56 protein-coding genes and 4 pseudogenes (1 of these 60 only partly in view) are annotated in these 54,750 nt (G+C 70.9%); 33 read left to right on the plus strand and 27 right to left on the minus strand.

The genetic code is table 11. From position 1 onward, the window contains the following. Positions 1-158 precede the first annotated feature (158 nt). Both ACFYR3_RS16610 and ACFYR3_RS16615 read right to left on the minus strand, forming a co-directional pair. A complete protein-coding gene (locus ACFYR3_RS16610) occupies positions 159-2,552 on the minus strand; it encodes a M4 family metallopeptidase (RefSeq protein ID WP_355850697.1) in 2,394 nt (797 codons plus the stop codon). 545 nt (positions 2,553-3,097) lie between these two features. Continuing rightward, the gene (locus tag ACFYR3_RS16615; protein WP_355850694.1) at positions 3,098-3,949 is read right to left on the minus strand and encodes an SMP-30/gluconolactonase/LRE family protein; all 852 of its coding nucleotides are present in this window, start codon (positions 3,947-3,949) and stop codon (positions 3,098-3,100) included. A gap of 207 nt (positions 3,950-4,156) precedes the next feature. Between ACFYR3_RS16615 and ACFYR3_RS16620 the strand changes: the two genes are divergently transcribed. Together ACFYR3_RS16620 and ACFYR3_RS16625 are read left to right on the plus strand one after the other, a co-directional pair. Beyond that, positions 4,157-6,439 (plus strand): MMPL family transporter, encoded by a 2,283-nt coding sequence (locus tag ACFYR3_RS16620; protein ID WP_355850691.1) that lies wholly within the window; start codon positions 4,157-4,159, stop codon positions 6,437-6,439. A gap of 242 nt (positions 6,440-6,681) precedes the next feature. Continuing rightward, entirely contained in the window at positions 6,682-7,242 is a 561-nt protein-coding gene (locus tag ACFYR3_RS16625) for a GNAT family N-acetyltransferase (RefSeq protein ID WP_389283535.1), read from the plus strand. Here ACFYR3_RS16625 and ACFYR3_RS16630 read toward each other — a convergent pair. Beyond that, positions 7,203-7,439: a DUF6296 family protein gene (locus ACFYR3_RS16630; RefSeq protein ID WP_355850685.1), complete on the minus strand. Its 237-nt coding sequence runs from the start codon at positions 7,437-7,439 to the stop codon at positions 7,203-7,205. The genes ACFYR3_RS16625 and ACFYR3_RS16630 overlap by 40 nt on opposite strands. 189 nt (positions 7,440-7,628) lie before the next feature. Between ACFYR3_RS16630 and ACFYR3_RS16635 the strand changes: the two genes are divergently transcribed. Next, positions 7,629-10,361 (plus strand): SpoIIE family protein phosphatase, encoded by a 2,733-nt coding sequence (locus tag ACFYR3_RS16635; protein WP_355850683.1) that lies wholly within the window; start codon positions 7,629-7,631, stop codon positions 10,359-10,361. Between the two features lie 201 nt (positions 10,362-10,562). On the opposite strand, the gene ACFYR3_RS16640 is transcribed toward ACFYR3_RS16635, so the two are convergent. The 4 genes and pseudogenes from ACFYR3_RS16640 to ACFYR3_RS16655 all read right to left on the minus strand — a co-directional run bounded on the left by ACFYR3_RS16640 (position 10,563) and on the right by ACFYR3_RS16655 (position 13,600). Then, positions 10,563-12,176: an MFS transporter gene (locus ACFYR3_RS16640; RefSeq protein WP_355850680.1), complete on the minus strand. Its 1,614-nt coding sequence runs from the start codon at positions 12,174-12,176 to the stop codon at positions 10,563-10,565. A gap of 197 nt (positions 12,177-12,373) precedes the next feature. Beyond that, positions 12,374-12,484 (minus strand): annotated as a pseudogene (locus ACFYR3_RS16645) (NAD-binding protein); the annotation flags it as partial. A 7-nt stretch (positions 12,485-12,491) separates the two neighbouring features. Further along, entirely contained in the window at positions 12,492-12,911 is a 420-nt protein-coding gene (locus ACFYR3_RS16650) for an arsenate reductase ArsC (RefSeq protein ID WP_355850677.1), read from the minus strand. 53 nt (positions 12,912-12,964) lie between these two features. Then, positions 12,965-13,600 carry an arsenate reductase ArsC gene (locus ACFYR3_RS16655; protein ID WP_355850674.1) on the minus strand — a complete coding sequence of 212 codons (636 nt, stop codon included), beginning with the start codon at positions 13,598-13,600 and terminating at the stop codon, positions 12,965-12,967. 109 nt (positions 13,601-13,709) lie between these two features. On the opposite strand from ACFYR3_RS16655, the gene ACFYR3_RS16660 reads away from it, so the two are divergent. The 4 genes and pseudogenes from ACFYR3_RS16660 to ACFYR3_RS16675 all read left to right on the plus strand — a co-directional run. Next, on the plus strand, positions 13,710-14,024 hold the full coding sequence (locus tag ACFYR3_RS16660) for a metalloregulator ArsR/SmtB family transcription factor (RefSeq protein ID WP_355850671.1): 315 nt from the start codon (positions 13,710-13,712) through the stop codon (positions 14,022-14,024). Positions 14,025-14,061: 37 nt separating this feature from the next. Continuing rightward, the gene (locus tag ACFYR3_RS16665) at positions 14,062-14,865 is read left to right on the plus strand and encodes an MIP/aquaporin family protein (protein ID WP_355850668.1); all 804 of its coding nucleotides are present in this window, start codon (positions 14,062-14,064) and stop codon (positions 14,863-14,865) included. Next, positions 14,862-15,917 (plus strand): ArsO family NAD(P)H-dependent flavin-containing monooxygenase, encoded by a 1,056-nt coding sequence (locus tag ACFYR3_RS16670; RefSeq protein WP_389283540.1) that lies wholly within the window; start codon positions 14,862-14,864, stop codon positions 15,915-15,917. Before ACFYR3_RS16665 ends, ACFYR3_RS16670 begins: the two co-directional genes overlap by 4 nt. Before the next feature lie 267 nt (positions 15,918-16,184). Next, positions 16,185-16,373, plus strand: a pseudogene (locus tag ACFYR3_RS16675) (YnfA family protein); the annotation flags it as partial. A gap of 136 nt (positions 16,374-16,509) precedes the next feature. On the opposite strand, the gene ACFYR3_RS16680 reads toward ACFYR3_RS16675, so the two are convergent. Together ACFYR3_RS16680 and ACFYR3_RS16685 are read right to left on the minus strand one after the other, a co-directional pair. Continuing rightward, a complete protein-coding gene (locus ACFYR3_RS16680; protein ID WP_355850662.1) occupies positions 16,510-17,046 on the minus strand; it encodes a DinB family protein in 537 nt (178 codons plus the stop codon). A gap of 25 nt (positions 17,047-17,071) precedes the next feature. After that, positions 17,072-17,437: a metalloregulator ArsR/SmtB family transcription factor gene (locus tag ACFYR3_RS16685; protein ID WP_355850659.1), complete on the minus strand. Its 366-nt coding sequence runs from the start codon at positions 17,435-17,437 to the stop codon at positions 17,072-17,074. Between the two features lie 73 nt (positions 17,438-17,510). Here ACFYR3_RS16685 and ACFYR3_RS16690 point away from each other — a divergent pair, with 73 nt between their 5' ends. The 4 genes and pseudogenes from ACFYR3_RS16690 to ACFYR3_RS16705 form a co-directional block, all read left to right on the plus strand. Next, entirely contained in the window at positions 17,511-17,672 is a 162-nt protein-coding gene (locus tag ACFYR3_RS16690) for a hypothetical protein (RefSeq protein WP_355850656.1), read from the plus strand. Between the two features lie 32 nt (positions 17,673-17,704). Continuing rightward, positions 17,705-19,069: an NAD(P)-binding domain-containing protein gene (locus ACFYR3_RS16695; RefSeq protein ID WP_389283543.1), complete on the plus strand. Its 1,365-nt coding sequence runs from the start codon at positions 17,705-17,707 to the stop codon at positions 19,067-19,069. A 36-nt stretch (positions 19,070-19,105) separates the two neighbouring features. Then, a complete protein-coding gene (locus ACFYR3_RS16700) occupies positions 19,106-19,567 on the plus strand; it encodes an ArsI/CadI family heavy metal resistance metalloenzyme (protein WP_389283545.1) in 462 nt (153 codons plus the stop codon). Between the two features lie 6 nt (positions 19,568-19,573). Continuing rightward, a pseudogene (locus ACFYR3_RS16705) lies at positions 19,574-19,900 on the plus strand (MFS transporter); the annotation flags it as partial. A gap of 455 nt (positions 19,901-20,355) precedes the next feature. Here ACFYR3_RS16705 and ACFYR3_RS16710 read toward each other — a convergent pair. Further along, positions 20,356-22,284, minus strand: a complete 1,929-nt coding sequence (locus ACFYR3_RS16710; RefSeq protein ID WP_389283547.1) for a trypsin-like serine protease — start codon at positions 22,282-22,284, stop codon at positions 20,356-20,358. A gap of 469 nt (positions 22,285-22,753) precedes the next feature. Here ACFYR3_RS16710 and ACFYR3_RS16715 point away from each other — a divergent pair, with 469 nt between their 5' ends. Beyond that, the gene (locus ACFYR3_RS16715; RefSeq protein WP_389283549.1) at positions 22,754-23,416 is read left to right on the plus strand and encodes a hypothetical protein; all 663 of its coding nucleotides are present in this window, start codon (positions 22,754-22,756) and stop codon (positions 23,414-23,416) included. 339 nt (positions 23,417-23,755) lie between these two features. Here the strand turns inward: ACFYR3_RS16715 and ACFYR3_RS16720 are convergent, their stop codons facing one another. The 3 genes from ACFYR3_RS16720 to ACFYR3_RS16730 form a co-directional block, all read right to left on the minus strand. Then, complete coding sequence (locus ACFYR3_RS16720) at positions 23,756-24,616, minus strand: ABC transporter permease (RefSeq protein WP_355850641.1); 861 nt, start codon at positions 24,614-24,616, stop codon at positions 23,756-23,758. Next, on the minus strand, positions 24,576-25,391 hold the full coding sequence (locus ACFYR3_RS16725; RefSeq protein WP_355850810.1) for an ATP-binding cassette domain-containing protein: 816 nt from the start codon (positions 25,389-25,391) through the stop codon (positions 24,576-24,578). Before ACFYR3_RS16725 ends, ACFYR3_RS16720 begins: the two co-directional genes overlap by 41 nt. Before the next feature lie 500 nt (positions 25,392-25,891). Further along, a complete protein-coding gene (locus ACFYR3_RS16730; protein ID WP_355850638.1) occupies positions 25,892-26,353 on the minus strand; it encodes a MarR family winged helix-turn-helix transcriptional regulator in 462 nt (153 codons plus the stop codon). A gap of 222 nt (positions 26,354-26,575) precedes the next feature. On the opposite strand from ACFYR3_RS16730, the gene ACFYR3_RS16735 reads away from it, so the two are divergent. Continuing rightward, positions 26,576-26,923: an STAS domain-containing protein gene (locus tag ACFYR3_RS16735; RefSeq protein WP_355850635.1), complete on the plus strand. Its 348-nt coding sequence runs from the start codon at positions 26,576-26,578 to the stop codon at positions 26,921-26,923. Positions 26,924-27,016: 93 nt separating this feature from the next. Here the strand turns inward: ACFYR3_RS16735 and ACFYR3_RS16740 are convergent, their stop codons facing one another. Beyond that, complete coding sequence (locus ACFYR3_RS16740) at positions 27,017-27,448, minus strand: MarR family transcriptional regulator (protein WP_355850632.1); 432 nt, start codon at positions 27,446-27,448, stop codon at positions 27,017-27,019. A 198-nt stretch (positions 27,449-27,646) separates the two neighbouring features. On the opposite strand from ACFYR3_RS16740, the pseudogene ACFYR3_RS16745 reads away from it, so the two are divergent. The 6 genes and pseudogenes from ACFYR3_RS16745 to ACFYR3_RS16770 all read left to right on the plus strand — a co-directional run. Next, a pseudogene (locus ACFYR3_RS16745) lies at positions 27,647-27,865 on the plus strand (phosphatase); the annotation flags it as partial. 137 nt (positions 27,866-28,002) lie between these two features. Continuing rightward, the gene (locus ACFYR3_RS16750; protein WP_355850629.1) at positions 28,003-28,902 is read left to right on the plus strand and encodes an STAS domain-containing protein; all 900 of its coding nucleotides are present in this window, start codon (positions 28,003-28,005) and stop codon (positions 28,900-28,902) included. Further along, positions 28,899-29,318 carry an STAS domain-containing protein gene (locus tag ACFYR3_RS16755; protein WP_356785837.1) on the plus strand — a complete coding sequence of 140 codons (420 nt, stop codon included), beginning with the start codon at positions 28,899-28,901 and terminating at the stop codon, positions 29,316-29,318. Before ACFYR3_RS16750 ends, ACFYR3_RS16755 begins: the two co-directional genes overlap by 4 nt. Positions 29,319-29,365: 47 nt before the next feature. Continuing rightward, positions 29,366-29,761 (plus strand): anti-sigma regulatory factor, encoded by a 396-nt coding sequence (locus tag ACFYR3_RS16760; RefSeq protein WP_355850807.1) that lies wholly within the window; start codon positions 29,366-29,368, stop codon positions 29,759-29,761. Continuing rightward, entirely contained in the window at positions 29,758-30,831 is a 1,074-nt protein-coding gene (locus ACFYR3_RS16765; protein WP_389283553.1) for a SpoIIE family protein phosphatase, read from the plus strand. Before ACFYR3_RS16760 ends, ACFYR3_RS16765 begins: the two co-directional genes overlap by 4 nt. Further along, entirely contained in the window at positions 30,828-32,597 is a 1,770-nt protein-coding gene (locus ACFYR3_RS16770) for a PP2C family protein-serine/threonine phosphatase (protein WP_389283555.1), read from the plus strand. The genes ACFYR3_RS16765 and ACFYR3_RS16770 overlap by 4 nt, the downstream gene beginning before the upstream one ends. A 240-nt stretch (positions 32,598-32,837) precedes the next feature. Here ACFYR3_RS16770 and ACFYR3_RS16775 read toward each other — a convergent pair whose 3' ends face one another. Continuing rightward, complete coding sequence (locus ACFYR3_RS16775; RefSeq protein WP_389283557.1) at positions 32,838-33,248, minus strand: ATP-binding protein; 411 nt, start codon at positions 33,246-33,248, stop codon at positions 32,838-32,840. A gap of 495 nt (positions 33,249-33,743) precedes the next feature. Here ACFYR3_RS16775 and ACFYR3_RS16780 point away from each other — a divergent pair, with 495 nt between their 5' ends. Beyond that, positions 33,744-34,958: a phospholipase D-like domain-containing protein gene (locus ACFYR3_RS16780; protein ID WP_355850617.1), complete on the plus strand. Its 1,215-nt coding sequence runs from the start codon at positions 33,744-33,746 to the stop codon at positions 34,956-34,958. A 29-nt stretch (positions 34,959-34,987) separates the two neighbouring features. Here ACFYR3_RS16780 and ACFYR3_RS16785 read toward each other — a convergent pair whose 3' ends face one another. Next, positions 34,988-35,692 (minus strand): GAF and ANTAR domain-containing protein, encoded by a 705-nt coding sequence (locus ACFYR3_RS16785; RefSeq protein ID WP_355850614.1) that lies wholly within the window; start codon positions 35,690-35,692, stop codon positions 34,988-34,990. A gap of 264 nt (positions 35,693-35,956) precedes the next feature. On the opposite strand from ACFYR3_RS16785, the gene ACFYR3_RS16790 reads away from it, so the two are divergent. From ACFYR3_RS16790 to ACFYR3_RS16820, 7 genes are all read left to right on the plus strand, one after another. After that, a complete protein-coding gene (locus ACFYR3_RS16790) occupies positions 35,957-36,223 on the plus strand; it encodes a WhiB family transcriptional regulator (protein ID WP_355850611.1) in 267 nt (88 codons plus the stop codon). 112 nt (positions 36,224-36,335) lie between these two features. Further along, entirely contained in the window at positions 36,336-36,770 is a 435-nt protein-coding gene (locus ACFYR3_RS16795; RefSeq protein WP_355850608.1) for an ATP-binding protein, read from the plus strand. Between the two features lie 139 nt (positions 36,771-36,909). After that, positions 36,910-37,215, plus strand: coding sequence for a hypothetical protein (locus ACFYR3_RS16800; RefSeq protein ID WP_356785830.1), 306 nt, complete (start codon positions 36,910-36,912; stop codon positions 37,213-37,215). A 104-nt stretch (positions 37,216-37,319) separates the two neighbouring features. Next, complete coding sequence (locus tag ACFYR3_RS16805; RefSeq protein WP_389283561.1) at positions 37,320-37,718, plus strand: hypothetical protein; 399 nt, start codon at positions 37,320-37,322, stop codon at positions 37,716-37,718. 520 nt (positions 37,719-38,238) lie between these two features. Beyond that, positions 38,239-38,619, plus strand: coding sequence for a DoxX family protein (locus ACFYR3_RS16810; protein ID WP_261705500.1), 381 nt, complete (start codon positions 38,239-38,241; stop codon positions 38,617-38,619). Continuing rightward, on the plus strand, positions 38,616-39,083 hold the full coding sequence (locus ACFYR3_RS16815; protein WP_355850602.1) for a peroxiredoxin: 468 nt from the start codon (positions 38,616-38,618) through the stop codon (positions 39,081-39,083). Before ACFYR3_RS16810 ends, ACFYR3_RS16815 begins: the two co-directional genes overlap by 4 nt. A gap of 362 nt (positions 39,084-39,445) precedes the next feature. Further along, positions 39,446-40,393, plus strand: coding sequence for a TauD/TfdA dioxygenase family protein (locus ACFYR3_RS16820; RefSeq protein ID WP_389283564.1), 948 nt, complete (start codon positions 39,446-39,448; stop codon positions 40,391-40,393). 34 nt (positions 40,394-40,427) lie between these two features. Here ACFYR3_RS16820 and ACFYR3_RS16825 read toward each other — a convergent pair whose 3' ends face one another. The 5 genes from ACFYR3_RS16825 to ACFYR3_RS16845 all read right to left on the minus strand — a co-directional run bounded on the left by ACFYR3_RS16825 (position 40,428) and on the right by ACFYR3_RS16845 (position 45,001). Next, complete coding sequence (locus ACFYR3_RS16825; RefSeq protein WP_389283566.1) at positions 40,428-41,894, minus strand: FAD-binding protein; 1,467 nt, start codon at positions 41,892-41,894, stop codon at positions 40,428-40,430. Positions 41,895-42,070: 176 nt separating this feature from the next. Next, positions 42,071-43,258, minus strand: a complete 1,188-nt coding sequence (locus ACFYR3_RS16830) for an SPFH domain-containing protein (RefSeq protein ID WP_355850593.1) — start codon at positions 43,256-43,258, stop codon at positions 42,071-42,073. 11 nt (positions 43,259-43,269) lie between these two features. Then, entirely contained in the window at positions 43,270-43,521 is a 252-nt protein-coding gene (locus tag ACFYR3_RS16835; protein ID WP_355850590.1) for a hypothetical protein, read from the minus strand. 131 nt (positions 43,522-43,652) lie between these two features. Next, the gene (locus tag ACFYR3_RS16840; RefSeq protein WP_389283569.1) at positions 43,653-44,534 is read right to left on the minus strand and encodes a hypothetical protein; all 882 of its coding nucleotides are present in this window, start codon (positions 44,532-44,534) and stop codon (positions 43,653-43,655) included. Positions 44,535-44,764: 230 nt separating this feature from the next. Continuing rightward, the gene (locus ACFYR3_RS16845) at positions 44,765-45,001 is read right to left on the minus strand and encodes a chaplin (protein ID WP_355850584.1); all 237 of its coding nucleotides are present in this window, start codon (positions 44,999-45,001) and stop codon (positions 44,765-44,767) included. A gap of 197 nt (positions 45,002-45,198) precedes the next feature. Here ACFYR3_RS16845 and ACFYR3_RS16850 point away from each other — a divergent pair, with 197 nt between their 5' ends. Beyond that, positions 45,199-45,405 (plus strand): hypothetical protein, encoded by a 207-nt coding sequence (locus tag ACFYR3_RS16850; RefSeq protein ID WP_261705507.1) that lies wholly within the window; start codon positions 45,199-45,201, stop codon positions 45,403-45,405. A gap of 116 nt (positions 45,406-45,521) precedes the next feature. Here ACFYR3_RS16850 and ACFYR3_RS16855 read toward each other — a convergent pair whose 3' ends face one another. Beyond that, entirely contained in the window at positions 45,522-46,172 is a 651-nt protein-coding gene (locus ACFYR3_RS16855) for a DUF4360 domain-containing protein (RefSeq protein WP_355850581.1), read from the minus strand. A 704-nt stretch (positions 46,173-46,876) separates the two neighbouring features. On the opposite strand from ACFYR3_RS16855, the gene ACFYR3_RS16860 reads away from it, so the two are divergent. Further along, positions 46,877-47,413, plus strand: coding sequence for a hypothetical protein (locus ACFYR3_RS16860; RefSeq protein WP_355850578.1), 537 nt, complete (start codon positions 46,877-46,879; stop codon positions 47,411-47,413). Between the two features lie 46 nt (positions 47,414-47,459). Here ACFYR3_RS16860 and ACFYR3_RS16865 read toward each other — a convergent pair whose 3' ends face one another. The 4 genes from ACFYR3_RS16865 to ACFYR3_RS16880 form a co-directional block, all read right to left on the minus strand. Then, positions 47,460-48,296, minus strand: a complete 837-nt coding sequence (locus ACFYR3_RS16865) for a hypothetical protein (protein ID WP_389283572.1) — start codon at positions 48,294-48,296, stop codon at positions 47,460-47,462. Positions 48,297-48,410: 114 nt separating this feature from the next. Further along, entirely contained in the window at positions 48,411-48,926 is a 516-nt protein-coding gene (locus tag ACFYR3_RS16870; RefSeq protein WP_355850572.1) for a hypothetical protein, read from the minus strand. Between the two features lie 190 nt (positions 48,927-49,116). Next, positions 49,117-49,689 carry a DUF6624 domain-containing protein gene (locus tag ACFYR3_RS16875; protein ID WP_389283574.1) on the minus strand — a complete coding sequence of 191 codons (573 nt, stop codon included), beginning with the start codon at positions 49,687-49,689 and terminating at the stop codon, positions 49,117-49,119. Continuing rightward, positions 49,686-50,450 (minus strand): ATP-binding protein, encoded by a 765-nt coding sequence (locus tag ACFYR3_RS16880; RefSeq protein WP_355850569.1) that lies wholly within the window; start codon positions 50,448-50,450, stop codon positions 49,686-49,688. The genes ACFYR3_RS16875 and ACFYR3_RS16880 overlap by 4 nt, the downstream gene beginning before the upstream one ends. 174 nt (positions 50,451-50,624) lie before the next feature. On the opposite strand from ACFYR3_RS16880, the gene ACFYR3_RS16885 reads away from it, so the two are divergent. Then, a complete protein-coding gene (locus ACFYR3_RS16885; RefSeq protein WP_355850566.1) occupies positions 50,625-51,416 on the plus strand; it encodes an SDR family oxidoreductase in 792 nt (263 codons plus the stop codon). 73 nt (positions 51,417-51,489) lie between these two features. Here ACFYR3_RS16885 and ACFYR3_RS16890 read toward each other — a convergent pair whose 3' ends face one another. Further along, the gene (locus ACFYR3_RS16890; RefSeq protein WP_355850563.1) at positions 51,490-52,899 is read right to left on the minus strand and encodes a hypothetical protein; all 1,410 of its coding nucleotides are present in this window, start codon (positions 52,897-52,899) and stop codon (positions 51,490-51,492) included. A 254-nt stretch (positions 52,900-53,153) separates the two neighbouring features. Here ACFYR3_RS16890 and ACFYR3_RS16895 point away from each other — a divergent pair, with 254 nt between their 5' ends. The 3 genes from ACFYR3_RS16895 to ACFYR3_RS16905 form a co-directional block, all read left to right on the plus strand. Further along, positions 53,154-54,020, plus strand: coding sequence for a helix-turn-helix transcriptional regulator (locus ACFYR3_RS16895; protein ID WP_355850560.1), 867 nt, complete (start codon positions 53,154-53,156; stop codon positions 54,018-54,020). A gap of 3 nt (positions 54,021-54,023) precedes the next feature. Beyond that, complete coding sequence (locus tag ACFYR3_RS16900; protein WP_355850557.1) at positions 54,024-54,260, plus strand: DUF397 domain-containing protein; 237 nt, start codon at positions 54,024-54,026, stop codon at positions 54,258-54,260. Positions 54,261-54,396: 136 nt separating this feature from the next. Next, positions 54,397-54,750, plus strand: the 5' portion of a protein-coding gene (locus tag ACFYR3_RS16905; RefSeq protein WP_389283578.1) for a hypothetical protein. The gene runs 144 nt beyond the window's last position; only the first 354 of its 498 coding nucleotides appear in the window; it begins with the start codon at positions 54,397-54,399; its stop codon lies off the right edge, out of view.

Raw genomic sequence — 54,750 nt, forward strand, 5'->3', positions numbered from 1 at the left:
CCGCGCATTCTATGGCGCGGGCGCGGACCCCGGGGGCGGCCGCCGGGGGGGGGGGCCCCCCCCCGGGTGGGGGGGGGCCCCGGCCCGGGGGGGGGGGGGGGGCCCCGGGCGCCCCCCCCCGCCGCGGCCGTTGTGGGGGGATGTGGGGGTGCTGCAGGTCAGCTGGTCGTCAGGGCGGTGTCATCCACGACGAAGCTGGTCTGGAGCGAGGAGTCCTCGACGCCGCTGAACTTGAGCGCGACGGTCGTGCCGGCGAAGGAGGACAGGTCGAACGTCTTCTGCGTGTAGCCGGTGGCCTTGTTGAGGTTGGAGTAGGTCGCCAGCGTGGTCGATCCGGCCGTGACCGTCAGCTTGTCGTACGCGGAGCTGGTGGTCGTCTCGGCCGTGTCGATGTGCAGGTAGAACGTCAGCGTGGCCTTGCAGCCGCTGGGGACGGCCACCGACTGGGACAGCGTGTCGGTGTGGGTCGAGCCGTAGCCGTCCAGCCACGCCTTGTAGGAGCCGCCGTGAGCCGCCTCGCCGGTGTCCGTCGTGATGACCCCGCTGGACGCGGTCCAGGTGGTGCTGCCCGACTCGAAGCCGGGGTTGCCGAGCAGCTGCGCCGAGGTGCAGGTGCCACCGCCGCCCGAGGTGCTGACCGTCCAGGTGAAGGACGCGGTGCCCGTCGCGCCGGTGCTGTCCGTCACGGTGACGGTCGTGCTGTACGTCCCCGCGGTGGTCGGCGTGCCGGTGATGGCGCCCGTCGAGCTGCTGATCGACAGACCGGTCGGCAGACCGGACGCGGCGTAGGTCAGGGAGCCGCTGTTGGTGCTGCTGGCCGAGACCTGCAGGCTGACCGCGGTGCCGACGGTGGAGGACTGGCTGCCCGGGTTGGTGACGGTCACACCGCTCGTCGGCGGGGTGACATGGCTGCCGACGGCGATACCGGCGAAGGCGTTCGCCACGCCCGCGTACTGGGCGGAGCTGGCGCCGTACAGCGCCGTCGCCGCGTTCAGCGCCGCGGTGCGCGCCCCCGCGTAGTTGGTGCTCGACGTCATGTACGTCGTCAGCGCCTTGTACCAGATCTGCAGGGCCGCGGCCCGGCCGATGCCCGCGACGGCCACGCCGTCGGAGGTCGAGCTGGTGTAGGTGGTGCCGTTGATGACCTTGGTGCCGCTGCCCTCGGAGAGCAGGTAGAACATGTGGTTCGCGGGACCCGAGGAGTAGTGGACGTCGAGGTTGCCGACGCCGGAGTACCAACTGTCCGCGGAGCCTCCGTCCTTGCTCGGCTTGTCCATGTAACGCAGCGGTGTGCCGTCGCCGTTGATGTCGATCTTCTCGCCGATGAGGTAGTCGCCCACGTCGGTCGAGTTGTTGGCGTAGAACTCCACGCCGGTGCCGAAGATGTCGGAGGTCGCCTCGTTCAGACCGCCCGACTCACCGGTGTAGTTCAGGCCCGCGGTGTTGGAGGTGACACCGTGGCTCATCTCGTGGCCCGCGACGTCCAGCGAGGTCAGCGCGTGGGTGCTGCTGGTTCCGTCGCCGTACGTCATGCAGAAGCAGCTGTCGTCCCAGAAGGCGTTGACGTACGCCGAGCTGTAGTGGACGCGCGAGTAGGCGGCGACGCCGTCGTTCTTGATGCCGCTGCGGCCGAAGGTGTTCTTGTAGAAGTCCCAGGTCATCTGGGCGCCGTAGGCGGCGTCCGCGCCGGCCGTCTGGGTGTTGGAACCCGCGCCGGTGCCCCAGACGTCGTCGGAGTCGGTCATCAGGGTGCCGGTGCCGGAGGTTCCGTTGTTCAGCGAGTACGTCTTGTGACCGCCGCGCGTGGAGTCGGTCAGCTGGTACGTCGAGCCGGACAGCGTGGTGTTCAGCGTGACCGTGCCGCTGTACTGGGTGTTGCCGGTGCCGGTCTCGATGCCCTCGTACCGCGTGAGTTCCTTGCCGGTGGTGGCGTCGGTGATGACGTGCAGCTTGCTCGGCGTGCCGTCGTCCTGGAATCCGCTGACCACGGTCTCCCAGGCGAGCCTGGGGGTGCCGGTGCCCGCCCAGATGACCTTGCGGGCGCTGTCGGTGGCGGGCTTCTCCGCCTTGAGCGACTTGGCCGTCTTGAGTGCCTGGGCCCCGGCGGCGGCCTTGGTGACGGACGCGGTGGTGCTCGCGACCTTGATGGTGTGCTTGTTGTTGAAGGTCGTGCTCACCGTGCCGGTGGCCTGCGAGGCCGGCGGGGTGTGGACCACGATGTCGCCGCCGAGCACCGGGAGGCCGGCGTAGGTGCGCTCGTAACGGGTGTGCAGGGTACCGTCGTTGTCCTTGACGACGTCCTTGACGACCAGCTTCTCCTTCGAGCCGAGGCCGAGGGTGCCGGCGGTCGCCGCGATCTGCTTCGATGCCTTCGTCAGCAGCGCCACGTGCTGGGCCGGGGTGAGCTTGGCCTCAAGTCCCCCGGTGCGCAGGGGGGTTGTGTGGGGGGCGGGCTTGGCGACTGCCGGGACCGTCTGTATGCCGACGGCCAGGAATGCGGCGGTGGCCACCAGGGCTCCGGCCGCGGTCGCCTGACGGGGGAAACGTCTCACTCGTACTCCTACTGCTTCGGCCGCGGGTGGCGGCCGGTGACAGACCGGGCAGACGGGATGTGCTGTCCGGGAAGAGCTGAGCAGGGGCGTGCGGGAACGCGACCGAGGGCAGGGCGTGGGGCACCCTGCCTACGGGTGGAGGAAGGATCGCATTCTTGACTTAGGCATGACATGGGCTTCGTGCCAATCGAGGGTTATCCCTACGCCCGCGCGCCGAAACCCCTGCCGCGTGCCGTGGCTCCCCGGGTGACAACGCCGACGATCGACGCACGGGCCACGGCCCAACCCGCCTCCGTCAAAGGGGAGTTGACAGCCGAACCGCCGCGCCCCCGTCCCCCCGCACGGCTTCCCCGCACCGTCCGACGCCACCTCCCCGACGCACGAACTCCACGACGCGCCCGACGCCACCTTCCAGACGCACGACTACGCCGGGCCGCCCCGCGCCATCTCCCGGACGCACGGCTTCCCCGAACTACCCGCGGCGGCTTGCCCGTTGGAGTGCCCGCCGGGAACCTTCCCCGTTGGAGTGCCCGCCGGCAACGGCGTCAGGGCCGGCCCGCTCCCGGCACCTCGACCCGCGTGGCGAGTACCCGACCGGAGCCGGGTGTCACCATCTCGGACTCCGTCATACCGCGCCAGTTGGCGGCCACGATGAACAGCGTCCGCCTGTCGTGGCCGCCCAGTACGCAGGCGAAGCCGCCCCGGTCGAGGTCGACCCGGTCCAGCACTGCACCGCCCTCGGCGACGCGCACACAGCAGCGGCCCGGTACATCGGCGTACCAGACGGCGTTCCGCGCGTCGAGACAGATGCCGTCCGGGGTGCCCTCCCCCAGCTCGGCCCAGACACGACGGCCCGACAGAGCGCCGTCCGCGCCGATGTCGAAGGCGACCAGGCTGTGCCGGTAGGAGTCGGCGACGATCAGAGTGGAGCCGTCGGGCGTCACGGCCATCCCGTTGGGGAACGCGATGTCGTCGGCCACCTCGCGCACCGAGCCGTCCGGGGAGACCAGCGACACCGAACCCGGCTTGGCCGCCTCGCCCGTCATCGGGTCGAAGTCGGCCCGGTTCACGTAGGTGTTTCCGCGGCCGTCGACCACGATGTCGTTCCAGCCGGGCCGGCCCAGGTCCGCGTACGTGGCAAGGGAGCCGTCGGGTTCCCGGCGGAGCAGCAGGCCGTCCGGGGAGGAGACGATCAGCATGCGGCCGTCGGGGAGCCGGTCGGTGCACAGCGGCAGCGACGCCACCCGGGCGACCACCTCGCTGCGGCCGCTCGCCGGGTCGAGGGCGAGGACCTCGCCCTCCGTCCAGTCGGAAAAGTACAGCCGGTCCCCGTGCCAGCGCGGCGACTCGACCAGCCCGTGTCCTTCGAGCAGCGTCCGTACCTCGTACATCCTCATCACAGCCTTCGTTCCGTACCGGCTCGGCACCGGTGTCCCACTGACAGAACGAACGGGCACCGGCCGGATCGACAGATCCCGGACTGCCGAGCCGGTCACCCGAGGTCGCCGCGCGGCTGGTCCGCTCCTGATTCTCGGCGGGCCACGATGATCGTCACGTCGTCTAATGACGGAGTCGGAGGTGTCGTCTTACAGCAGGAGCGGCGTATGTCGGCGACGCAGGCCACTTCGCAGAGCAAGCCGGGCAGGCCCGGGAGACTGCAGCGGCTGGGCGAATGGTGCGCCCGCCATTTCGTGATCGTCATCGTGGCCTGGCTCGTCGTTCTCGCGGTGCTGCAGGTGCTGAACCGCTCGTTCGGCGGAGAGTACTCGGACAATTTCACCCTTCCCGGAGTGCAGTCCACCGAAGGCCTGGATGTTCTCAAGAAGCACGACCCGGCGGCCGGCGGCTACAGCAGCCAGATCGTGCTGCGCGACACGCAGAAACCCCTGACGTCACTGAGTTCGCAGATGAGCCAGACCGTCGGCGATCTGCAGAAGCTGCCGCACGTCCTGTCGGTGCAGAATCCGCTGCCGCCGCCGGGCTCGCAGCCGCCCTCGGGGCAGTCCCAGCAGCCGAACGTCGGGCCGCTGTCCGACGACGGGAAGACCGGCTACATCACCGTCCGCTTCGATGTGCAGCCCTCGACCCTCGGCGACGACTATCTCCACGGTGTGGACAGCGCCGTGCAGCCACTGCGGTCAGCGGGCGTCGACGTCGAATACGGCGGCCCACTGGGTGAACTGGCCAGGCCCGCGGCGAACGACCGGATCAGCGAGGCCATCGGCTTCGCGGTGGCGATCGTCGTCCTGCTCGTCGGATTCGGCAGCGTCATCGCGGCGGGCCTGCCGCTGGTGACCGCCCTGATCAGCGTGGTGGGCGGCCTGGCCTGCCTCGGCCTGCTGGCCGCCGCGTTCACCTTCGCGACGGTGTCACCGACGCTCGCCACCATGATCGGACTGGGCGTCGGCATCGACTACGCCCTGTTCCTGATCACGCGTCACCGGCAGAACCTCATCGACGGCGCCGATCCGGTGCGGGCGGCGGGCCGGGCCACCACCACCAGCGGGCGGGCCGTCCTCGTCTCCGGCTGCACCGTGATCATCGCCCTGGCCGGGCTCTCCGTCTCCGGTGTGTCCTTCATCAGCAAGCTCGGCCTCGCGGCGGCCGTGACGGTCGTGTCGGCCGTCGCCGGTGCGCTGACCCTCGTACCCGCCCTGCTCGGGCTCGTCGGCACGCACATCGACCGCTATCACCTGCGCAAGGCGGTCGCGGAGACGGACGCCGAGCCCGGGGCGCCCGCGCACGGCACCTGGCACCGCTACGCGCTGCGTGTGCAGCGGCATCCCTGGCGGTTCCTGTCCGGCGGCCTCTTCACGGTGCTGGTGCTGGCCATCCCGCTGTTCACCATCCAGCTCGGGCACATCGGCGACGGCGCGGATCCCACCTCGTTCACGGACCGGCGGGCGTTCGACATCATGTCGGACTCCTTCGGACCCGGCTCCAACGGTCCGCTGACCGTGGTCGTCGACCAGACCGACGTTCCGTCCGACAAGCGTTCCGCGCTGGCGTCGCAGGCGCAGAAGACGCTCAACGGTGTGTCGGGCGCGGCCGCGGTCACGCCCCTGACGGCCACTCAGGACGGGGACGTGCTGGTGGGCACCGTCTTCTCCAAGGTGTCCCCGCAGAACAAGGACACCACCGCCCTGACGAACCGTCTGGTCGACGACACGCTGCCGCAGGCCGTGTCCGGCACCTCCGCCAAGGGCTACGTCACGGGGACCACGGCCGCCCAGGTCGACTTCCGCAACATCGTCGCGAGCCGGCTGCCCCTCATCATCCTCGTGGTGGTCGCGCTCGCCTTCATCATCATCCTGATCGTCTTCCGCGGCCTGCTCGTCGCGGTCAAGGCGGCGGTCCTCAACGTGCTGTCCATCGCGGCCTCGTACGGTGTCGTCGTCGCCGTCTTCCAGTGGGGCTGGGGCGGGCCTGCGCTCGGGGTGTCGGGCAAGGTGCCCATCGAGAGCTATGTGCCGATGATGATGTTCGCGATCATCTTCGGGCTCAGCATGGACTACGAGATCTTCCTGCTGTCGCGGGTCCACGAGTTCTGGCTGCGCACCGGGGACGCGAAGGCGAGTGTCGCGCACGCCCTGGAGATCACCGCCCGGGTGATCACCTGCGCGGCCCTGATCATGGTGAGCGTCTTCGCCGCGTTCATCGTGAGCGACAACATCGTGGTCAAGATGCTCGGACTCGGACTCTCCGTGAGCGTCCTGATCGACGCGACGGTCGTACGGCTCCTGCTCGTACCGGCCGTGATGACCCTGCTCGGCGCCCGCGCCTGGTGGACCCCGCGCTGGCTGGACCGGATCCTCCCGCACATCGACCCGGAGGGCGAAGCCACCTCGGTCGTCCCGGATCCCGCAGGCCCTCCGGCCACCGGGTGACACCGACGGCCACCGACGGCCACCGACGGCCACCGACGGCCACCGACGGCCACCGACGAGGGGATAGCCATACGGGTGTTGGCGCATCACTCCCCTTCGTACGACCTGCGTGACATCGGTGCCGGGCGTTCAGGGGCGCGCCGCAGGTCCTACGGGCATCGGGGAGACGCCGGACGCCCAGACCCCACCGCAGCGGAGGAAATCCAAGTGCCCGGGGCCACCCGGGTCCCTAGCATGGCCGGATGCCCCGACTCGAACGTCTCCGCCTCGACCACGCGCCCGCGCTGCTCGCGTTCGAGCGGGAGAACCGCGCCTACTTCGCCGCGTCGATCCCCGACCGCGGCGACGCCTACTTCGAGTGGTTCGACGACCGCCTTCGCGAGTCGCTGGCCGCCCAGGAGGCGGGGCTGGACCTCTTCCATCTCGTGGTGGACGGCGCCGGCTCGGTGCTGGGGCGCTTCAACCTGTTGGGCGTGGCGCAGGGTTCGGCGGAACTCGGGTACCGCGTCGCCGAGCGGGCCGCCGGGCGGGGGCTCGCCACGAGCGCCGTGCGGGAGGTCTGCGCCCTGGCCGCCACCGAGTACGGCCTGAAAACCCTGCGGGCCAGAACGACCGCCGCCAACGCCGGGTCGCGGACCGTCCTGGCTCGCACGGGGTTCCTGGTCACCGGCGACATCGAGTTGAACGGCCGCCCGGGCCTTCGCTTCGCGCTGGACCTCCCGGCCGCCGACGCGGTGCTCCCGGCCGGGCGCCGCGCGACCGGTCAGGGAATCGGTTCGGCGGCCGGATTGATCGGGGACTGATAAGCGCCGCTGGCCAGCATGCGGACCTCGCCCGCCGGGCTGATCTCGGCGCGGAGAATGCCGGTGGGATCGCTGTACACCGGGTTGCCGCCCGGCCCGTGGGTAGTCGTCCGTTCGACGACCACCTCATCCGTCACCATGCGCGAATCCGGTCCGGGATGGGTGAAGGTCAGCCGGTAGCGGTCCACGGTCGTCATCTGGGCCTCCCGCGCCGAAGCGACAAATCAGGGTGAAAAGATACGCCTCCATCATGCGGCCAGACGCCCGCGAGAGCAGCGTCGTCCACGCCGGACCAGCGCCGCGGCCGGCCCCACGAACGGGACGGCAAACGCTCACTGTGCGTGACGCCCCTCGCCACCAGACGTCCGGCAGTGTAGACATAGCACATGGTCGGACTATTGGGTCGAACCCGGGCTCAGTCGACCCGCCGCCCCAACACAGCGCACCAGCAGCGTGGGTCACACGAAGGCAAGCACAGACACGGCCCGTCCAACGGGCTTCGTTCCGCGCTCAGCGGGCGCAGTGTCGCCGGACAGGTGTTCGTCCTGCAAGTGGTGGTCGTGCTGCTCCTGGTCGTCGCAGCGGCGGTCGCACTGGTTCTCCAGGTGCGGCACGACAGCACTCAGGAGGCCCGCAACCGCTCGCTCGCCGTCGCGGAGACCTTCGCCAACGCGCCGGGCACGCGCGCGGCACTCAACGCCCCCCACCCCACGGTCCTGCTGCAACCCAGCGCCGAAGCCGCCCGCAAGGCGTCGAAAGTGGACTTCATCGTCGTGCTGAACACCGACGCGATCCGCTACACCCACCCCAAGCCCGACCGGATCGGAAAGAAGTTCGTCGGGACCACGGCACCGGTGCTGGCCGGGCACTCCATCACCGAGCGGATCAACGGGACGCTCGGACCGCTCGTGCAGGCCACGGTCCCCATCAAGGCACCCGACGGCAAGGTCGTCGGCATGGTGTCGGCCGGGATCACCACGGCGAACGTGGGCGGCGCCGCCGACCGCCAGCTGCCGCTGCTGCTGGGCGCCGCCGCCGTCGCGCTCGCCCTGGCGACCACAAGCACCGCGCTGGTGAGCCGGCGCCTGCTGCGCCAGACGCATGGCCTCGGCCCGCACGAGATGACGCGGATGTACGAGCACCACGACGCCGTGCTGCACTCCGTCCGGGAGGGAGTGATCATCGTCGACGCTGAGGGGCAGCTCCTCCTGGCCAACGACGAGGCGAACCGCCTGCTCGACCTCCCCGCGGACGCCGAGGGACAGCACGTCCAAAAACTCGGCCTCGACGCCGGCACCGCCGAGCTGCTGGCCTCCGGGCGCGTCGCCACCGACGAGGTGCACCTGGTCGGGGACCAGCTCCTGGCCATCAACCAGCGGCCCACGGACCTGCAGGGCGGCCCGGCCGGCAGCGTCGCGACACTCCGTGACTCGACCGAACTGCGCGCCCTCTCCGGCCGGGCCGAGATCGCCCGTGAGCGGCTCAAACTCCTCTACGACGCCGGCGTGGGCATCGGTACGAGCCTGGACGTCACGCGGACGGCCGAGGAACTGGCGGAGGTCGCCGTCCCCCGGTTCGCGGACTTCGTCACCGTGGACCTGGCCGACGCCGTCCTGAACGGGCAGGAGCCGGACGCGGGCGCAGGCCTGCGCCGCACCGCCTCCGGCGGCATACGCAAGGACGCCCCGCTCTATCCGGTCGGCGAGCACATCGGGTTCGTCCCCTCCACGCCTCAGGCCCACAGCCTCCGCACCGGCGAGGCCGTCGTCGAACCCGATCTCGGCGGCGCCCCGGGTTGGCTGGCCCAGGACCTCCAGCGCACCGCCCAGGTCGTCGACTACGGAATCCACTCCCTGATCACCGTCCCGCTGCGCGTCGGGCCCCTGGTCATGGGCGTGGTCAACTTCTGGCGCTCCGAGAAGCCCGAACCCTTCGACGTGGAGGATCTGGCCCTGGCCGAGGAGCTGGTCGCCCGCGCGGCGGTCTCCATCGACAACGCGCGCCGCTACACGCGCGAGCACACGATGGCCGTGACGCTGCAGCGCAGCCTGCTGCCGCGCACGCTGCCCGAGCAGAGCGCCCTCGACCTCGCCTACCGCTATCTCCCGGCGCAGGCGGGGGTCGGCGGCGACTGGTTCGACGTACTGCCGCTGCCCGGCGCCCGGGTCGCCGTCGTCGTGGGCGATGTCGTCGGCCACGGACTGCTGGCCGCCGCGACCATGGGGCGACTGCGTACGGCGGTCCACAACTTCTCCGCGCTCGATCTGCCGCCCGACGAACTGCTCGGACTCCTGGACGAGCTGGTCGGCCGTATCGACCAGGACGAGACGACGGAGGACGGCAGAGCCGCTGTCACCGGCGCCACCTGCGTGTACGCCGTCTACGACCCGACGACCCGGCGCTGCACCGTCGCCCGCGCCGGGCACCCGCCGCCGGCGGTGATCCGTCCGGACGGCAGCGTCGAGTTCCCCGATGTTCCCGCCGGCCCGCCGCTCGGCCTGGGCGGTCTGCCGTTCGAGACGGCCGAGCTGGAACTGGCCGAGGGCAGCCGACTGGTCCTCTACACGGACGGCCTGGTCGAGGACCGGGAACGGGACATCGACGTCGGGCTCGAACTGCTGCGCACGGCGCTGGCCGGTGCCGACCGCTCGCCGGAGGACACCTGCCAGGCGGTTCTCGACGCCCTTCTGCCGGCCCGGCCGAGCGATGACATCGCCCTGATCGTGGCCCGTACCCACGCCCTCGGTGCCGACCGGATCGCCTCGTGGGAGGTGCGGTCCGAACCGGCCGCCGTCGGCGAGGTACGTGCCTCGGTCAGCCGGCAACTGGCGCGGTGGGGGCTCGACGAGATGGCGTTCACCACCGAGCTGATCCTCAGCGAGCTGGTGACCAACGCGATCCGCTACGGGAACGGGCCGATCGGGGTCCGCGTGCTGCTGGACCGCGCGCTGATCTGCGAGGTCTTCGACGCCAGCAGCACCTCACCGCATCTGCGGTACGCGGCGACGACGGACGAGGGCGGGCGCGGCCTGTTCCTGGTCGCACAGCTCACCGACCGCTGGGGCACCCGCTACACCCCCGAGGGCAAGGTCATCTGGGCGGAACAGCCGCTGCCCTGAGTCGACCACTCAGGGCGCCTCCCGGAAGACTCGGGGATCAGCTCGGGGATCCGCTCAGCCAGGCGGATGCCCGCCAGGCAGCCACCGGGCTCCACTCCGTGCGCAGGAGTCAAGGTCCGCAGGCAGGAGCCGGGGCTCGGCGGACTGCGGGCCGGGTGCGGCCGGGATGCCGGGTGCAGCCGGGACTGGACGGCCGGTCGCTCACGGGCGTCCGGCTTCCCCGTCGGTGCCGCGCGCCGACGCGCCCGCCGCGTCAACGGATCCGTCAGCGGGTGTGAGGGAAGCGGCGCCTCCCTGGAGCCGCTCCAGGTCGGAGGGGCGCACCTGGATGACGATCAGGGCGACCAGCGCGGCGAAGACGGCGAAGACGGCAGCGGCCACGAACGCTCCAGAGATGCCGGACGTCAGCACCTGCTGGCTCCATGGCGCCGGCAGCTGTCCCGTTCTGCGGAACTGCAGCCGCTGTGCCGGGGTCGCTGTCGACAGGAAGTTCGCGACCTGGCTCGTGGCCTCGTTGCGGCTCGCGGTGCCGAAGACCGTGACCAGCACGGAGAGGCCGAGGGAGCCGCCGACCTGCTGGGTGGCGTTGAGGATGCCGGAGGCGGCACCCGTCTCCTTGGGTTGGACGCCGGACACCGCCATCAGCGTCAGGGACACGAACTGCAGGCCCATGCCGAAGCCGAAGACCAGGGTGGGTCCGAGGATGCTGCCGAGATAGGTACTGGAGACGTCGGTCAGCGTCAGCCAGCCGAGACCCAGGGCGCACAGGACCGCGCCCACGGTCATGAAGGGTTTGGGACCCCACCTGGGCAGCAGGTTCGAGGCGACTCCCGCGCCGACCGCGATGATCGCGCTCACCGGCAGGAAGGCGAAGCCGGCCTCCAGCGGGCTGAACCCGAGGATGTTCTGCACGAACAGGGTCAGGAAGAAGAACATCCCGAAAATGGCGGCTGAGAGGCTCAGCATCATCGCGTAGACGCCCGCGCGGTTGCGGTCGCGGAACATCCACAGCGGCGTGATGGGCTGTCTCGACCGGCGTTCGACGGCGACGAACGCGATCAGGAACACCAGCGCCGCCCCGAAGGCCGCGAGGGTGATGGGGTTGCTCCAGCCCTTCTCCGAGGCCCGGATGAAGCCGTAGACCATCAGCACCATGCCCAGCGTGGAGGTGAGGGCGCCCATGAAGTCGAACTGGCCCGGGTGGCGCTCGGACTCCTTGATGTAGCGGGGGGTGGCGAGCACGATCAGCAGGCCGATGGGGATGTTCACGAAGAAGACCCAGCGCCAGTCGAGCCACTCGACGAGGATGCCGCCCGCGAGCAGCCCGATCGCGCTGCCGCCCGCGGAGACGGCGGCGAACACGCCGAACGCCCTGTTGCGCTCGGGCCCTTCACGGAAGGTGGTGGTGATCAACGCCAGGGCGGTGGGCGACGCGATGGCCCCGCCGACGCCCTGCAGCGAGCGCGCGGCGAGCAACTGCCAGGATTCCTGGGAGAGTCCGCCGAGCAGCGACGCGAAGGCGAAGAGCAGCACGCCGAACATGAAGACCCGGCGTCTGCCGAGGATGTCACCGGAGCGTCCGCCGAGCAGCAGCAGACCACCGAAGGTCAGCGTGTAGGCGTTGATCACCCAGGAGAGGTTCTCGGTCGAGAAGCCGAGCGAGGTCTGGATGTGCGGCAGCGCGATGTTCACGATGGTGATGTCGAGGACCACCATCAGCTGGCACGAGGCGAGGATGAAGAGCGCCATACCGCTGCCTCGTCCCCGCTGCGGGGATTCGGCAGACTCGGAGGATGTCACGTGATCGGCCGTCATGGGGGATGGCCCTGCATCTCGGGTCGCGGTGAACGCGGATGTTCACTCCATCGACGTTAAGCCTGACCGCCCGGCCTCACCAATCGATCAACGGGCCGGGCCCGGTCGCCGTCTCACCGGGCCATCCGGCCGAAAAGCGACGAGGCGGACAGGATACCGAGGGCCGCGGCCACGACCAGGACGCCGTAGTCGAGCGCCAGGGTGGAGCGCCGGTGGACGACGGTGACCGAGCGGGCGAAGCGGGTGAGGAAGGTGGCTTCCTCCATCGCGGTGCCGCCGCCGACCACGACGATGTCACGGTCGCGGAAACGGACGTTACGCCTCCTGCTTCGCGTCGATCTCGGCGATCAACGCCTCGATGCGGGTCTTGATCTCGTTGCGGATCGGGCGCACCGACTCGACGCCCTTGCCGGCCGGGTCTTCGAGGGCCCAGTCGAGGTACTTCTTGCCGGGGAAGATCGGGCAGGCGTCGCCGCATCCCATGGTGATGACGTAGTCGGACGCCTGGACGGCCTCGGTGGTGAGGATCTTCGGCTTGGCGTCGGCGATGTCGACGCCGACTTCCTTCATGGCCTCGACGGCGGCGGGGTTGACCTGGTCGCCCGGGATCGAGCCGGCCGAGCGGACCTCGATCCGGTCGCCCGCGAGGTGGTTCAGGAATCCGGCGGCCATCTGCGAGCGCCCGGCGTTGTGGACACAGACGAACAGCACGGAGGCGAGCGGGCTGGAGGACATCGGTTCTTCCTTTGGGAGTGATCGAGCGGGTGAGCGGATGGTGCGGGACGGGTTCAGGAGATCCGCATGGAGTCGAGCAGGTCGGTGATGTGGGCGTCGATCTCGTCGCGGATTGTGCGGACGACGGCGATCGGCGCGCCCTCGGGGTCTGTCACGGGCCAGTCCAGGTAGCGGCGGCCGGGCACCACCGGGCAGGCGTCCCCGCACCCCATCGTGATGACGATGTCGGCGGCCCGCACGACCTCGTCGGTCAGCGGCTTGGGGTAGGCGTCCGTGACGTCCACTCCGTCCTCGGTCAGTACCTGCGCGACGATCGGCCCAACCTCGGCGGCCGGATGCGTACCGGCGGAGGAAACGACGACGTGGCCTCCGGCGCGGTGCGCGAGCAGGGCAGCGGCCATCTGGGACCGGCCCGCGTTGTGGCTGCACACGAACAGCACACGGGGCAGGCCGACTCCGGGTGCCCCCTGCACGTGGGCGAGTGCGTCGAGCCTTTCGGCGGCGAGGTGCTCGGCCAGCACGACCAGGTGGGTGCGGACGCGCGCGTGCTCGGCGAGGCGCTCGTAGGAGTCGATGACCAGGCGCTGGATGGTCTCGGGCGAGAAGCGTCCGCGGTAGCGGAGGGCAAGAGCGGAAATGCCGGCCGCGAGACGTTCATCCGGCAGTACAGGAGGCGGAGATGCGGTCATGGCAAACCCCTTTCGTTTCGGGGCATGGGTCCCCACCTGCGTGGGGATGCGAGTCCCAAGGATCAGGCCGGGCTGGTATCAGCACGGAGTGATGTGACAGTATCAGTCCATGATGACGTCAGTCGACACTGATCTGATGCGGGTTCTCGCCGACCCGCTCCGGCTCCAGATCGTCGCCCTGCTCGCCAGGGAGACGCTCTGCAGCACGCACCTGATCGAGGAGACGGGGGCCAAGCAGACCAACCTCTCCAACCATCTGAAGGTGCTGCGCGAGGCCGGGATCGTGGACACCGAGCCGTGCGGCCGGTTCACCTACTACCGGCTCAAGCCCGACGTCATCGCCTCCCTTGCGGGCCAGTTCGCCGATCTGGCGGAGACCGCGCGCGCCACCGCCGAGAACAACGTCAAGCGGTCCTGCCCCTGATCTCCGCCCCTGCGGAGACCTGCACCGAGGAGTCCTGTTGACCGCCACCGAGGCCACCGAGCACGACCGCGCCGCGGGAACTGCGATAGCCCCCGCAGATACCGTGCCGCAGCCCGCACCGGGCGCCACTCCGCCCCAAGCGCCCCCGCTGATCGCCAAAGCCGCAGCCGAACTGGTCGGCACCGCCGCCCTGGTGGCCATCGTGGTCGGCTCCGGCATCCAGGCCACCGAGCTGACCAGGGACGTCGGCCTGCAACTGCTCGCCAACTCCACCGCCACCGTCTTCGGCCTCGGCGTCCTGATCGTCCTGCTCGGTCCGGTCTCCGGCGCACACTTCAACCCGGTCGTCACCCTGGCCGAGTGGTGGACCGCCCGCCGCGGCGGCACCGGAGTCACCCTGCGCGAGACGGCTGCCTACGTCCCCGCCCAGATCGTCGGTGCGATCGCGGGCGCCGTCCTGGCCGACGCGATGTTCGGCGCGCCCCTGGTGAAATGGTCCACGCACGACCGCTCGGCGGGGCACCTGCTGCTGGGCGAGGTCGTCGCGACGGCCGGACTGATCCTGCTGATCTTCGGGCTGGCCCGCACGGACCGGCTGCGCTTCGCACCTGTCGCGGTCGCCTCGTACATCGGCGCCGCCTATTGGTTCACGTCATCGACGTCCTTCGCCAACCCGGCGGTGACGATCGGCCGCGCCTTCACCGACACCTTCGCGGGTATTGCCCCCGCCTCGGTCCCCGGATTCATCGGCGTGCAACTCGTAGGCGCCGTGGTGGGGCTGGCGCTGGTCGCGCTTATCTTCACGCCCGGCCGACGCGAGGCCGAACAGCCCGCGGGATGACGCGGACCACCCAGGTCGTAGTGATAGGCGGCGGCCAGGCCGGGCTCGCCGCCGGCTACTACCTGCGCCGGCTGGGAATCGAGTTCGTCATCCTCGACGCCCAAGCCGCACCGGGCGGCGCCTGGCAGCACACCTGGGACTCACTCCACCTGTTCTCGCCCGCCGCTTACTCCTCGCTGCCCGGCCGCCTCATGCCGCCGCAACCCGGCCAGAGCTACCCGGACGCTCAGCACGTGGTGGAGTACCTGACCGACTACGAGAAGCACTACGAACTCCCCATCGAGCGGCCCGTGCGTGTACTCGGCGTCCACCGCGACGGCCCCTTCCTGCGGGTGGACACCGGATCGGGCGCGTGGCAGGCCCGAGCTGCGATCAGCGCGACGGGGACCTGGTGGCGGCCCTTCCTGCCCGCCGTCCCTGGCCGCGCGGCCTTCGAGGGCCGCCAGATGCACACGGTGGAATACCGCAGCCCCGACGACTTTCAGGGACGCAAGGTCATCGTGGTGGGTGGTGGCAACTCCGCGGCCCAGATCGCCGCCGATCTTGCATACGACGCGCAGTTGATCTGGGTCACCCAGCGGCCGCCTCGCTTCCTGGCCGACGACATCGACGGGCGCGCCCTGTTCGACGCCGCCACCGCCCGCCGCCGCGCGCTCGACACCGGGCGCACCGACACAGGCGGTGTCGCCTCACTCGGGGACATCGTCGCCGTCCCGCCGGTACGTGAAGCCCGCGACCGTGGTCTGCTCAAGGCCGGCCCGATGTTCTCCCGCCTGCTTCCGGGCGGCGTCGAATGGGCTGACGGTACACGTGCCGAGGCCGACACGATCATCTGGTGCACCGGCTTCCGCCCCGCTCTGTCCCACCTCGCGCCGCTGCAACTCCGTGGCCGACGCGGGCACATCGCCATCGACGGCACAAGGACGGTGCACGAGCCGCGCCTGCACCTGCTCGGATACGGCGATTGGACCGGCCCGGCCTCCGCAACGCTCATCGGAGTAGGTCGCCCTGCCCGGGACACCGCCCGGCAGATCGCTGAACTCCTCGGATAGCCACCTCAACGGTGATCGCACCGTCCAGCCCCGGGGACAGCCGGCGCTGATCCTTCGACGGTGAGACTTGCAACCGGTACCCCGGTACAGGTCTACCGTCGGATGACCCCGCCACGAGGGACACGATGACGGAAGTGAGCGCGATGAGTGATCCTGCGTGGGTACCACAGACCTGCACACTGCCCACCGAAGAGCGACCCCTGCGGGTCACCGAATGGGACGCGCTGTTCTCCGAACGCCTTGGGTCTCTGTCCCGTCCTCAACCGCGTGGTCGCGACCTTCCAGTCCGACGACAACTTCGGCCGCATCCTCGCCGCGTACGGCGGGATCTTCGTCGCCGGGTCGATCGCCTGGGGCATGGTCGCCGACGGATACCGCCCCGACCGCTACGACGTCATCGGAGCCTTGGTGTGTCTCGCAGGTATGACAGTGATCATGTACGCGCCCCGCAGCAACGGACCTGGTGCTCCTTCACTGCGTCCATTTCACGCAGAGGCTGCAGGCCGCCAGGCTTCACGTGCCCTCGACGGGGCCGCGCCGGCCGTCCCGCCGCTGAAGGGGACGCACCGACGCTGGTTCCCGCGTTCGCCCGTCAGCGACGGCAGGTCAGTGTGAGCTGTCGGCGGTGGAAGTCGAAGTGCTCGGTCGGGTAGCGGTAGAGGTCCGTGATGGTCATGACGTCGCGGAAGCAGGGGTCCCACCGGGTGGGGTAGTGCATGCTCAGCGCGAGGTCGGATTCCCGTTCGGCGTCGAGGCGACGGTGCAGGTCGGCAATGACATGATCGAATGCCTTTCCCATCCGGCGGCGCCCGAGGACCTTCGCGCCGCCCAGGGGGCCCAGGTAGTTGACGAAGTCGAAGGGCCTGGTAGCAGAGTTCAGCAGCCGGGCGAAGATTCGGCCGGCTCCGCGCGGCAGCCGCCCGAAGGTCCGTAGCAGGACCAGGAGAGGCCGGATCAGGATGTAGCCGAAGAGCATGTGGAACAGCAACTGCTCGTTCGTCCAGCGGGTGCCGTCGGTGGGCCGGCGCAGGTCGGCCTCGGTGGCGTGGTCGAGAAGCTGATGGAACAGCGTACGGGCGCGCTCCATCTCTTCGTGGACTGTCTTGCGGTCCAGCGCGGACTCGCTCACCGACCCCACCCCCGCTCGAGCGTGTTCAGGCCATGGTGCCGAGCATCTGCCCCATCGCGGCGACCACGGACGGCTCGACACGGTAGTAGACCCAGGTGCCACGCCGCTCGGAGGTGAGCAGGCCGGACTCTTTGAGCTTTTTCAGGTGGTGGGAGACGGTCGGCTGGGAGACGCCGACGTCGGAGATGTCGCACACGCACGCCTCACCGCCCGCGTACGAGGCGACCTTGGAGAACAGGCGTAGCCGCACGGGGTCGGACAGCGCTTTGAACATCGCGGCCATCTTCTCCGCGTCGGCCTGCGACAGTTCCCCGGCGGTGATCGGAGGGCAGCACGGCACCGCCGCCCCGGTGTCCAGGACAGGCAGCTCGACAACCTCTGATTTCGACATGCGTCTATGTTGACAGTTGTCGATGCAGGTGGCAAGCTCAAGACATCGACAGACATCGAAACAAGGAGTCGTCGTGACCACTCGGATCCGCACCGCCTTCGACGCCGCACGGGCCCGCCGCACGGATCGACACCTCGCCGGCATCAGCTTCTGCGACGGCTGCGCACAGGTCTGCGACGCGCCCTGCCGGGCCTCCAAGCGGCGCAGGCAGTCCTTGCTCTCCTTCGCCCGCTGAATTCGTCCCCACCACTCAGGAGATCGACCACCATGAGCGAGCAGCAGCTCCCCGTCGTCGTCATCGGAGCCGGCCCCGCCGGCCTGGCCGCGGCCGCCCACCTTGTCGACCGCGGCATCGAGCCCCTGGTCCTGGAAGCCGGACCAGCTGCTGGAGCGGCGGTGCGCGAATGGGCGCACGTCCGGCTGTTCTCCACTTGGGGCGAGGTCACCGACCCGGCCGCCGAGAAGCTGCTCGCCCCGACGGGATGGGTGAAGCCGGATGCCGCCACCTACCCCTCGGGCGGGGACTGGGCCGAGCAGTACCTGCAGCCGCTCGCCGACGTCCTTGGCGAGCAGGTGCGCTTCGGCGCCACCGTCACGGGCGTCTCCCGTGCGGGCCGGGACCGGGTCGTGGACGCCGACCGCGAGGACCAGCCGTTCGTCGTCCACGTCGCCCACGCGGACGGCCGTGAAGAGCGGCTGTTCGCCCGCGCGGTGATCGACGCCTCCGGCACCTGGACCACTCCGAGTCCGGCCGGCGGCAGCGGCCTTCCGGCCCTCGGCGAGAAGGCCGCGTCCGACCGGATCACCTACCGCGTTCCGGACCTCAAGGACCCGGTCGTGCGGGCCCGGTACGCGGGCAAGCGCACCGCGGTCATCGGCTCCGGCGCCTCCGCCTTCACTGCGCTCGCCTACCTCGCCGACCTCGCCCAGTCGGATGATGGCACCGACACCAAGGGCGTGTGGATCCTGCGCCGGGGCATCTCCGGCTCCACCTTCGGCGGCGGCGAAGCCGACCAGCTCCCTGCCCGCGGTGCTCTTGGCCTCGCCGCCAAGGCCGCCGTCGACGAGGGCAACGCCGACGCGGTCACCGGCTTCCGCACCGACGCCATCGAGCGCGACACCGACGGCCGCCTGGTCCTCGTCGGTGAGGACGGCCGCCGCCTCGACCCGGTCGACGAGGTCATCGTCCTCACCGGCTTCCGCCCCGACCTGTCCTTCCTTTCCGAGCTCCGCCTCGGCCTCGACGAACGACTCCAGGCCCCCATCGAACTGGCCCCGCTCATCGACCCCAACCAGCACTCCTGCGGCACCGTCTACCCGCACGGCGTCAACGAACTGTCCCACCCGGAGAGGGACGTCTACCTGGTCGGCATGAAGTCCTACGGCCGCGCCCCCACGTTCCTGGCGATGACCGGCTACGAGCAGGTCCGCTCCATCGCCGCCGCCCTCGCGGGCGACCGGGAGGCCGCCGAGCGCGTCGAGCTGACCCTGCCGGAGACCGGGGTCTGCGGCGGCGCCGGCCTCTTCGACGACCCCACCGCCGCACAGGACAGCGACGGCGGAGGCTGCTGCGCGGCCCCGACCACCCTCCAGATCGGCATCGGCGCCCCGGCCCCCTCCGGCGGCTGCTGACCCACCACCCCACCCGCCACCAGCAGGAGGCTCGCCATGTCCCGCGTACAGCTCGCCCTCCGTGTCCCCGACCTCGCCGCGTCCATCGCCTTCTACACCAAGCTGTTCGGCACCGAGCCCGCCAAACTCCGCGACGGGTACGCCAACTTCACCATCGCCGAGCCCCCGCTCAAACTCGTCCTCATCGAAGGCACCGCAGGACAGGACACCCGCATGGACCACCTCGGCGTCGAGGTCGACACGACCGAGGCAGTGCACGCGGCCACCACCCGGCTCGCCGAAGCCGGGATGGCCACCCTCGAGGAAAACGACACCACCTGTTGCTACGCCCTCCAGGACAAGGTCTGGGTCCACGGCCCGGGACAGGAACCCTGGGAGGTCTACGTCGTGAAAGCCGACGCCGACTCCCTGGCCAAGCAGCAGGGCAGCACCTGCTGCACCGGCCCGAGCGAGGACGCCCCGGACGGGTCGACGACCTCAGCGGCAAGCTGCTGCTGACCGTCGATGACCAACCTTCGGACCAGCGGGGCCGCGACCGGAACCGGGGACCGGTCGCGGCCTCGCGCCGCTTTGCCTGCCCTGTGCGTCACCCAGATCACCAGCTGGGGAGTCGTCTACTACGCCTTTCCCGTCCTCCTCCCGCACCTGACAGCGGACACCGGCTGGTCGAGGGGTGCCACGACCGCGGCGTTCTCCGCAGCCCTGCTCACTTCGGCCCTTGCGGGTATACCGGTCGGTCGCATCCTCGACCGTCGAGGACCTCGCGCCGTCATGACCACCGGTTCGCTGCTCGCGGTCGCGTCTGTACTGATCATCGCCGTAGCCCCCAACTTCTACGGTGGGCCGCCGATGCGCCACCGGCGGTCCTGGGCCGTCTCGGCGCGCGCCGCTGCCCGCTGAGCGGCACCCGGCCGGTGCCTCGCGAGACGACCATCCGCCGCATCCCGGCCCGGCAGAAGGCTCGGCGGGCGGTGGCAGTTGACGGAAAGAGCCCGCGCGGTGCCGCCACGACCGGCGGCCGCACGAAGCCCCGGGTCTGTGGGCCCGGGGCTTCGCCGTGCTTCTGCCCCCGGCGGGTTCCACGACCGGTCAGCGGCGATGCCACGGTCGGACGCGTCGTTGCCGGGCGTGTCTTTCACTTCGGCCATGAGGACCGGGACGGCGTTCTGAAGGACGTCGCAGTGCCGTCCGGATCTGTCTGCTCGTGCTCAGAGCTCTGCGCGGTCCAGCGAAGCCTTGGTCAGCGCGGAGGTCGTCCCGTGCCCGGCTGCGTGGTTCGGGTGGGCTCAGGAGGTCGGGGCGACGAGCATGTGTTCGGTTCCCAGCTGGTCGGCGAGGGTATCGGTGTACATGGTGGTCCCGCCGTCGGACCAGCGGATGACGAGATCGTCTGTACGGCCGTTGCCGGTGAAGTCGCCGGTCGTCATGGCCGCGTCGTGCTTCCAGCGCCCGTTGGGGTCCAGGATGCGATGCTCGCCGCCGAGGCCCGAGGTCGTCGTACCGACATAGTTGTCGAGCTCGCCGTCAGTCCAGCGCACCATGAGGTCCCATTTCTGGTTGCCGGAGAACTCACCGGCCGTCAGGAGTGTGGCGTCCCGCCAGGTGTCGTTCTTCGGCTTCAGCTGGTGCTCCTGCCCGAAGGTGCCGGCGCTGACGTTCGTGTAGAGGGTCAGCTCACCGTCGACCCAGCGCACGACGAGGTCGGTGACGTACTTCGAGGCGGCGAAGCGGCCCGCGGCGATCTGAGTCGCGTTCTTCCAGGGGCCGTTGGGTTTGATCATCTGGGTGCCGGCCCAGTTCAGTCCCTTGGATCCGACGTCGCCGTACAGTGTCACCTCGCCGTCGACCCAGCGGACCAGCAGGTCGAACTGGTTGGACCCGGTGAAGTCGCCCGCCGTGATGGTCTTGGCCTTCTTCCACGTGGAGTTCTTGGGCAGCAGCTGCCGCTCGGGATCGTAGCCGCCGTGTCCGTTGCCGGGGTAGAGCGTGACCTCACCGTCGGACCAGACCACGATCATGTCGCTGTGGCCGGTCTGGCGGAAGTCGTCCGAGGCCATCAGGTTGGCGTTCTGCCAGGTGGTCGCCGCGCCGGGCAGCCAGGGATCTCCGGACGGTTGGTACGGCGGCTTGTGGTCATCCACTTTCCGATGCGCGGCGGCGTCGGCGAACAGGTCCTGGGCGTCCTTGCCGTAGATCGGCGAATAGGTCACCCAGTCGTCGTTGGCGTCGTTGCCACCGCCGTTGTATCCGCCTGTGTTGCCGATCACCTTGCCGGTGCCGTTGGTGCTGTTGTAGTCCTCGATCCACGGGCCGCCGGAAACACCACCGTAGAACCCGGTGCAGGTCATGCGCATCTGCCGGAATCCTGGCAGTTGAGAGGTGCTGACGGAGCAGCGGACCGGCACGTGGTCGGGGTTGACACCGGCGTCGTCGGGATAGCCGATGACGGTGACCTTGTGGTGGTAGCTGCTGGTCGGCGTGAAGGTCAGGGCTCCCGTGACATCCTCCACCTTGCCCCGGCTGTTGGGGCCGACCTGAGCGAAAGCCAGGTCGAGGTCGGAGACCGCCTTCTTGCTGTTCCTCTCGTAGCGCGGGTCTATGTAGAGCTGGGACACCGGGAAAACGCCGTCCGGTTGCTCGGCGGCGGGCCGGCCGATGCGGTAGCGCGGCACGAAGATGCGGTGGGTGGCTGACTTCAGGCCGAGCCCGCAGTGTCCGGCGGTCAGGACGATGTCCTTGGCGGCCGTGTGCACGACGCTGCCCGTGCAGTACGTCTTCGGGCCGCCGAGCGGCTTGCCGTCGAAGAAGAACGTGCCCACCATCGGGTGGCCGAGGAAGTGTTCCGGGGCGGGGGTGCCCGACGGCGGCGGCCGGTGCGCGGCGGCGCCGGCCGTGATGCCGTGTTTCGAGGCGGCCGGAGCGGGGTCCGGCGGGTCATCGACCGGGACCGCATCGGCCATGCGCTCCGCCGTCCAGTACTTCTCCTCCTCGCTCAGACTCGGTCCGTCCGAGGGAGAGGGAAAGATGTTCGGCTCGGCAGACTGCGAGGGGGACGGCTCGGCGGGCTGCGTCGAGGCGTCCGAGGGGGTGGCGGAGTCGGTCGGGTCGACGGCCCCCGCGACCGTCGACGACGGCGGGGACAGCGTCGGCGGGACCTGCGGCCCGGTGCCGGGAGTCTTCGGTGATGCGGAGGCCGCCAGCGGGACGGAGACCACCGGTGACGGATCACCTGTCCCGGCCCATGCCGTCCCGGCGCCGAGAACTCCTGCACCCAGTCCGAGCGCAAGGGCTTGAATCCATCTGCATCTGGAACGCAAGAAGATGCCTTTCCGTCTTGAAGAGGGCCGAACAGTGAGCGGGCCCTGAACTACCCAGAACCCGCACATATGTTCAATCGAGTGGCGATAGTGTACTAGTGAGCGATAACCGACATGGCATCAAATTAGAGGACAGGGCGCAACGATGGACCGACTCCGCAGGACCGCGTGGGCGGCACTCCCTCTCCTGCTCCCCTTCCTGGCAGCCGGGCCGGCCTCGGCCTCGCCACCCGGACCCTCGCTCCCGTTCGGAAGTGTCCGCTCGGTGCATCCCGGCGACACACTGACGGTCAACACCGCGGCCAGCGATGCCGCTTACCTCGCAACGATCAACTCCCCTGCGTTCGTTGCGGCAGGGAAGCTGCGCATGATGCATCCGGTGCTGACCACCACCGTCACCATCGCCTGCGACGCCCGGCCTGGCACCTACCCGGTGACGCAACGCGGCGCCGGAGACGTGGGCCCGGACGAGCATCCGTTCCGATGGGCACAGGTGCGCGTGGAACCCGCCGACGAGGCGGCACGCCGCGCCTGCCGGAACAAGGCCGGGAAACTGCCTCCGCCCAGGCTGGAGGAGCGCTGGGCTCCGGACAGGACGTGGCCTCAGTCGGAATGGGACGTGCGGACCTTCCGGGCCGGCAGCCGCATTACGATCACGGACAACGACGACGAGGGATCGGACGGAGATATCACCCTCACCTCCCGCGCCTTCACCGACCGCCCCGTCCTGCGCGGCGCCAAGGCTGTCCTGACCGCCACCACCACCCTGACCTGCGACTCCGCACCCGGCATCTACGTCGTCTACCGGCACGACGTCGACCAGGCCGGCCCCGACAAACCATGGGCCCGTCTGCGTATCGCCCCCGCCGCATCCGGAAAAGCCTGCGCTTCTCAGCAAGCTGCAAAGCACTCAGCCGGGACATCCCGCACCGGCACGGTGGCCTGGGCCGCAGGCGGCGTACTCGTCGCCATCGCAGCTGGCGCCGCACTTCTTCTGTGGGCCAACTCCCGCCGCACACGCTCCGCCTGAGCGCGCCTCGCCGCTCGTCGGCCGGCTTGGATCGCTGCTGCGTTGACGCGATCGGGCGGCCCGCGCACCCACACCGACCCTCAAGCTCACTGGCGGCACCAGCTGGGAGCGTGCCACCTCGGTGCGGAGGAAGAACCGGTCGCCGGGACCGGTGAGATCTCGGCGGTTGGCCTGGCCGTGCGGGGTGATGCTGTGCTGGTCGGCAAGGTGCAAGAACTCTTCGAGATCGTGGGGTTGCCGCATCAGCCGGTCCGGACGGCAGGCGGGGATGCGCCTCTCCTGGCCGTTGCCGCCAACCTCAAGCAACGCCCCTCCGGGGCCGGGTCCCGAGCCCCGCTCTCACCTGGCCAGCCGGCCCAGCAGTGACGACGCCGACAGGATGCCGAGGGCCGCGGCCACGACCAGGACGCCGTAGTCGAGCGGCAGGTGCGCCGGCGTTCCGAGCAACAGACCCCGCAGGGCGTCGACTTGGTAACTGAGCGGGTTGACCAGGCTGACGGCCTGCAGCCAGCCCGGCATCACGGCCACCGGGTAGAGGGCGTTGGAGCCGAAGAACAGCGGCATGGTGATCGCCTGGCCGATGCCCATCAGCCGGTCACGAGTGAGCACGATGCCCGCGATCGACATGGACAGGCAGGAGAAGAACGCCGAACCGAGGACGACGGCCACGGCCACTCCGAGGAGCCGCAGCGGGTTCCAGGTCATCGCCACCCCGAGCAGCGCGGCGATCACGACGACCACCACGGCCTGGATCAGCGCCTTCACCCCGGCCGCGAACGCCTTGCCGGTGATGAGCGCGGAGCGGGGTGTGGGGGTGACGAGGAGCTTGGTGAGGATTCCGGCGTCCCGCTCCCAGATGATCATGATGCCGTAGAAGATGGCGATGAACATCGCGGACTGGGCGATGATGCCGGGCGCCAGATAGTCGAGGTAGGGGATGCCGCCGGTGGGGATCGCGTGGATCCGGGTGAACGTCTCGCCGAAGATCAGCAGCCAGAGGGCCGGCTGGATCGCCCGCGTGTACAGCTCGGTGCGGTCGTGGCGGAGTTTCTGGAGCTCGACCGCGCACATCGCGGCGACCCGGGCGGGCAGCACACGCCAGCCCGTCCGGGCCCTGGGCGGGACGACGAGCAGGTCGAGGCCCCCGGGAAGGACGCGCTCAGCCGACCCGGGAAGCGGTACGGCGGGTGCTTCGGACATCGCTGAAGTCTCCTGAATGGTCGTCGAGTCCACTGCCGGCGACGTCACGGAAGACGTCCTCCAGCGTGGGCAGTTCACCGTCGCCCGTGGTTCCGCGGCGCTCGCCGAGGCCCGTCCTCAGCTGCCGCGGTGTGCCGAGCGCGCGGACGCGTCCGCGGTGCATCAGCGCGACCCGGTCGCAGTACTGGTCGGCCTCGTCCATGTAGTGGGTCGTCACGAGGACGGTCATGCCGGTGGCGGCCCGTACGGCGTTGATGTGCTCCCACACACTGGTGCGGGCGATCGGGTCGAGGCCGATGGTCGGCTCGTCCAGGATCAGCAGCCGGGGTGCGCTGACCAGTGCCTGGGCAAGTTCCAGGCGGCGGACCATGCCTCCGGAGTACGTCTTGGCGAGCCGGTCGGCCGCGTCGGTGAGGTCGACCGCGGCAAGCGCCTGGGCGACACGGGCCGCGCGCTCGCGGCGGGACACGTCGAAGACGCGGGCGAACAGGGTCACGTTCTCCCGGCCGGTGAGTCCGGAGTCGGCGGACAGCTGCTGCGGTACGTAGCCCAACAGGCGTCGTACGGCCATGCGTTCACGGGTGGCGTCGTGCCCGAAGACCCGGACCTTCCCCGCCGGGACCGGCAGCAGGGTGGTGATGCACCGGAGCGCCGTGGTCTTGCCCGCGCCGTTGGGCCCGAGCAGTCCGAACACCTCGCCGTCACGGACGGCGAGGTCGAGTCCGTCGACGGCGGTGGTCTCGCCGAAGGCGTAGACGAGTCCGGCACAGGACACGGCGTCCGGGCCGGCACGCCTGACCGGCGCATCGTCACCGTCCGGAGCGGCACGATAGACCGACGGATCGCCGCCTTCCGGCTCAGCACGCGTGACAGACAGGTGGTCGCCTTCCGGCTCGGCACGAATGACCGACAAGTCGCCGCCGTCCGGGTCGCCACGCTTGACCGACAGGTCGCCGCCTTCCGGCTCGGCACAAGTGACCGACAGGTCGCCGCCTTCCGGCTCGGCACAAGTGACCGACAGGTGGTCGCCGTCCGGCTCGGCACGTGCGGGCCACAGGTCGCCGCCGTCCAGGGACGCCCCCGGTGCCGCGGCGCCGGTGTCAGGGGTGCCACCGGGGGCCGGGACCGTCCCGTCCGCGGCGCAGGCGTCCCTTCTGGCGGCCGGGACCGGCGTCCTGGACGCCTCCGCCGCGTCGCCGCCCGCGGTCGGCCCTCCACCGTCGGCTGCCGGGCTCCCCCGGCGTGCGGGGGACGTCCGTCCGCTCTCGTGCCGCGTCATGTCTCCTCGGCCTCCTCGTGCAGGTTCGCCGCCAGCTTGCGCAGGGCGGGAAGGGCCGCCTCCAGGGCGGCACGGTCGGCGTCGCCGAGACGGGACACCTGGCTCCGCACGAGTACGGCGCGCCGCTGCCGCCAGTCACGCAGCCGGGCATCGGCCGCGGGTGTGGACAGCAGACGTGCGGCACGCCGGTCGGCCGGATCCGTCTCCCGGATCAGATAGCCGTCCCGGACCAGCTGGTTGACCAGTGTCGAGACCGAATTGCCCGCCAGGTAGAGCTCCTTGGCGGCCTCCGACACGCCTATCCCGGGCCGGTCGACGACCAGTCGCAGCAGGTCGACCTCGGCACCGCGCAGCCGCGGTCCGGTCGTGCCGACGCGCAGCCGCCGTCTGATCAGCCGCTGCAGTCCGGCCAGGGCGTCCGCCAGTGCCTCGGGAAAACCTTCCGACTCCGACTCCACACGTCCAAATATATCTCTGTGTCAGAGGTAATACGGGAAAGGAAGGGTCAAGGGGTCGCAAGCCGTGAGCAGGGCCACGCCGACGAGCATGGGAGGAAGCCCGAGGTGTGCGTCTCGATTCGGCGGGTAACCGATGATCTGCTCGCCGGCGTCCCCAGCGCCGGATGGAACCCATACGTCAGGACCCCCTTGGAGGTAACCGTGCCGGCCGAACCAGCTCCTGTGTCCATCGACGTGACGTTGTGCGGCGAGGGCATCGCCCTGGTCACCGTCGCGGGGGAACTGGACGTCGAGACGGCCCCCGAACTGCGCGACCGGCTCGCCGACCAGATACGCGGCGGGCGGCGGCACCTGCTGCTCGACCTGTCCGCGGTCCCCTTCATGGACTCCTCCGGCCTCAACGCCCTCCTCAAGGCGCACGACGCGACCGAACGCGCCGGAGGGAGCGTGTGCCTGGTGTCGCCGGCGCCGGTCGTCCGGCGGATCCTGGATCTCACGGGCGTCAGCCGCACGATCGCGTCGCTGGACGGCGTCGACGCCGCACTCGCCCACGTCGGCGAGGGGGCCTGAGATGGCGCGGCCGGTGAGGCGGTCCGCCCCCGCGCGGCGACCGAGCCGCGCGGACCGTCGGCGGCCGGTTCCGGCCCCGGGCCGACGCGCCGTTCAGGCGGAGCGGGCGTTCATCGCGTCGCCCTCGCGAAGCTGTGCCGCCGCGGCGGCGCAGAAGGCCGCCAGCCCCTTCACGAGTGCCGTCCGGTCACCGGCCGGCATCTGCCCGAGGACCGCTTCCACGGCGTGCTCGCGACGGGCGCGCAGCTCCGTGAGAAAGGTCCGGCCCCTGGCGCTCAGGAACAGCCGCAGTTCCCGGCGGCTGATGGCGCCGGGTACGCGTTCGATGAACCCCACGGCCTGCAGCCGGTCGCACAGTCTGCTGGTCGAGGGAGGCGTCGAGCCGAGCGCCTCGGCGAGCGTCCTCAGATTGATCCCCTCGTCGCGCTCCAGGACGAACAGCACCCGCAGCTGGGGCGTGGAGACGGGAGCCGTCGAGGCGCGCCCCCAGAGGATCTCCAGCAGCTCGGCCGCCTCGGCGGTCACGCGGGCCACCTCACCGGGCTGCGGACGAGGGGCTGAGGAAGTCACCGTCCCACTCTCCCAGTCTTCCAGGGCACTGTCAGCCTGCCGGTGCTCCGACGGGAACCAACCGTCAAATACCGGCGCTCACGCGTCATGGGCCGGCTCCCCCGGAGCCGGGACCCGGCATCGTACTGGTCGAAGAACGGCGTATCCGACATCGTGAACAGATTCCTGGCCGCGGAGCGGGCGTTGCGCACCGCGGCCCCCACCGGTTGCCGGACGCGGTCCGTGACGTGCTGTGCCGTCGGCGCGGCCGGATCCGTCGAACTCCTCATGGCCGACTACGGGCTCACCGTGCTCCAGCCCGTGTCGGTCCTTTCGCACACCCTGGAGACCCTTCCGGTGCACAGCAGTCCCACGGGCCGGGCTTTCGGGGCCCCTGTCCGTCGCCCTGCCCTGACGTGAGCGGGAGCCGTACTCACTCGGACCATCAATACAGTTGTCGTACGACAAGAGATCACGCCGGACGGCGGATCCCGGATGTCGGCACGGCGCACGATCTAGGAGAAGAACACGTGGCGGACCACCAGACAGCGGTACATCAGGAGTCGTCGGCCCAGGAGGTCGGTGACTTCCTGCGTCGGCGCCGCGAGCAGATCGCCCAGCGCTGGGCCGACGAGTCGCTGTTCCGCACCGTCTTCACCGTCTCCCGGGACGAGGCGGTGGAGGCGGGCCGGGCCGTCGTGGAGGCGCTCGCCGCGGTCGCGGCCGCCGGCCGGGTCGAGGATCTCGGGGCCGCCGGGTTCGCCACCGTCCGCGACCAGTTGGGGCGCATGGCTGCCTCCCGCGCGCGGACGGGTGCCACCTCGACCCGGATCGCCGACGAGGTGGCGGCACTGCGCCCGGCGGCTTCCGAACTGCTGAGCGCCGATCTCGCCGACAGCCCCCGCGAGCTCGCCGAGGAGTGTGCGGTCACGCTCACCGCGCTGCTGGGAACGCTCCGCCTGGTCGTCCTGGAGACGGCGCTCAGCGCCGGGCAGGAACTGATCGACCGGCAGCGCCTCCAACTCCTTGAAGTGGCCACGCCCGTGATCAAACTGTGGACCGGTGTGGTGGCCGTCCCGCTGATCGGCACCCTCGACAGCGCGCGCAGCCAGGTGGTGATGGAGAGCCTGCTCGACGCCGTCGTCGCCCAGCAGGCCCGGTTCGCCATCCTGGACATCACCGGGGTACCGACCGTCGACTCCCTGGTGGCCCAGCACCTGATGAAGACGGTGGCCGCGGCGCGCCTGATGGGAGCGGAGTGCATCGTCTCGGGCATCCGGCCCGCCATCGCGCAGACCATCGTCCACCTCGGCATCGACCTCGGCACGGTGGTCACCCGGGCCAGCCTCGCCGACGCCCTCGCCTACGCCCTGCACCGGCAGGGCATCGCCGTCGTCGACCAGGACCGTACCGGCCCGAGCGCGCGGTGAGCGCCCCGATCGCCGGCTCCCCGGGCACCCAGGTGCCCGTGCTCAAGCTCGGCACCGTCCTCCTGGTCACGCTGCAGGGCGACCTGTACGACGAAGCCGCAGAACAGTTGCAGCGGAACATCGGCGAGGCCATCGCGGCGAGTTCCGTCACCGGTGTGGTCATCGACATCTCCGGGGTGGAGATCGTCGACTCCTTCCTGGGACGCGTGTTCGCCGAGGTCGCGGCGCACGCGAAGCTGCTCGCCGCGCAGACTGTGGTCGCGGGCATGCGCCCCGCCGTCGCCATCACCCTGGTCGAACTGGGCCTCACCCTGCCCGGGTTGCGCACCGCGCTCAATGCCGAGGAGGCCATGCGCCTGCTCTCCCCGGCGTCGACGACCCTTCACCACAGCCCAGCACGGCAGGAGAGCCCGTGACGGACACTTCCGGCCGTGTCAGCGCCTGCCTGCCGATCCGCAGCGACATGGATCTCGCGTGGGTGCGTCAGCATGTGCGCCAGGCAGCCGCCCAGCTCGGTTTCGGACTCGTGGATCAGACCAAGCTGGTCACCGCGGCCAGTGAACTCGCGCGCAACACCCTGGTGCACGGCGGAGGAGGCCAGGTCGAGTCCACCGTGCTGGAGGCGGGGGCGGCGCGAGGGCTGCGCCTGACCTTCTCCGACCAGGGCCCCGGCATCCCCGACATCGAGCGGGCACTCGGCGACGGCTACACCTCAGGCGGCGGCCTGGGCCTCGGACTGGGCGGAGCCCGGCGCCTGGTGCACGAGTTCTCCATCGACAGCCGTCCCGGCGAGGGCACGGCCGTGACCGTGATCTGCTGGACCGCCGGCGCGCCGCGCCCTCGCGAGGAGAGCCGATGACGCGCGTCTGGGACGTACCCGTCCACGACTCCACCCGTGTCCGGGACGTCCGGGTGGCGGCCGAGGACGCCGCGGACCACACCGGACTCGGCCGCGACCGTACGGCCGTCGCCGCGCTCGTCGCCACCGAGCTGGCCACCAACCTGCTCAAGCACGGGGGCGGCGGACAGATACTGATCGACACCGTGGACGCGGACCTCGCGGACCCCGGCACCGGACGCGGCCCGGCCCTCCAGATAGCGGCGATCGACCACGGCCCCGGCATCGCCGACCTCACGACCGCGTTGCGCGACGGATTCTCGACGACGTCCTCGCTCGGCGCGGGGCTCGGAACCTGCCGCCGGATCGCCGACCACTTCGAGGTGCACACCGTGCCGGGCCGGGGCACCGTCGCCGTGGCCCGGGTCCACGCGGCCCGCAGGGACCGGCCCGGACACCGCCTCCCCGACACGAGCGCGCCGGTGCGCGCAGGAGGCATCAACATCCCCCTCGCGGCCGCCGCGTACTCGGGCGACGCCTGGGCCTGTGTCCGTTCCGGCGACCGGATCACGCTGCTGCTGGCCGACGGACTCGGTCACGGCCCGGCAGCCGCGAAGGCGTCCGGAACGGCCGTGGAACAACTGCGCCACCTCGCGCATCTGCCGCCGGCGGAACTGCTCGGAGTCCTGCACACGGCGCTGCGCGACACCCGGGGAGCCGCCGTCGCGGTGGCCCGGCTCGATCTCGCGACCAAGCACCTCGACTTCGCGGGGATCGGCAACATCGGAGCCCGGCTGCGCTCCGGCGAAAGCTGGCGTCCGCTGCTGTCCCACCCCGGGATCGTCGGCGCCCACTGTCCGGCGCGGCTGCCGCAGTGCCGGCTGCCCTGGACGCCGGACAGCCTGCTCGTGCTCCACAGCGACGGCCTGCCCAGCCGCTGGACTCCGCCGCCCCTCGCCCCCCTGACCTCCTGGGACCCCGCGATCACCGCCGCCGTGATCGTGCGGGATTCCAGCAGTGCCGCCCGCCCGGTGCGGGACGACACCACCGTGGCCGTACTGACCCCCACCCCGCAGGATCACCGATCATGACCCATACCTGGCAGATCACCACGGTCGACGACGCCGCCCGTGCCCGTATCGCCGCCGCCCGGCTCGCCGCGGCGCACGGCGTCTCCACGCTGGAGCGCACCCGGCTGGTCACCGCGCTGAGCGCGCAGCTGCGGCAGTGCCTGGTCAAGGGGGGCCTCTGGCGGCTGACCCTGCGCACGACCGTGCCCTCGACGGCGGGGCGCGCGGGCCGGCTCACGGTCACCGTCGACGCGGGGGCGAACGGTGCGGGGCCGAACGAGGCGGAGAACAGACCGAGTTGGCAGGCGAGTGTCGGCGTCCCGGAACCGTGCCACGACGACGGCACGCCCCGGGTGCCTCGCGACCGAACGGCCTTCGCCGATGCCTTGCTCAGCGCCGACGACGACACCTCCCGGGTACTCGACCAACTCACCGAACAGGAGCGGCTGGTCGCCTTCCACCGGGAGGAACTGCACCAGACCAACCAGGGCGTGCTCGCACTGCACGCGGAGCTCGACGCGGCCGACCGGGTCCAGCGCGAACTGTTCGGCGCCGAACGCAAGGCCCGTACCGAAGCCGAGAGCGCCCGGCGCAGACTGACCTTCCTCGCGGATGCCAGCGCCGCCCTCACCGCCTCCCTCAACCACGAGGAGATCCTGAACCGGCTGCCGCGGCTGCTCGTGCCGGACTACGCCCGGAGCGTCGACGTATGGCTCTTCGCCGACGACACCTTGGCCCGCGGACACGCCGCCCACCCGGCGGCCGCCGTCGCCGCCGCCCGCACCGGCCGCCCGCAGTACGCCGCCGACCATCCGAGCGGTCTGCCCGGCGTCGACGACCAGCCTCCCTCCGCGCTGAACCCGGAGCAGCCGCTGCTGTGCATCCCGCTGCCGAGCCGCCACACCCCCCTCGGCGTGTTGACGCTGACGCCGCCTCGGGAGCGGTGGAGCGCGGACGACGCGGTGATGCTCGTCGAGCTCGCCCGCAGGGCCGGCATCGCGATCGACCACGCCCAGCGCTTCGAGCACAACCGGGACATCGCCGAGACCCTGCAACGCGCCCTGCTCACCGACCTCCCCACGACACCGGGGCTCAGCCTGGCCGCGCGCTACCTCCCCGCCACCCACGGTCTGAACATCGGCGGGGACTGGTACGACGCGTTCCGCCAGCCCGACGGGGGTCTGGTCGCCGTCATGGGTGACGTCACCGGCCACGGACTGCACGCGGCCGTCATGATGAGCCAACTGCGCACCGCCCTGCGGGCGTACGCCGTCGACGGCGGCACCCCGGGCCGGCTCCTCACGCGCCTGCACGTGTTCCTGCACCATCTCCAGCCCGATCTGTACGCCACGGCGGTCATCGCCCGCTTCCACCCGGACGACACCACCGTCACCTGGGCCGCCGCCGGGCACCCACCGCCGGTGCTGCGCACTCGGGACGGCGATGTGCGCGTCCTGGACGCCAGACCCGGTGCCATGCTGGGCATCCCGCTGCACCAGGAGATCCAGGACCGCACGGCGCAGCTTCCGCCGGGATCCACGCTCGCGCTGTACACGGACGGTCTGGTGGAGCGGCGGGCCCAGGGCATCGACCCGGGCATCCGGCGGCTGGCCGAAGCGCTGTCCGGGGAGGGCGCGGCCGATCTGGACCACGATCTGGAGGGCGCCGCCGACCGGATCCTGGAGCCGATGCTCCGCGACTCGCAACGGGACGACGACGTCTGTCTGCTGCTCTGCCATGTCGGCGGCCCGGCGAAGCCCCGTATCCCCGAGCAGACGTCCGCCTGACACCAGCCCGGCCCCCGCCGGGCAGCGCTTCGTCACGCGGGCGCACATCCCGGCCCCACCCGTCCGGCCGCCGCTCGGCGACTTGTCGTACGGCATGTGCCCTGGAACGCGCGCAGTCCGCCTCCGGAGACGTCCGCCGGACCGCATTCACGCCGCCGGCGGCTCGAAGGGGGCCGGGCAGGCGAGGTCGCGGACCCCGGATTAGACGCTCGTTCCTCGAGTCGTCAGGAGCGGGACGTGTCAGAAGCTCACGACGGCGCGGACGGTCTTGCCGTCCGGGCGGGACAGCACGGTCAGTTCGGAGGACAGCCGGCGCACCAGCGGCCAGCCGAAGCCGCCCTGTCCGGTCAGGTCGAGACGCCGCGGACGCGGCGGCTCGGGGTCGTCGTCGGAGACGGAGATGCCCACTCCGTGGCCCATGTCCCACAGATCCACGCTGCACAGTCGGCCACGCGCGTGGCGCACCACGTTCGTCACCAGCTCCGAGACCACGAGGGTGACGGCCTCGGCGGCCTCCCGCGGCACCTGGCGGGGCAGCCCTCCGAGAAACGTCCGGACCATCCGCCGGGCGTGCACGGCGGCCTGCGGATTTCTCTCCAGCCTCGCACCGGGAACGGGGCCGAAGTCGCAGGGCGGTTCGACGGTGGTCATCCCTTCACCTCCCTTGCGTGCTTCCCGCCCGAACGCCGCGCAGCGGCGCCACTCCGTGTCGGTCCGGCGTGTCGGGCAGGCTGTTCCCCTTCTTCCCGTACCGCCGGAGCCCATGTCACGGGTTCCCCCACCTTCACACCGTGGTCACAGGTGCCCTCGCCGAGCGGCTGCGGACCGTTCTCCCGGCCCCGCCGAAGCGGCGAAGGCCGCCTCGGCACGGGTCGAGGCTGCCCCGGGGTCGAAGTCGCGGGGGCCGCAGTGGACTGTCGCGGCGGATCGGGGGCACCAGAGCACACGTCGCGAGCGCTCAGGGGCGCTTCGGCGACGTCGCTCCCATGGCGGTCGAAGGGGCCGGGCGACCCCGGGCCGTCACGGTCGAGCGGGAGGGTGGTGGCCCCGTCGGGCAGGTCCCGGCAGGGGCCACCACCCCATCACCGCTCCTCACAGGCCCGGAGCGACGAGGCGGAACGCGGCACGGACAACAGGAGACGGCGGATGTCCCAGACCATCACGGCACGAGTCGAGACGAACGGAGCGGTCGACCCGGCAGAGGCGCGACGGCGCAAGCAGCGGCTCCGCAGACGCCTGGAGCGCCTCCTCGGCATCGCCGCGACCGAGGGGAACGAGCTCGTTCCGCTGCGCAACGGCGACCGGATCTTCGCCGCGATGCTCGGCGCCGTGCGGTCCGCCGAGCACACCATCGACATGATGACCTTCGTGTACTGGCGCGGCCAGATAGCCCGCGACTTCGCCGCCGCCCTGGCCGACCGGGCCCGGGCGGGTCTTCGGGTACGGCTGCTGCTGGACGGCTTCGGCGCGAAGCGGATCGAGCAGGACCTGCTGGAGTCCATGACCTCCGCCGGCGTACAGGTCGCGTGGTTCCGCAAACCGCTGTGGCTCTCGCCCCTGAAGCAGAACCACCGCTGCCACCGCAAGGCACTCGTCGTGGACGAGCACACCGCGTTCACCGGGGGCGTGGGCATCGCCGAGGAGTGGTGCGGGGACGCCCGCGGTCCCTCCGAGTGGCGGGACACCCACGTCAAGGTGCGGGGGCCCGCCGTGGACGGCATCGCCGCCGCGTTCGCGCAGAACTGGGCGGAGTGCCACGACGAGCTCTTCGACGACCGGGACCGCTTCACCGGTCACGACCAGCCGGGCACGGCGACCGTCCAGGTGGTGCGGGGCTCCGCGAGTTTCGGCTGGCAGGACATGCAGACCCTCATCCGCGTGATGCTCGGCTCCGCCGAGGAGCGGTTCCGTCTGGCCACCGCCTACTTCGCCCCCGACGCCTTCTTCGTGGACCTGCTGTGCGCGACCGCGCGCCGCGGTGTCCGGGTGGAGATCCTGCTGCCGGGTCCGCACACCGACCAGCGGGCCTGCCAACTCGCCGGTCAGCACCACTACGGCGCGCTCCTGGACGCCGGTGTCGAGATCCGCCAGTACCAGCCGACCATGCTCCACACCAAGATCATGACGGTGGACGGTGTGGCCTCCCTCATCGGCTCCACGAACTTCAACCGCCGGTCCATGGAACACGACGAGGAGGTCATGCTCGCCGTGCTCGACGAGGCGTTCACCGCGGCTCTCGACCGGGACTTCGACGTGGACCGGGAGCATGCCGTGGCCATCGAACCGGCCCGCTGGCGGCACAGGTCCCCGCTCCAGCGCGCCAAGGAACTGGCCGTCACCCCGCTGCGCCGCTTCCTCTAGGGCGTGCCGTCACTCGTGGGCGTGGCGGATCAGGTGGGGCGCTCGCCCGTCTCGCAGACCTTGCGGGCGATCTCCCGCAGTTTGATGTTGTGGTCCTGGGAGGCCTTCTTCAGCACGCCGAAGGCGTCCTCCTCGCTGAGACCGTGGCGCTCCATGAGAATGCCCATCGCCTCACCGATCTCGTGACGGGTCTCCAGCGCCTGGCCGAGTTGCTGGTGCGTACGGGCCGCGGAGAGCGCGACGGCGGCGTGCGAGGCCAGGATCCAGCCGGCTCGCTGAGCCGTCTCGTCGAACATGTTCGGACGGTGCGAGTACACGTTGAGGGCGCCGAGTTCGTCCTCGTCGGTGAACAGCAGGAAGCCCATCATGCTGCCCATCCCCAGTTTCCTCAGTTCGGGGGCGAGGCGGGACCACTTCTCGTTCGGCCGGCGCAGGTCCTCGATGGCGTAGAGCTGCTGCCGTTCGGTCACGGCGTCGAAACACGGGCCCTCCTGCAGGTCCTGCTGGATACGGTCCGCCATGCGCACGACGTCGCTGGTCGCGGCCAGCGCACTGACCTCGCCGCGGCGAACCGTGAGAATGCCGCTCTCGTCGCACCCGTTGATCAGTACCGTCGCGTGATCCACGATCCGGTCCAAGGTGGCCTGCACCGAGTCCTGGGCCAGCAGGTCCCGTGCCATGTCCGCCAAGGCGACGGCAAACTTCTCCCAGACTTCGCCGGACTCGTGCGCCATGGGCCACCCGCTCATTCGTCGAAACCCAACCAGCCTTCACCTGGGATTCCATCTTGCCACCCCGGTGCGTCCACCGAGCCGACCGGGGGACGGCGGTCCGCCGACCGGAGCCGTTTCCCGCCACCCGGCGTGCTCGCCCCGTGCGGCCGATCCGGAATCCACGGGATCTTTGCCGCCTCGCCCGTTTCAGCCGGGCGATCAAGGGTGACCCGAGGGGGAACCGAAACCCGACGAACGCGTCCACTTCGATCACAGGAGGCTCGTATGGACAACTGGCGTGATTCCGCGGCGTGCCGCACCGTCGACCCCGACCTGTTCTTCCCCATCGGCAGCACAGGCCCCGCCATGCTGCAGATCCAGGAGGCGAAGGCAGTCTGCGCCGGCTGCCCGGTCCGCGACGAGTGCCTGCGCTGGGCCCTGGACACGGGCCAGAGCGTCGGTGTCTGGGGCGGTACCAGCGAATCCGAACGCCGCGCGCTGGCGCGCCGCCGCTCCCGCAGGCGTTCCCGCTCCCAGGACACCCCGGCGTAGCGGAACGGCGGGCAGAACCGGACCCTCGCCATGGGGCCGGGAGCTGATCCAGGTGACCGGGTCGCGACGCGGCGAGTGCCACTCCGCCGACGAGATCCGAACGAAGGGCGCGATGAAAATCGATCAGAGCCGGAAAAAGAAGCCGTCGTACGAGGAGATCGGGGCCCTCACCAGCGCGTTCGGCGGGCACCTGCGCAACGTGACCGACGCGCGGCTGGCCGCCGACGGCTATCTGCGCGCCCTCGCGCGAACGTCACCGCCCTCGGCTGCCGAGCACTGGGACGACATCCTGCTCGTGGTCACCGAGCTGGCCGCGAACACCGTCCAGTACGCGCCCGGTCCCTTCGAGCTGCGCATGCGTCCCACCTTCGACGGTGTGCACGTGACGCTTCGCGACAGCAGCACTACCCGGCCCGCGCCACGCCGCTTCCGCCCCTCCCAGGGCGGGGGCGGCATCGGCTGGCATCTCATCCAGGCGCTCTGCGACCAGGTGAGCGTGATCGTGCGGCCCGACGGCAAGGACATCCACGCGTTCCTGCCCTGGTGACGAAACGTTCGGCCGCGCCCGCCCGCCGACGCCTTGGTGACGCGGGCACGGGTGATGCGCGCGGAGGTGTCGTCGCGCCCGCCGGGGGCACCCGGGTCCGACGAGGCAAGCGGTCCCGTCGCACGAGCGAGGTGGAGCATTGAGTCCCGAACCCGAACCGTCCGCGCTGGAGCACGCCGTGTGGGAGCGGGTGTGCCGCGCCGCCACCGGAATGAATCATCACCGGGCGAAGGCGGCCCTCGACGACGCCCGGAACGCGGCCGCGGACGTTTCCCCCACCGGCCGGCAGGCGCTCGACGCGCGGGCGGAGGTGGAGGAGTGGGAACGGATCACCGACGCCCTGGCCGACCACGCCGGGGCGTACGACCCCGCGACGGATCCCTTCGTCCAGGGCCGGCTCGCGGCCCGGACCCACCGCGTTCAGGCACCGACGCAACGCCGCTGAACACAAACCCGCCCCGAATGTCAGTGCCCTGCGCAACAATGATCATCAGCCCGAACGTCACCGCCCCCGCGATGCGTGATCCGATCCGTCCGTCGAAAGGCCGCATGCACATGACGCCGACCTCGCACCGCCGTGCCGCGAGCCCCGCCGGCAGGCCGGTGACCATGCTGCGGCCGTTTCCCCGCACCCACACCCCGCTCAGTGCCGAAGGTGCCGAGGTCCTGCGTCTGATCACCCAGCGACGGTTCCCCGTCCGCCTCACCGTGCACGCGAACGGCCGCCGCCGGTACGGCTATTGGCTTCCCCTGGACACCGCCACCGGGCGCGGCGGTTGCTATGTGGCCCTGCCCACCGGCGAGTGCGACGCGCTGCACGCGGCGGGCCGGATCGTTCTCGGAGACCCTCTCGTCGACCCCGCGAAGACCACGTATTCGGTCCAGGCCGCGGTTCGGCCCGCCGCCACGACGGCCCCGGGCGCGTCCCGGGACGCCCTGACGGCGTGAGTCCCGGCTGACGAACGGGTGCTCGCGGGGGCGGGCCGCTCACAGGAACGGGACGGGGAACGGGACGGGAAACGCGATCGCGGCAGCGGAGAGGCGCCGTGATCGCGTCGCGCTCTCGGACGTCCCTGGACGGCCAACCTCCCGGCGCCCTCCTGGACGTCGGAGAAGGCCGGTCCCGGACGTTCGCGCATTCCCCGGACTTCGCCCGACGGGCCGAAATCCCACCTCTTGCCCGGGCCGGCCCCGCGGGGGGTTCGGAGGCCTTCCCGTTCGCCGCCGCGGACCCGGACCTCGTCCGATGCCCGAGCCGCGCGTCCGGATCTCGTCCGATGACCGACCCGACCGCGCGTCTCGGGCCACTCCGACGGCGAAAGGACGCCGGTCTTCTCCCGGTACGGGCGTTCGGTCCGCCGGCAGCCACCGCCCACGCCCCCGGACGGCACGCGATCGACCCGTCCCACCCGTATCACGGACACTTACCCTCCAGTAATATCCGCGGCAGGCCCCCGGAGGAGGAACCGTGCCACGGTCGGAACGATCGCCCTTGTTGCTCGCAGGCCTTCTGGCCACCGCGGGCGTCGCCCACTTCGCCGTACCACGGCAGTTCGACGCCACCATCCCGCGCGCTCTCCCGGGAGCGCCGCGGACCTGGACGTACGCGAGCGGGGTCGCCGAACTCGCCCTGGCGGCCGGAGTGGCGCTCCCCCGGACGCGCCGGGCGGCCGCGCTGGCCACCGCCGCATTCTTCGTCGGTGTCTTCCCCGCCAATGTCCAGATGGCCGTGGACTGGCGTCATCGTCCCGCGCCCCTCAAGGCGGCGGCTCTGGCGCGGCTCCCGCTCCAGGTGCCGCTCGTCCTGTGGGCCCGCGGAGTCGCTCGGTCCGGAAAGGGACAGTCATGACATCTCAGGTGAACGTGGGCGACCAGGTCGAGGACTTCACGCTGCCGGACGAGACCGGGACGAACCGGAGCCTGTCCGAGCTGCTGGCCGACGGGCCGGTGGTGCTGTTCTTCTATCCCGCCGCCCTCACCAGCGGCTGCACCGCCGAGGCCTGCCACTTCCGCGATCTGGCCACCGAATTCACGGGCGCCGGCGCACGTCCGGTCGGGATCAGCGGTGACGCGGTCGACCGGCAGCAGGAGTTCGCCGACCGCCACACGCTCGGCTTCCCGCTGCTGTCCGATGTCGACGGCACCGTACGGGAGCGGTTCGGGGTGAAGCGCGGCTTCACGCTGGCCCCCACGAAGCGGGTCACCTTCGTCATCGCGCAGGACCGCACCGTCCTGGAGGTGGTCCGCAGCGAACTGCGCATGAGCGTCCACGCCGACCGCGCCCTCGCCGCCCTGCGCGAGCACCGGGACTGACGCCGTCCCGCACCGGGACCGCACCGGGACCGAGACATCCGGGGCGCGGTCACACGCGGTCGCGTTGAAGTGGTCGAAGTAAACGGGCCCCGCCCCTATGCGGATGGAGGGCGGGCCCCGTTCACTTCGCCTCATTCTCGACACCGGCCGGTCCCGCCAAAAGGGAGTGCGGCACAGCAAGTGCACGAAACGGGACACACCCCGTGCGAACCGCGCACCTCCCGTGCGCGGCGCCCGCCCTTCCGCGCGGCGCCCGCCCTTCCGCGCGATGCCCGCCCCGGCCGTGCGGCGGCCTGTCGGGGGTGCGGGCCGGCGGTCATGCTGAACACCGACGAGCCGACAGCACGATCCACGGAGGCCCCATGACGGACCAGGTCACACCTCTCGAAGTGAAGCCGGCGGCCGGACACATCGGCGCCGAGATCACGGGAGTCGACCTGGCGGAGCCGCTGACGGACGAGACCGTCGCCGCGATCCGGGCGGCGGTGCTGCGCTGGAAGGTGGTGTTCTTCCGCGGCCAACGGCTCGACCACGCCTCTCATGTCGCCTTCGCGCGCCGGTTCGGGACACCGGTCCGCCTCCCGTCCCGGGGCAGCGCGTCGCCCAGGGACTTCCCCGAGGTCGAGACGACGGCCGACCGGCTCGAGCTGGGCGGGCGGTACGGCATGGACCACGAGGAGTGGCTGCGCAGGCGCCGCCATTCGCTGTCGCGCGGGTGGCACTGCGACCACGGCGCGCGGGTCGATCCCCCGGCCGCGACGATCCTGCGCGCCGAGACCGTGCCGCCGTACGGAGGCGACACGACCTGGTCGAACCTGGCCGTCGCCTACGCCGGCCTGTCGGCTCCCGTGCGCGCCTTCGCCGACGGTCTGCGGGCCGAGCACCGGCTGGGGGTCGGGTACCAGACCCGGCCGGGCGACGACGCGTACGTACGTCATCTGCTGGACCGTCAGATCGCCACCGACCACCCGCTGGTGCGGGTGCACCCGGAGACGGGCGAGCGGGTGCTGTTCGTCAACGGCTACTACGTCGAGCAGATTCTCCAGGTGTCACGGCCGGAGAGCCGGGCCCTCCTGGACATGCTGCTGGAGCAGGCGACCCGGCCCGAGTACACGGTCCGCTTCCGGTGGGAGCCGGGCAGCGTGGCGTTCTGGGACAACCGGGCCACCATCCATCTGGCGCCGAGCGACATCGCCCATGTCGACCACCCCCGGGTCATGCACCGGGTGATGCTGGCCGGTGATGTCCCGGAGGGGGTGGACGGGAAGCCGTCGGCGGCGATCGTGGGCAGCGAGCCCGGCCGCTGGTGAGCACGGGCGGGCCCTACGGCGGGAGCGGCGGGCGTCAGAAGATGCCCTGCCCCGGGACCAGGATTCCGCGCGGGTCGTAGGTGTGCCGGGCGGTGGCCAGCCGTCGGTAGGCGGGGCCGAAGTGCTCGCGCCAGTCCGCCGCGTCGAACGGGACCGAGCCGACCGGGTAGTGGGTGCCGCCCGCCGCATGGACGGTGTCGTAGGCGGCGCGGTTGGCGGCGAGGAGACGGTCCACGGTCGCGGTGTCGTCGGGCGGGGTCGTGCGCAGGACGGCCAGCAGATAGGACACCGGGTCGTCGGGAGTGCGGAGCAGCGGGGTGTGCAGGCTCTCGCGCAGCACCGGGTACAGAAGGACGACGCCGGGGCCGAGGTCGGCCGGGGTGAGGTCCTCCAGCAGGGACGCGGCCAGCGTCGCCGCCGAACGGCCCGGCAGCAACAGGTTCAGCCAGGGGTGGGCGAAGGCCCACAGACCCGCTGCCTTGAGCGCGGCGACTCCGGCGGCGAGCCGGTCGAGGAAGTCGTAGTAGCCGAGGTCGCTCGTCTGCACCCCCGCGGGGTCGTGCCGCAGTCCGCGCAGCAGCGTGGTGTCGTCGGGGGCCGGAAAGGCGGGCGGCCCGTAGGCGACGGCTTCGAGGACATAGGCGTTGAACGCCCCGTCGGCGTCGGCGGTCACCTGGCCCTCGACGTAGTCGAAGCGACCCTCCTCGACGAGCAGCCGCTGGTCGTCGAGGAAGCTGCGCAGGTCGTCGTACGGAAGGAGGTAGTGGCGTACGGTCTCGGGCGCTGGGACCAGGCGCAGGGTGGCGCCGACGACGATGGCGCACTGGCCGAGCCCGGCGAGCACGGCGAGGAACAGGTCGCGGTGGTGGGTCGGGGAGCAGCGGACGAGATGGCCCGCGCCGGTGACGACCTGGAGTTCCGTCACGTTGTCGACCTGGGCGCCCCGTTGGTGGGTCTGGCCGCCGATGCCGCCGACCGACAGGGTGCCGCCGACGGAGAGTTCGAGATAGTCGGTGAAGGTGGGCGGGGTGAGTCCGTGCGCCAGGGTGGCCCGGGCGACCTCGCTCCACTTGGCGCCCGCGCCGACGGTGACCGTCGTGCTCCCCGGCCCGACCGGGCCGATGGACGCGAGCGGCGTGGTCTCGATGACCAGGCCGCCGTCGACCTGCGCCTGCCCCTGCGTGGCGTGGCCCTGACCGCGCGGTGCGACGGACACCCCGTGCTCGTTGCAGAAGCGGACCATCGCGACGATGTCGTGGACCGAGCCCGGCCGCAGCACGGCGACGGGACGCCGGTGGACGATGTGGCCGAAGTCGTCGGCGTCCGCCGTGAGCGAGGCGTCGTCGGTATGGACGCTCCCGTCCAGCCGCGGGAGGCCGGCGAGCGGCCGGTCGGTGGTGGTGGCCGCCCAGCTGCGGGTGAAGGGATCGAACCCGACGACCGCGGCGCCGGCGGCGGCGAGGCCCTGCAGTGCGGTACGTCGCGAGGGTGTCCGGGGCATGCGCTCCTCCTGGGGCGGCCGCGTCAAACGATCAACTGGGGCAGAGTGTAAGGGACTTGAGGGACATCCGGGCCCATTGATCCGAACGCGGGTGTTGGTGCGCCAGTGCCGTCGGAAACGGCCGCGTCCGCCGCCCCGGGAGGGACGGCGGACGCGGAGGGAACCAGGAACTCGGGTCAGTTCGCCTTCGAGGAGCCCTCCGGCTCGTCCCCGTCGACGGGCGTACGGCTGTACCCCTGGAGTTCGAGCGGGCTGTTCGCCTTCGCGGGACGGTTCTCGGAGTTCTGTCCGCCCAGGTTCTGGCGGACCGAGTCGAGGATGGTCAGGCCCTGGGCGACCAGGCCGGCCGCTATCTCACCGAGGCCGTCGGCGCCGTTGAGGACGTTGACGTTCGCACCGGCGAGACCGCCCGCCGCCTCCTTGACGATGAGCGGGAGCTGGTCGATCAGCATCCGGTCGAGCGCGACCCGGTCGTGCGACGCAGCCGCCTCGGCCTGGATCTTCATGCGCTCGGCGTCGGCGATGGCGAGCACCTTGATCCGCTCGGCCTCGGCCTCGGCCGGCCTGACGATCTCGGCGACCAGCTGCTGCTGGCGCAACTGGGCCGCGCGCTGGGCGAGTTCGGTCTGCGCGGCGAGAACCTCCTGCTGGGCGTGGGCCTGGGCGAGCGGGCCGGCCTGGGCGGCCTGCGCCTGCGCCCGGTCCACCTCCGCCGAGTACTCCGCCCTCACGATCGCGGTCTGCCGGGCGTACTCGGCCTGGTTGCGTGCCGCGACCTGCTCCGCCTCGACGGAGGCCTGCGTGGCCTGCGCCTGGGCGATCTGGGCCTGGCGCTGGATGGCCGCCTTGTGCGGCGCGGACATCGCGTCGATGTAACCGGTCTCGCCGTCGTCGATCGACTGGATCTGGAGCGAGTCGACGATCAGGCCGATCTTCGCCATCTCCAGCTTCGAGGTGTCGAGCACCTCGGCGGCGAGCTTCTGCCGCTCGGTGACGATCTCCTCGACCGTCATCGAACCGATGATGGAACGCAGATGGCCCGCGAAGATCCGGCCCGTCAGGATCGACATCTGACCCTGGTCGGACAGGAACCGCTGCCCCGCGTTGATGATGCTCTCGGTGTCGTTGCCGACCTTGAACGCGATCACGGCGCGGACGTGCAGCGAGATGCCCTGCTTGGTGACACAGGTCTCGGTGACCTCCGCCTCGCACATCGACAGGGTCAGAAAGCGGGTCTTACGGAAGACGGGCAGCACGAACTTGCCGTGCCCCGTCACCACTCGGAACGGCGCGCCCCCCAGTCCCCGCCTGCCACCCGAGATCAACATCGCCTCATCGGGAGCGGGTACGCGATAACCGAACATGCTTCTCCTTCTCAATCGGCGCCGACGGCGTCGCCGTCCAGCGCGTCCAGCGGATCGACCCATTCGATGACGTCGACCTCACGGCATCCCCTGGACTCGATGACCAGCACGGTCGCCCCCTTCGGCAGGGGCTCCCGAGACCAGGCATGGAAGGTCTCGGATCCGCCTCTCACTCGCACCAGGATCTCGCCGGGACCGGCGGATCCCCGGGTGCCGATGAGCAGTTCCCCCGTGCAGCCGATCACGGCTTCGTCCTGTACCACAGCCGGCCACCCCCCATCACTCTGAATCTGTATCCGACCTTAGACCCAGCCCTTTTCCGGGCGCGCACGCCCCCCGTCCGTCAACAGCCCCTCGGTGGGGTACGCGCCCGGGCCTTACAAGGAGTGTGGGCTCAACTCTTGGTGAAGCGATAGGTCTTGCTGTCGGTCAGTACGCAGAAGCCCGGTGACACCACGATCACGCGCAGGGTGGCGGAGCGGCGGTCGTAGTCGATGCCCTCCACCTCGAAGGTGCCCGAGCAGGAGCTGCGCAGCGGGAGCTGGCGCAGCGCGGTGACGTGTCCGGAGACGTCGGCCGTGCCGTTCGGCTCGCCGGACAGGTCGATCTGCAGCAGCGGCTTGGTCATGCCGAAGAGCGTTCCGGCGGGGTCGTCGGACGAGCACAGCAGCTGGGTCGCGGTGACGAAGTCGCAGCCCTGTACGTCCCGTACGGCGTGGTCGAGGTTGATGGTGGACGCCTGCGGAAGGTTGACGGAGGGCGAGGTCGCCGGGTTGACGCCGGGGGTCGGGAACACCAGGAGCCGGTTCATCGTGCCGTACTCGCCGGACACCATCCACGAACCGCTCGGCGTGATGGTGTCGAAGGAGTTGTTCAGCGCCTCTCCGGCGCTCAGCGTGTGGACGTACTCCGACCAGGCGCCGCCCGGCGCCTGCACGCGGAACATCTTCGCGTTGCCGGAGTCGCTCTGGTACGGCTCGACGTAGTAGCCGTTGTAGGAGGCGTCCGGGTCGCCGATGTGGTTCCAGCCTCGGCTGCTCACACCGGTGGGGATCGTGCCGATGCCCGTGTAGTGGTTGGGGCTGCCTGCCGGGACCTCGACGGAGGTCAGGCCCTGGCTCTCGGTCAGCGGGTCGGCGCGGTCGGAGCCCACCTCGTTCCAGGTGTCGGCGGCCGACGCGGGCGCTCCGGTGGCCACGGACAGGACCGCGGCGGTGGTGAGGGTGACGAGACCGGCCAGGACCGCGTGACAACGTTGCGGTGCGGGCTTGCGCATGAAAGGTGCTCCTCGATGGGGGGTGACTGGTCGGCGCACAGTCCGGCCCGCCCTGATGGTCATGTACAGACCAATGAATGGACGCCAGGCGTCGGCTCCCCGTCAAGGAATCGTCAACTGACCCCGAACGCACTCGAGCCCGGCGGCTCACTCGGGAGGGTGAGTGAGCCGCCGGGCTCGGGCCGGTCCCGCCGGCCGGGCAGCGCCTGCCCGGCCGGCGAACCTGATCGTCAGTTGTTCTTGCAGACGTTTCCGATCGCCGGGTTCAGCAGACCCACCACGTGGACCGTGTTGCCGCAGACGTTCGCGTCGACGTCGATGGGGATCTGGACGACATTGCCGGACAGGAGTCCGGGACTGTTCGCCGCGACGCCCACCGGGCCGGGGCCATCGGCGGCGGCGGTCCCGGCAGTGGCCAGCAGGGCCACACTGGCGAGTCCGGCAGCGGCCATCAGACGAATGCGCATTCCAAAGCTCCGTTCATTCACAGGGGTGCGAGCTCCTCCACCATCACCTCCGCGAATGGTTGTCGACATTCCAGCGCAGCCGAACGGGGGTTCGCCTGCCGCGACCACCGGGGGCCGGGCCCGACACCGGGTGCGTCGCGCGGGGTGTACGGAATGCCCGTAGCGTGAGAACAGATCCGGTGGAACAGGGAGAAACCATGCCAACCAGTCAGCCCGACGCGTCCACGCCCTCCGACGACAGGGCGACCCCCGACTCGCTGCTGCACACCGGCACCGAGGGTCCGGTGACGGCCGAGGACCTGGTGCTCGCCGCGGGTCGCGACGTCACTCCGCAGAACCTCGCCTGGGCCGAGCGCAAGCTCCAGGAGGAAGGCTCCGCGGCGGTCGACAAGCTGCTGCCCTAGGGCCTGTCGTTCGTCCGAACGACAGCCCCCAGCCCTGCCCGCAGGACGATGCCCGGGCCGACTCGGCCGGCTCCGATGCGGTGGAGCCGACCGAGGACCTGCGCGTGGGCGACGGGTCAGGAAGCGGGGCACTCCTTCCAGGCCAGGTGGTAGACGGTGCTGATGTCACCGTCCGTCGAGTCCATGGTCATGAAGCTGGAACTGCCGGGCGTCGAGGTGCCCGCGTTGACGCGGAGCTCGGTGTTGATGTTGAAGTTGCGCTGAACACCGCAGGGGGCCCAGACCAGTTGGGCCCAGTCCGTGGTGTCCGTGGACTGCCAGTCGTCGCCGTACGGGCCACGGAAGGGGTGGGTGATGGAGGCCGTGTTCGAGGACCCCTGGAAGTAGTACGAGGCCTTCTCCGTGCTGCTGGCACCCGCCTGGAGCGAGGCGAAGCCGCGGTAGTCCGCGCTGGCGATGGCGTAGGTGAAGCCCTGCGGGACATGCACGATCAGGTTGAGCTGGCAGTTCTTGCGGAACGCGGTGGGGTCGGCGTTGCCCCCGACCTGTGCCAGGTAGTCGCTGTAGGTCACCGTGAAGGCGGTGTTGTCCGGGGAGACGGCGACGGCCGCGGTTCCCTGGGGGCAACCGGAACCGTTGACCGTGGCGACACTGATGACGATCTTGTCCGGGGGCGGGTCTTCGATCCCGGAGGACGGGCTCGACAGGGGAAGTGCTGTGGCGAACAGGGCGGCGATCGCGCCACCCAGAAGCAGGCCACCAGCCATGGTGCTCCAATCCGTTGCGTCGGTGTTCCGGCGGCAGCACGCGGCTGCACGCCGTGAAATGGGGGGTGCGGCCCCCGAAGGAACGGGGAACCGTCGCAGACCAGTGCGTTGGATCAAGCGCGCATATTTGAACATGCGCATGACAAATACACATGCGCAGTCCATTCCCGGCTGTGAAGGAGCTGTGAAGACCGGGAGTGACGAAATCGTACGTACGGGGGGTCGGGGTGGACAGGGCCATCTCCGGCCATTCGATACGCGCCGTTCACACCTGCCGCCACGGCCACGAGGCCCGTTCACCGCGGTTCTCGCCACCCACGGCCGCGGACGCGGACGCTCCGCCCCGCGGCGGCCGTCACCCTGCGTGCCCGCCACCACGGCGCGGGGCGGATGCCTGGGCGCTCCCGACCCCTCGCCGGGTGACGGACCGTGCGGCGCGCGCCCGCCGGCCGTCCCATGGCACGCGCACGCATCTCCCCTCACACGGCGCCCGGGGTGTGGCCAAAAGACGCACGGTGGGGCCGGGTTGGGCCAGTGGCGCCCGGTTTCGCGGGCGGTGCCACTTCTCCGTACGTCCTGAGGCGGGCATTCCGGTGTCCTGACCCGGGCATTCCGGTGTCCCCGGAAGGACCGAAAGGCGACGGGGCCGCGCGAATCGCCCGCCCCCTCAGCGCGCCCCGGACGCCCCTGCGACACTGAGGCACATGGATCCACGACACCTGAGACTCGGCCGCCGTCGGATATGGATGAGCAGTGCCGTCTGCTTCCTGGTACTCGGGCCGATCGGCTGGTTCTTCGGTGGCTGGATTCCCTTCGCGCTGCTGACCGTTGCCCTCACGCTCGCCACGGCGGTCTCGCACTGGCGGGCCCCCACCTGGCTCGCGCCCGCCATCGCCAAGGGCCAGTCGGAGAGCCGCAGGGACGTCGCCACCTTCTGCGTGGTCATAGCGGTGAGCGGCTACGCCCAGCCATCCGCGCAGCCCGCCCCCTCACCGGCCGACCTCGCGGCCCTGCGCCTGGAGGCGTACCGGGCCGCCGCGGACGACGATCTCTCCGAGGAACTGCGCCTCCTCGCGGCCGACGCGCTGGCCGCCGCGGACCACGCCAACGCCGAGGACACCCCGGCCGGCTGGCGGGCGGCACGGGCGAGCGCGGAGCGGCTGGCGCACGCCGCCCAGGAGGGAAATCCGTACGTACGGCAGCTGCTCATCCAGTGGGTGGAGGGCAACCCGGCGGGCTAGCGCTGGACGAGCGCCGACGCAGGATCCGCGCGTCCCGCGGTACCCCTCAGGGCCGCTCGAAGAACTGGATCACACCTCCGGCCGAGAAGCACAGCGCTCCCACGATGGTGCCCCAGTTGGCGATGTCGACGTTCACGAGACTTCCGGTCTCGGGGCGCGTGAAGGCAGCCAGCGCCGAGACGAAGAAGAGCACGGATCCGAACTGGTTGACCGCGACGATCCACCAGCCGAGGTCGCCGGCGAGAACGCGCGGACGCCCGTGGCAGACCTCGACCAGCGCGAGGTGGCCGGAGACCAGGAACAGGACGCACCCGACCATGTCGGGGGCCCAGATCAGCCGGTCCGTCTGCTGGACCGAGAGTCCCCGCAGGAGCGAGTCCAGCAGGTTGACGCCGAACACGAGCGTTCCCACGAACAGCACGAAGGTACTGAGCCAGTCGATCCGGCCGGGCTCGTAGCTCCACCACCTCCAGCGCCGCCCCGCCAGCGAACCGGATTCGCTGTCCCGGCGAGGAGCGTTCACCGCCTGGAGCAGTGAGGCATAGCCCCCGGTGTTGAAGAACAGGCCGCCGGCGAAGTAGATCCAGGCGCCCGTCGCGCCGCCCGAACCGAACTGGGCGACCCCGGCCCCGAGGGCGAAGAGAAGCCCGCCGAGTGTGAACGCGGACGCGGCGATGGCGTTCAGCCGGCGCAGCCGGCCGATCGACACGGTGTCCGCCCGTTTGGCACGGGCCGCGCGCTCACCCGGGGCGCGCACGATGAGCAGGCCGCGTTTGCGGGCCAGGCGCGATTCCCAGACCGCGGTGCGCCCGTCCATGAGACGCCAGGTCAGCCGGGTCGTGAACGGACCCGCCCCCTCGGAGCGCGCTTCGGTTCGACTCACCTGGCGACCTTAGCCCGCCGCGGCGAAAACCGGCGTTCGCCCGCCCCGTCACACTTTGGACGGTCTCCACGGACGGGAGGACCCCTGTGCTCGGCGTTGCTCAGGCCGGTGGGCTCAGGAGTCCGCCTCGCGCCTCAGGAAGTTGCTGACCTGACAGGCGAGGCTGTCCCGGGCCGGGTCGGGACGCGCGCCCGCCTCGACGGCCGCGTCGTTCTCGATCCCACCGGCCCAGAGGTAGCGCTCGGTCCACTCGTCGTCGACCTTCAGCTGGACCTGGATGTCCATCCGGTGCAGGACGGCGTCGGGGCCCGCGGCGAAGAGGACCGCGGTGGCCCGGCGCAGGGGATAGATGTCGAAACCCTCGATGAACTGCGAGTTCCGCCAGTCGAGGAAGGCGCTCTCGCCGTCGGCGCCGACGCGGATATCGATCTGGCCGTCTTCGAGATGGATGCCGAAATGCTCGGTGGCCCGGTTCTCGACGGTCACCCGAAATCTGAAGTAGGTGAGTTCGTCGGCGGCGTCGTCGCGCCCCTTCGGGGGCTCCGCCTTTTCGACCGCATGGACGCGAACACGCAGGCCGGCCTGCTCGTCGTACTCCTGCCAGTCCCCGACCACGTTCGGCTCGCGCACAGTTCACCTCTCCACTTCAGAGAGTTGTTCCTATCTGTGCCCTCAACGAAGTGTCAAATGCGCCGAACATCCCGTGGCCGGTGATTTCCCCTTTCTTGATCGGCGATCAAGCCGTGCCCAGCCAGAACGTTTCCAGGAGGCCGGTGAGGGGCATTTACGTGCGTGCTACACATCACGTTTCCCGGGCGCCTCACGCGCGCTCGCGCAGGCGCCTCAGCTGTTCGTCGAGCGGACCCAGGCCGACATCACGGCGCCGTTCGTCGACGGTCCCCGGCCGGCGTACGGGATACGGGCGCAGCGTGACGGGATCGACACGGGTGCCGTAGAACTGCGGCAGGCCCAGTTCGACGGCGCAGTGGTCGGCAATATAGGCGTGGTGCAGGGCGGGGCAACGTCCGTCGGCCGCGGCCTGGGCGATCAGGTCCCGGCAGCCGAGCTGCAGGCCGAGGTCCGGGGCGTGCAGCAGGATCATCAGGGCCGCTGTCGAGGCGGGTGCGCCGACCTGGTCGGTGGTCGGCCAGCCGTGTCGCCGGACGATCGTCGCGAGTGCTTCGGCATTGCCCGCGCGGCATGCGCCGAGGGCCTCCCGCCACGGCCCGGCGGGACGGTCGCGTGCCTGGCGCATCAGGCTCCGCTCCTCGTCGGCCCGGCGTACGAGCTCCGCCGCGAGGGCCCTGGCGAGCCCGGGGACCATCGGCGCGGCCCCCGGGCCCTCGGGGCGCGCCTCGGCGTCCGTGGCCGGATGCAGCGGGAACGCCTTCACGGCTCCCCCTGAAACACCATCGAGAACCACACCTTCTTTCCCGTGGTGCCCGGGTCGGCCGGCGCGATGCCCCAGTCGTCGGTCAGCGCGGCGATGATCGCCAGTCCGCGTCCCGACTCCTCGGCTCCGCCCGCCGTACGCGCCGCGGGCAGGGCGGACGAGCGGTCGGCGACGGACAGGCGGAGCTCGCACGGGTCGCACTCGACGATGACGGTGATGGTGTCGCCGCGGTCCGGGCTGCCGTGTCTGAGGGCGTTGGTGAAGAGTTCGCCGGCCGCGAGCACCGCGTCGTCGGCGCGCTCGGGCGGCAGCCGCAGGCGGGTGAGGTACTCGGCGACCATGGCCCGCACACCGGGCACCCGCGACGGGTGCGCCGGGACGGTGGTCCGCAGAAGGTGCGCCCCTCGTACCGGGCTCGAAGGGATGACCTTCGGCGCGGCAGCCCCGGAGGGCACGGGAACCACGGGGAGGCCGGAGGCCGCGGACGAGGCGGAGCCCGCGGGAGAGGCCGGGGCCCCCGACGGCCCGGAACCGACGGACGCCGCGCAGGGCGTGGAACCCGCGGGAGAGGCCGGGGCCCCGGACGGCGCCTGCACCGCCGGTGCGGGGGGCTCCGCCTGTTCCGTGGGGCGGGCGCGGAGCGCGTGCTCGTCCGTCTCGCACATCCCCTGCTCCGAAGCCCGCGTCTCGTGCTCCAGAGCCCGGATTTCGGGGGCCGGTGAGGCCGACGGCCCGCGGCGCGGTGCCCTGGATGCCGTCATCGGTCCTCCTTCGGGTGCAGCGCGGGGGGAGGCTGTCTCGGCGGCTGCCCGTGCAGCCAACACGTCGGACTGCCTCGGCGACCAGGGGGTATTCGGGTTGTCCGGTTGCAAGCGCGTAGTGGCGTGGGATGTATGTTCGATCTTGTGAGGAACGGGAGCGGGGACCGGGCGACGGTGTCCCTTGACGGTGACACCGGCCGAGCCGGACTGCGTGACAAACGGGTGCTGGTCACCGGCGGTACGCGAGGACTCGGCGAGCAGATCGTGCGGCTGCTGTCCGATGAGGGCGTGCGGGTGGCCACCTGTGCGCGCACCGCGCGGGGTCTGGAGGCACTGGCCGCTTCGATGGGCCCCGGCCTGTTCACCCGGCCGCTCGACGTCACGGCGCCCCAGGAACTGGAACGGTTCGTCGAGGACACGGCGGAACGCTTCGGCGGCCTGGACGGTGTGGTGGCCTGCACGGGCGGATCCCGCGGGGGCGGCTTCGAGCAGGCGGACGCTGAGGACTGGGCGGCGACCTGGGCGGTGAACGTCGGTCACGCGACCCGGCTGGTGCGGGCCGCGGTCCCGCATCTGCGGGCCGCCGGCGGCGGCTCCGTCGTGGTGATCTCCTCGATCTCCGGCTGGAAGCCGGGACCGCCCGCGCAGTACTCGGTAGCGAAGTCCGCGCAGATACAGCTGGCCTCCTCGCTGGCCCGCGAGCTCGGTCCGGACGGGATCCGGGTGAACGCGGTCTCCCCCGGTTCGATGCTGATCCCCGGCCGGCGCTGGGACCGGATGCGCCGGGAGGATCCCGAGGCGTTCGCCCGCTTCGTGGCGGCGGAGCTGCCGGGCGGTGCGCCGGTGGCGCCGCAGGAGGTCGCCCGGGTCGTGGCGTTCCTGCTCTCGGACTGGTCGAGCGGGATCTCCGGCGCGCACGTCCCGGTCGACCGCGCCCAGAACGCCCCCTCCCCCGAGGGGTACTGAGCCGCGCCGCGGACCGGCGGCGCCGCTCGGGGTCATGACACCGTGCCCGGCCCGTCGGTGACCTGCCCGGCGCTCATGCCGCCGCCCCGAGGACACCGCGGGAGCGGCGCTCGAACTCCTGCACGACGGGCTCGCCGCGACGGGGGTCGAGGCGCCTGCGGAAGTCGCGCAGGGCCTGGACCGAGCGTTCGCTGTGGACGGCGCTGAGGGTTTCGAGGGCCAGTGTCGCGGTGCCGACCGCCTCGTCCAGGCGGTCCTGCTGGAGGTGCGCGGTCGCCAGGACGGAGCGGCTGATGGCCTGGCGCCTGCGCCGGTCGGTGCCCGAGCCGAGCGACTCGCTCGCCGTGCGCTCGGCCTGGCGGGCCAGCCCCAGGTCGCGGAAGCACAGGGCGGACTCGGCCTGGAGGTAGTGGTGGTCCAGATAGCGGACCCACAGCGACTCCTGCTCGGCCCCCTTGCTCGCCGCCAGTTGCCGCTCCGCCAGCCGCAGCGCCTCGGAGGCGTCGTCGGGGCGGCCCTGCGCGGCGTGTCCACGCGCCGACATGGCGTACAGCCGCATCAGGCCGAGGGGGCTGCCCGCCCCCTGCGCCGTGACGATTCCGGCGCGGGCCAGTGCCACCCCCTCGTCGGGGCGGCCCAGGTTGGTGGCGAGGTGGGAGAGCCCCGCGAGGATCTGGCCGCCCAGCACCCGGTCACGGCCCTCGGCGCACAGGCGCAGACCCTGGGTCATGTAGCGCTGGGCGAGGCCGTACTCCCCCGCGTCGTACGAGCTCCAGCCGGCCATCGCGGCCAGGCGCGCGGCGGCCGCGTACAACTGGCGGCGCTGCCGGGGCGGGGTGCCGCGCTGCTGCAGCATGGGGACGACCTCGGTGGACAGATAGTGCACGATGCTGGTGCGGACCCCGCCGCCGCCGTAGTGGTTGTCCATCTGGTCGAACACGGCGATCATCGCGTGCACCTGCTCGACCGGCCCGCCGCTCACGGGCAGGGTCGAGGTCACCGTGTCCTGGTGCTCCAACAGCCAGAGCAGCCACTCGCGCTGAGGGGTCGTCAGGGCCGCCGCGACGAAGGGGACCGCGCCCAGAAGGCTGCGGCGGGAGATGTCGGTGGAGCCCAGTTCCGCCAGCGTGTGCAGGGTCTCCGCCACGTCCTCGCCGTAGACGAGCGCTCTGCTCGCGACCGGGCGCTGGGGATCGGAATGGAATCCGAGGTCCGCGGGAGACAGCGCGCGGCCTATCCGCTCGGACAGTACGGTGGCGATCAACTCCGGTGTGCCGCCGCGCGGTTGCTGCCCCTGGAGCCATCGGGTGACCGATGCCTTGTCGTAGTGGGAGTCCACGCCCTGGCGGCGCCCCAGTTCATTGACCCGCAGGGCGAGAGAGGCGTAGGAGCAGCCGGCCTCCTTGAGCGCGGCCCCCAGCACCCGATTGCCCCCGGCGGTCCCGCCGGCGTTCCTCGCCTGTCCCTCGGTCACGGTGGCCATCCCGTATCGCCTCACATCCGCGTGCGGCTGCGCTCCGACCCATACCTGCCGAGACTTCAATTCCGGTACGAACGAGCACAGTTGAGCGTGATCGTCGCCGAATGTGCGACAGGTCACTCGATCACTATGGTGGCCCGCCGAGCACCTGTGCAACCGGCGCCCTGATAATTTCAGAACGATCCGCATCGCTCTGTCACTGTCATCGACCGCGTGGCACACTGCACGCTGAGACGGCCGTTCCCGGGAGGTAGGACGTGAGCGAGAACCGCTCCGGCGGCAGCGCGCCGACCGTCCTGCGGATGGTTCTCGGGAAACGGCTGCGGCAGCTGCGGGAACAGGCGGGCGTCTCCTTCGAGGAGGCGGCACGTGCCCTCGAGGTCACGGCTCTGACGGTCCGCAGGATCGAGAAGGCCGAGGTCGGACTCCGCATCCCGTACGTAAGGGAGTTGCTCCGCCTCTACGGGGTCCCGGCGGCGGAGGTCGACGACTTCCTCGCGCTGGCCAGGGAGGCCAACCAGCCGGGCTGGTGGTACAAGTACCGCGACGTCCTGCCGGACTGGTTCAGCGCCTACGTGAGCCTCGAGAGCGAAGCCAGCGTCATCCGCCTCTACGAACCTCACTACGTTCCGGGCCTGTTGCAGACCCACGACTACGCCACCACGCTGATGCGCGTCGGTTTCCCCAACGAGCCGGAGGGGGACATCGCGCGCCGCGTCGCCCTGCGGATGAAGCGTCAGGACCTGCTCGCCAAGCCGGAGGCCCCGGCGGTCTGGGCGATCCTGGACGAGACGGTGCTGCGCCGCCCGGTCGGCGGACCCGGCGTGATGCGGGCGCAGTTCGACCGGTTGACCGAGGTCCTGGACATGCCGAAGGTCCGGATCCAGATCATGCGCTTCGGCGTGGGCGCCCATCCGGGCGCGTTCGGCCCCTTCCACCACTTCCGCTTCGGCTTCTCCGAACTCCCCGACATCGTCTACACGGAGAGCCTGGTCGGCGCGGTCTACGTCGACCGGCCCGACGATGTCGTCAGCTATCTCGAAGTACTGGACCGGATGTCCGTACAGGCGGAGCCGGTCGCTCGGACCAGGGCCATCCTGGGCGAACTGCGTAAGGAGTTGTGATCCATGGGATCCGTGCACAACGGCATGTCCGCGGTCGAGCTGGGAGCCGAGGGCTGGCACAAGCCCTGGAGCGGCACCAACGGCGGAAGTTGCGTCGAGGCCAAGCGACTTCCCGACGGGAGCGTCGCCCTGCGCCAGTCGCGGGACCCCGAGGGGCCCGCGCTGATCTGCTCCCGCGACGAGATCGCCGCGTTCATCGAGGGCGCCAAGTCCGGACAGGCCGACTTCCTGATCGCCTGAGCGGAACCGGCGCCGCGCCTCCGGCGAAGCCGCAACTACGCCCCCGCAACCGGACAACCCGCACGCACACTCCCGCCGTGCGGGTTGTCCCCCCACACTGGGTGAGCCGGTCGTCCCGGAGGGAGTGGGTACAGGCATGATCCTCCACCAGGCCCTCACGCGGTGCCGGACCCTTGTCGTCGAGGGTCCCGACGGTCTCGACAGGCGCGCCCTGCTCGCCGAGCTGGCCCGCCATCACTTCATGATCCGCCCCTTGCACGGGCACCTTCATCATGTGGACCCCACCCAGCCGTACCGCGAACTCCTGTCCGCGCCGGGCCGGTTGGCCGTCGACGGCGGTCTCGTCCACGAGCTGGTCTACGGACCGCTGCGCCGCGGGCGATCCCGGGTGACCTGGATCCAGGCGCTCGACTTCGCGGAGACGGTGGCCGAACGCGACGGCGCGCTGGTCCACATGACGGGTGAGACGGACGACGCCGAGGCGGCCGGC

It is taken from the genome of Streptomyces sp. NPDC005784, from assembly GCF_042871525.1.
Taxonomy (GTDB): Bacteria; Actinomycetota; Actinomycetes; order Streptomycetales; family Streptomycetaceae; genus Streptomyces.

What these genes read in the sequence shown, in the direction of transcription:
- ACFYR3_RS16775 (WP_389283557.1), bottom strand. Translation starts at nt 33,248, where the DNA reads ATGACCACCGTCGAACCGCCCTGCGACTTCGGCCCCGTTCCCGGTGCG.
- ACFYR3_RS16780 (WP_355850617.1), top strand. Translation starts at nt 33,744, where the DNA reads ATGTCCCAGACCATCACGGCACGAGTCGAGACGAACGGAGCGGTCGAC.
- ACFYR3_RS16880 (WP_355850569.1), bottom strand. Translation starts at nt 50,450, where the DNA reads ATGACGGCATCCAGGGCACCGCGCCGCGGGCCGTCGGCCTCACCGGCC.
- ACFYR3_RS16700 (WP_389283545.1), top strand. Translation starts at nt 19,106, where the DNA reads ATGTCCCGCGTACAGCTCGCCCTCCGTGTCCCCGACCTCGCCGCGTCC.
- ACFYR3_RS16855 (WP_355850581.1), bottom strand. Translation starts at nt 46,172, where the DNA reads ATGGCTGGTGGCCTGCTTCTGGGTGGCGCGATCGCCGCCCTGTTCGCC.
- ACFYR3_RS16660 (WP_355850671.1), top strand. Translation starts at nt 13,710, where the DNA reads ATGATGACGTCAGTCGACACTGATCTGATGCGGGTTCTCGCCGACCCG.
- ACFYR3_RS16785 (WP_355850614.1), bottom strand. Translation starts at nt 35,692, where the DNA reads ATGGCGCACGAGTCCGGCGAAGTCTGGGAGAAGTTTGCCGTCGCCTTG.
- ACFYR3_RS16630 (WP_355850685.1), bottom strand. Translation starts at nt 7,439, where the DNA reads ATGACGACCGTGGACCGCTACCGGCTGACCTTCACCCATCCCGGACCG.
- ACFYR3_RS16770 (WP_389283555.1), top strand. Translation starts at nt 30,828, where the DNA reads ATGACCCATACCTGGCAGATCACCACGGTCGACGACGCCGCCCGTGCC.
- ACFYR3_RS16845 (WP_355850584.1), bottom strand. Translation starts at nt 45,001, where the DNA reads ATGCGCATTCGTCTGATGGCCGCTGCCGGACTCGCCAGTGTGGCCCTG.
- ACFYR3_RS16830 (WP_355850593.1), bottom strand. Translation starts at nt 43,258, where the DNA reads ATGTTCGGTTATCGCGTACCCGCTCCCGATGAGGCGATGTTGATCTCG.
- ACFYR3_RS16820 (WP_389283564.1), top strand. Translation starts at nt 39,446, where the DNA reads ATGACGGACCAGGTCACACCTCTCGAAGTGAAGCCGGCGGCCGGACAC.
- ACFYR3_RS16890 (WP_355850563.1), bottom strand. Translation starts at nt 52,899, where the DNA reads ATGGCCACCGTGACCGAGGGACAGGCGAGGAACGCCGGCGGGACCGCC.
- ACFYR3_RS16790 (WP_355850611.1), top strand. Translation starts at nt 35,957, where the DNA reads ATGGACAACTGGCGTGATTCCGCGGCGTGCCGCACCGTCGACCCCGAC.
- ACFYR3_RS16825 (WP_389283566.1), bottom strand. Translation starts at nt 41,894, where the DNA reads ATGCCCCGGACACCCTCGCGACGTACCGCACTGCAGGGCCTCGCCGCC.
- ACFYR3_RS16695 (WP_389283543.1), top strand. Translation starts at nt 17,705, where the DNA reads ATGAGCGAGCAGCAGCTCCCCGTCGTCGTCATCGGAGCCGGCCCCGCC.
- ACFYR3_RS16720 (WP_355850641.1), bottom strand. Translation starts at nt 24,616, where the DNA reads ATGTCCGAAGCACCCGCCGTACCGCTTCCCGGGTCGGCTGAGCGCGTC.
- ACFYR3_RS16620 (WP_355850691.1), top strand. Translation starts at nt 4,157, where the DNA reads ATGTCGGCGACGCAGGCCACTTCGCAGAGCAAGCCGGGCAGGCCCGGG.
- ACFYR3_RS16615 (WP_355850694.1), bottom strand. Translation starts at nt 3,949, where the DNA reads ATGAGGATGTACGAGGTACGGACGCTGCTCGAAGGACACGGGCTGGTC.
- ACFYR3_RS16900 (WP_355850557.1), top strand. Translation starts at nt 54,024, where the DNA reads ATGGGATCCGTGCACAACGGCATGTCCGCGGTCGAGCTGGGAGCCGAG.
- ACFYR3_RS16795 (WP_355850608.1), top strand. Translation starts at nt 36,336, where the DNA reads ATGAAAATCGATCAGAGCCGGAAAAAGAAGCCGTCGTACGAGGAGATC.
- ACFYR3_RS16640 (WP_355850680.1), bottom strand. Translation starts at nt 12,176, where the DNA reads ATGACGGCCGATCACGTGACATCCTCCGAGTCTGCCGAATCCCCGCAG.
- ACFYR3_RS16805 (WP_389283561.1), top strand. Translation starts at nt 37,320, where the DNA reads ATGCACATGACGCCGACCTCGCACCGCCGTGCCGCGAGCCCCGCCGGC.
- ACFYR3_RS16760 (WP_355850807.1), top strand. Translation starts at nt 29,366, where the DNA reads ATGGATCTCGCGTGGGTGCGTCAGCATGTGCGCCAGGCAGCCGCCCAG.
- ACFYR3_RS16840 (WP_389283569.1), bottom strand. Translation starts at nt 44,534, where the DNA reads ATGCGCAAGCCCGCACCGCAACGTTGTCACGCGGTCCTGGCCGGTCTC.
- ACFYR3_RS16635 (WP_355850683.1), top strand. Translation starts at nt 7,629, where the DNA reads ATGGTCGGACTATTGGGTCGAACCCGGGCTCAGTCGACCCGCCGCCCC.
- ACFYR3_RS16815 (WP_355850602.1), top strand. Translation starts at nt 38,616, where the DNA reads ATGACATCTCAGGTGAACGTGGGCGACCAGGTCGAGGACTTCACGCTG.
- ACFYR3_RS16670 (WP_389283540.1), top strand. Translation starts at nt 14,862, where the DNA reads ATGACGCGGACCACCCAGGTCGTAGTGATAGGCGGCGGCCAGGCCGGG.
- ACFYR3_RS16685 (WP_355850659.1), bottom strand. Translation starts at nt 17,437, where the DNA reads ATGTCGAAATCAGAGGTTGTCGAGCTGCCTGTCCTGGACACCGGGGCG.
- ACFYR3_RS16765 (WP_389283553.1), top strand. Translation starts at nt 29,758, where the DNA reads ATGACGCGCGTCTGGGACGTACCCGTCCACGACTCCACCCGTGTCCGG.
- ACFYR3_RS16715 (WP_389283549.1), top strand. Translation starts at nt 22,754, where the DNA reads ATGATGCATCCGGTGCTGACCACCACCGTCACCATCGCCTGCGACGCC.
- ACFYR3_RS16850 (WP_261705507.1), top strand. Translation starts at nt 45,199, where the DNA reads ATGCCAACCAGTCAGCCCGACGCGTCCACGCCCTCCGACGACAGGGCG.
- ACFYR3_RS16655 (WP_355850674.1), bottom strand. Translation starts at nt 13,600, where the DNA reads ATGACCGCATCTCCGCCTCCTGTACTGCCGGATGAACGTCTCGCGGCC.
- ACFYR3_RS16860 (WP_355850578.1), top strand. Translation starts at nt 46,877, where the DNA reads ATGGATCCACGACACCTGAGACTCGGCCGCCGTCGGATATGGATGAGC.
- ACFYR3_RS16650 (WP_355850677.1), bottom strand. Translation starts at nt 12,911, where the DNA reads ATGTCCTCCAGCCCGCTCGCCTCCGTGCTGTTCGTCTGTGTCCACAAC.
- ACFYR3_RS16625 (WP_389283535.1), top strand. Translation starts at nt 6,682, where the DNA reads ATGCCCCGACTCGAACGTCTCCGCCTCGACCACGCGCCCGCGCTGCTC.